42 protein-coding genes and 1 pseudogene are annotated in these 47,169 nt (G+C 45.5%); 36 read left to right on the forward strand and 7 right to left on the reverse strand.

What is annotated here, in order from left to right:
• Positions 1-712: 712 nt before the first annotated feature.
• On the forward strand, positions 713-1,921 hold the full coding sequence (locus VN447_RS21555; protein WP_325528216.1) for an MFS transporter: 1,209 nt from the start codon (positions 713-715) through the stop codon (positions 1,919-1,921).
• A 74-nt stretch (positions 1,922-1,995) separates the two neighbouring features.
• On the opposite strand, the gene VN447_RS21560 is transcribed toward VN447_RS21555, so the two are convergent.
• Entirely contained in the window at positions 1,996-2,823 is an 828-nt protein-coding gene (locus VN447_RS21560) for a radical SAM protein (protein WP_325528218.1), read from the reverse strand.
• 225 nt (positions 2,824-3,048) lie between these two features.
• Between VN447_RS21560 and VN447_RS21565 the strand changes: the two genes are divergently transcribed.
• Positions 3,049-3,960 carry a Na/Pi symporter gene (locus tag VN447_RS21565; RefSeq protein ID WP_325528219.1) on the forward strand — a complete coding sequence of 304 codons (912 nt, stop codon included), beginning with the start codon at positions 3,049-3,051 and terminating at the stop codon, positions 3,958-3,960.
• Between the two features lie 172 nt (positions 3,961-4,132).
• Here the strand turns inward: VN447_RS21565 and VN447_RS21570 are convergent, their stop codons facing one another.
• Both VN447_RS21570 and VN447_RS21575 read right to left on the reverse strand, forming a co-directional pair.
• A complete protein-coding gene (locus VN447_RS21570) occupies positions 4,133-5,629 on the reverse strand; it encodes an Nramp family divalent metal transporter (RefSeq protein ID WP_325528221.1) in 1,497 nt (498 codons plus the stop codon).
• 37 nt (positions 5,630-5,666) lie between these two features.
• On the reverse strand, positions 5,667-6,143 hold the full coding sequence (locus tag VN447_RS21575) for a hypothetical protein (RefSeq protein WP_325528223.1): 477 nt from the start codon (positions 6,141-6,143) through the stop codon (positions 5,667-5,669).
• A 481-nt stretch (positions 6,144-6,624) separates the two neighbouring features.
• On the opposite strand from VN447_RS21575, the gene VN447_RS21580 reads away from it, so the two are divergent.
• From VN447_RS21580 to VN447_RS21720, 29 genes and pseudogenes are all read left to right on the forward strand, one after another.
• Positions 6,625-8,028, forward strand: a complete 1,404-nt coding sequence (locus VN447_RS21580; protein WP_325528225.1) for an FAD-binding oxidoreductase — start codon at positions 6,625-6,627, stop codon at positions 8,026-8,028.
• Between the two features lie 74 nt (positions 8,029-8,102).
• Complete coding sequence (locus tag VN447_RS21585) at positions 8,103-8,993, forward strand: NAD(P)-dependent oxidoreductase (protein ID WP_325528227.1); 891 nt, start codon at positions 8,103-8,105, stop codon at positions 8,991-8,993.
• 179 nt (positions 8,994-9,172) lie between these two features.
• Positions 9,173-9,961 carry an HpcH/HpaI aldolase family protein gene (locus VN447_RS21590; protein WP_325528229.1) on the forward strand — a complete coding sequence of 263 codons (789 nt, stop codon included), beginning with the start codon at positions 9,173-9,175 and terminating at the stop codon, positions 9,959-9,961.
• A gap of 426 nt (positions 9,962-10,387) precedes the next feature.
• A pseudogene (gene ilvD, locus VN447_RS21595) lies at positions 10,388-11,976 on the forward strand (dihydroxy-acid dehydratase).
• A gap of 219 nt (positions 11,977-12,195) precedes the next feature.
• Positions 12,196-12,987, forward strand: a complete 792-nt coding sequence (locus VN447_RS21600) for an IclR family transcriptional regulator (RefSeq protein WP_325528299.1) — start codon at positions 12,196-12,198, stop codon at positions 12,985-12,987.
• Positions 12,988-13,156: 169 nt separating this feature from the next.
• Entirely contained in the window at positions 13,157-13,555 is a 399-nt protein-coding gene (locus tag VN447_RS21605) for a 4Fe-4S dicluster domain-containing protein (RefSeq protein WP_325528231.1), read from the forward strand.
• Between the two features lie 2 nt (positions 13,556-13,557).
• On the forward strand, positions 13,558-15,378 hold the full coding sequence (locus VN447_RS21610; protein WP_325528233.1) for an aldehyde ferredoxin oxidoreductase family protein: 1,821 nt from the start codon (positions 13,558-13,560) through the stop codon (positions 15,376-15,378).
• On the forward strand, positions 15,375-15,644 hold the full coding sequence (locus VN447_RS21615; protein ID WP_325528235.1) for a MoaD/ThiS family protein: 270 nt from the start codon (positions 15,375-15,377) through the stop codon (positions 15,642-15,644). Before VN447_RS21610 ends, VN447_RS21615 begins: the two co-directional genes overlap by 4 nt.
• Before the next feature lie 24 nt (positions 15,645-15,668).
• Positions 15,669-16,598, forward strand: coding sequence for a dihydrodipicolinate synthase family protein (locus VN447_RS21620; protein ID WP_325528237.1), 930 nt, complete (start codon positions 15,669-15,671; stop codon positions 16,596-16,598).
• Between the two features lie 327 nt (positions 16,599-16,925).
• The gene (locus VN447_RS21625) at positions 16,926-18,272 is read left to right on the forward strand and encodes an MFS transporter (protein WP_325528239.1); all 1,347 of its coding nucleotides are present in this window, start codon (positions 16,926-16,928) and stop codon (positions 18,270-18,272) included.
• A 182-nt stretch (positions 18,273-18,454) separates the two neighbouring features.
• Complete coding sequence (locus VN447_RS21630; RefSeq protein ID WP_325528241.1) at positions 18,455-20,341, forward strand: sigma 54-interacting transcriptional regulator; 1,887 nt, start codon at positions 18,455-18,457, stop codon at positions 20,339-20,341.
• A gap of 217 nt (positions 20,342-20,558) precedes the next feature.
• Entirely contained in the window at positions 20,559-20,849 is a 291-nt protein-coding gene (locus VN447_RS21635) for a UxaA family hydrolase (protein ID WP_325528243.1), read from the forward strand.
• Between the two features lie 71 nt (positions 20,850-20,920).
• Entirely contained in the window at positions 20,921-22,084 is a 1,164-nt protein-coding gene (locus VN447_RS21640; RefSeq protein WP_325528245.1) for a UxaA family hydrolase, read from the forward strand.
• A 230-nt stretch (positions 22,085-22,314) separates the two neighbouring features.
• On the forward strand, positions 22,315-23,085 hold the full coding sequence (locus tag VN447_RS21645) for an IclR family transcriptional regulator (protein WP_325528247.1): 771 nt from the start codon (positions 22,315-22,317) through the stop codon (positions 23,083-23,085).
• A gap of 576 nt (positions 23,086-23,661) precedes the next feature.
• Positions 23,662-24,423: an HpcH/HpaI aldolase family protein gene (locus tag VN447_RS21650; RefSeq protein ID WP_325528249.1), complete on the forward strand. Its 762-nt coding sequence runs from the start codon at positions 23,662-23,664 to the stop codon at positions 24,421-24,423.
• Positions 24,424-24,504: 81 nt separating this feature from the next.
• Positions 24,505-26,223: a dihydroxy-acid dehydratase gene (gene ilvD / locus VN447_RS21655; protein WP_325528251.1), complete on the forward strand. Its 1,719-nt coding sequence runs from the start codon at positions 24,505-24,507 to the stop codon at positions 26,221-26,223.
• 99 nt (positions 26,224-26,322) lie between these two features.
• On the forward strand, positions 26,323-28,143 hold the full coding sequence (locus VN447_RS21660) for a thiamine pyrophosphate-dependent enzyme (protein WP_325528253.1): 1,821 nt from the start codon (positions 26,323-26,325) through the stop codon (positions 28,141-28,143).
• Complete coding sequence (locus VN447_RS21665; RefSeq protein WP_325528255.1) at positions 28,140-28,730, forward strand: indolepyruvate oxidoreductase subunit beta; 591 nt, start codon at positions 28,140-28,142, stop codon at positions 28,728-28,730. Before VN447_RS21660 ends, VN447_RS21665 begins: the two co-directional genes overlap by 4 nt.
• Positions 28,731-28,780: 50 nt before the next feature.
• Complete coding sequence (locus tag VN447_RS21670) at positions 28,781-29,920, forward strand: acyl-CoA dehydrogenase (RefSeq protein WP_325528257.1); 1,140 nt, start codon at positions 28,781-28,783, stop codon at positions 29,918-29,920.
• A gap of 40 nt (positions 29,921-29,960) precedes the next feature.
• Entirely contained in the window at positions 29,961-30,746 is a 786-nt protein-coding gene (locus VN447_RS21675) for an electron transfer flavoprotein subunit beta/FixA family protein (RefSeq protein WP_325528259.1), read from the forward strand.
• A 14-nt stretch (positions 30,747-30,760) separates the two neighbouring features.
• The gene (locus tag VN447_RS21680) at positions 30,761-31,957 is read left to right on the forward strand and encodes an electron transfer flavoprotein subunit alpha (RefSeq protein ID WP_325528261.1); all 1,197 of its coding nucleotides are present in this window, start codon (positions 30,761-30,763) and stop codon (positions 31,955-31,957) included.
• Between the two features lie 6 nt (positions 31,958-31,963).
• Positions 31,964-32,386 (forward strand): MaoC family dehydratase, encoded by a 423-nt coding sequence (locus VN447_RS21685; RefSeq protein ID WP_414714936.1) that lies wholly within the window; start codon positions 31,964-31,966, stop codon positions 32,384-32,386.
• 190 nt (positions 32,387-32,576) lie between these two features.
• The gene (locus VN447_RS21690; protein WP_325528265.1) at positions 32,577-34,031 is read left to right on the forward strand and encodes a 4-hydroxyphenylacetate 3-hydroxylase family protein; all 1,455 of its coding nucleotides are present in this window, start codon (positions 32,577-32,579) and stop codon (positions 34,029-34,031) included.
• On the forward strand, positions 34,024-34,317 hold the full coding sequence (locus tag VN447_RS21695; protein WP_325528267.1) for a NifU family protein: 294 nt from the start codon (positions 34,024-34,026) through the stop codon (positions 34,315-34,317). Before VN447_RS21690 ends, VN447_RS21695 begins: the two co-directional genes overlap by 8 nt.
• Positions 34,318-34,343: 26 nt before the next feature.
• Positions 34,344-35,525 (forward strand): acetyl-CoA C-acetyltransferase, encoded by a 1,182-nt coding sequence (locus VN447_RS21700; RefSeq protein ID WP_325528269.1) that lies wholly within the window; start codon positions 34,344-34,346, stop codon positions 35,523-35,525.
• A 38-nt stretch (positions 35,526-35,563) separates the two neighbouring features.
• Complete coding sequence (locus VN447_RS21705; RefSeq protein WP_325528271.1) at positions 35,564-36,424, forward strand: 3-hydroxybutyryl-CoA dehydrogenase; 861 nt, start codon at positions 35,564-35,566, stop codon at positions 36,422-36,424.
• Between the two features lie 27 nt (positions 36,425-36,451).
• Positions 36,452-37,237, forward strand: a complete 786-nt coding sequence (locus VN447_RS21710; RefSeq protein WP_325528301.1) for an enoyl-CoA hydratase-related protein — start codon at positions 36,452-36,454, stop codon at positions 37,235-37,237.
• Positions 37,234-37,581: a hypothetical protein gene (locus tag VN447_RS21715; RefSeq protein ID WP_325528273.1), complete on the forward strand. Its 348-nt coding sequence runs from the start codon at positions 37,234-37,236 to the stop codon at positions 37,579-37,581. The genes VN447_RS21710 and VN447_RS21715 overlap by 4 nt, the downstream gene beginning before the upstream one ends.
• Before the next feature lie 386 nt (positions 37,582-37,967).
• The gene (locus VN447_RS21720; RefSeq protein ID WP_325528275.1) at positions 37,968-38,570 is read left to right on the forward strand and encodes an ECF transporter S component; all 603 of its coding nucleotides are present in this window, start codon (positions 37,968-37,970) and stop codon (positions 38,568-38,570) included.
• Positions 38,571-38,694: 124 nt separating this feature from the next.
• Here the strand turns inward: VN447_RS21720 and VN447_RS21725 are convergent, their stop codons facing one another.
• Complete coding sequence (locus tag VN447_RS21725) at positions 38,695-39,132, reverse strand: hypothetical protein (protein WP_325528278.1); 438 nt, start codon at positions 39,130-39,132, stop codon at positions 38,695-38,697.
• Positions 39,133-39,287: 155 nt separating this feature from the next.
• Here VN447_RS21725 and VN447_RS21730 point away from each other — a divergent pair, with 155 nt between their 5' ends.
• The 3 genes from VN447_RS21730 (at position 39,288) to VN447_RS21740 (ending at position 42,501) form a co-directional block, all read left to right on the forward strand.
• The gene (locus VN447_RS21730) at positions 39,288-40,682 is read left to right on the forward strand and encodes an FMN-binding glutamate synthase family protein (RefSeq protein WP_325528281.1); all 1,395 of its coding nucleotides are present in this window, start codon (positions 39,288-39,290) and stop codon (positions 40,680-40,682) included.
• Positions 40,683-40,921: 239 nt separating this feature from the next.
• On the forward strand, positions 40,922-41,974 hold the full coding sequence (locus tag VN447_RS21735; protein WP_325528284.1) for a type III polyketide synthase: 1,053 nt from the start codon (positions 40,922-40,924) through the stop codon (positions 41,972-41,974).
• Positions 41,968-42,501, forward strand: a complete 534-nt coding sequence (locus VN447_RS21740) for an isoprenylcysteine carboxyl methyltransferase family protein (protein ID WP_325528286.1) — start codon at positions 41,968-41,970, stop codon at positions 42,499-42,501. The genes VN447_RS21735 and VN447_RS21740 overlap by 7 nt, the downstream gene beginning before the upstream one ends.
• Before the next feature lie 77 nt (positions 42,502-42,578).
• Here VN447_RS21740 and VN447_RS21745 read toward each other — a convergent pair whose 3' ends face one another.
• Positions 42,579-43,808, reverse strand: a complete 1,230-nt coding sequence (locus VN447_RS21745; RefSeq protein ID WP_325528288.1) for an EAL domain-containing protein — start codon at positions 43,806-43,808, stop codon at positions 42,579-42,581.
• Positions 43,809-43,971: 163 nt separating this feature from the next.
• On the reverse strand, positions 43,972-45,186 hold the full coding sequence (locus VN447_RS21750; protein ID WP_325528290.1) for a diguanylate cyclase domain-containing protein: 1,215 nt from the start codon (positions 45,184-45,186) through the stop codon (positions 43,972-43,974).
• Positions 45,187-45,412: 226 nt separating this feature from the next.
• Here VN447_RS21750 and VN447_RS21755 point away from each other — a divergent pair, with 226 nt between their 5' ends.
• Positions 45,413-45,913, forward strand: coding sequence for a GNAT family N-acetyltransferase (locus VN447_RS21755; RefSeq protein ID WP_325528293.1), 501 nt, complete (start codon positions 45,413-45,415; stop codon positions 45,911-45,913).
• 67 nt (positions 45,914-45,980) lie between these two features.
• Entirely contained in the window at positions 45,981-46,325 is a 345-nt protein-coding gene (locus VN447_RS21760; RefSeq protein ID WP_325528295.1) for a hypothetical protein, read from the forward strand.
• A 13-nt stretch (positions 46,326-46,338) separates the two neighbouring features.
• On the opposite strand, the gene VN447_RS21765 is transcribed toward VN447_RS21760, so the two are convergent.
• A complete protein-coding gene (locus VN447_RS21765; protein ID WP_325528297.1) occupies positions 46,339-46,908 on the reverse strand; it encodes a xanthine phosphoribosyltransferase in 570 nt (189 codons plus the stop codon).
• Between the last annotated feature and the right edge of the window lie 261 nt (positions 46,909-47,169).

A 47,169-nucleotide genomic window follows, 5' to 3' on the forward strand; every position in this document is an offset into this window, starting at 1 on the left:
ATAGATTGTTGTTGTTGAATCATTTGACTCACCTGCTCCCTTTAATACCTTTATTATACAGGAAAAAAGGTACAGCCTCCTCAGTTTTCTTGAGGGTCTATACCTTTTTAAGTATTAAAGGGACTTTTTCAGTGGCCTCCATTTTGTAGGGCTGTTTTTAGCGATTTATAGCTTTATTCGGAATCAATACAAGTTGGCGGTCTTATTCACGCCCCTGTGGGGTATGGCCTGGCTCTTGCTATCCTGAGCATAAGCCGCCTTGAGGAGTAGCCTGCGAAATGGTGAATGCAGAGTTAGCAACAGTAGGATAGCAGACTTGCAGAAATACCATGGTCGTAATATAACCAGGAACGCGAAAGATAAGTTATTCCTTGGAATCTGTAATAGGTTCTTACTACAGGTTGCAGCCAAAATGAAGGCTTTAATAATGACTCGGAGCATTGCATCAACCCCTTACTTCTGTTGGAAGCTCTGAGAAACTATTAGTAGATATTCGTTACTTTTTAGCTGATTTCCTGTTACTATGGTCATGGTAGGTTTTGGTTAATCAGGACATTCTTCCTTTTTGGTTGGTCGACAGCACTGTTGAGCCGGTGCTATTGGATGTGGTAGAATACGTATGAGGCAAAGTCTGGTATTATTAGTCAATCGCAAAACGTGAGATCTGCCTTGGTGAGTGGCGGTTGATAATCGATTTTGAGGAGTCTTTACATTGAATTGGCGCAGGAATCTTTGGACGTTAGCCTTTGCAGTAATGCTGTCAGGCTCGAGTTATACAATGGTTATACCATTTTTACCCCTGTATCTTCTTGATATCGGGGTAAGTCCGGAAAGTGTAAATATGTGGTCAGGTCTTATATTCTCAGTGACTTTTTTTGTTGCTGCCGTAATGGCTCCTTACTGGGGACGCTGCGCCGACAAAAGTGGCAGGCGGCGGATGATCATGCGGGCAGGATTTAGCCTGTCGGTTGTGTATCTCTTGGGGGCATTTGTCAGGAACCCGGTAGATCTGCTTGTTGTCAGGATACTTCAGGGTGTTGCCAATGGTTTTGTTCCGGCTTCAATGGCGATTGTGGCTGCATCAACACCGGAGGATAAAATGGGCTTCAGCTTAGGGATCATGCAAACCACCTTACTGATTGGCGGGATTTTAGGACCCGTATTAGGCGGGACTCTGTCCCATTTGTTTGGGATGCGTTTATCATTTGTGATTGCATCCATTATTATTTTTCTTGGTACGTTAATGGTAGGGTACTTGGTAACTGAGCCCGAAAGCTGCCAATCGCAATCAGAAGGCAGCATGCTGGACGATCTGAGGGTGGCTTTTAGTAATCGCAAGTTAGTAGCCATTCTGCTGTTACTCTTTTCAGTTCAGGCGGTGAGTATGATTTTGCAGCCCCTTATTACCCTGTACGTTGTACAATTACAAGGGCATACAGATGGGGTTGTTTTAACTGCAGGCCTTGTGTATAGTCTGGCAGGGGTGGCCGGTGCATTCTCTGCTCCGTTATGGGGGCGCATGGGCCAGCGAGCCGGTTTCTTAAAAGTACTGATGATTGCTTTTTTCGGCGCCGGTATCTTTAACCTTGGGCAATTTTTTGCAGACAATATTTACCAATTCAGCTTGTTACAATTTCTATATGGTTTATTTATCGTTGGTGTGTACCCTGCTATCAATACCATCGCAGTATCATGCAGTGATGCAAACTCACAAGGTCGAATCTTTGGTCTTACGACAACTGCAAACCAACTGGGAAGTATGGTAGGGCCTCTGATTGGCGGGGTAATTAGTTCCTGGATCGGGATCAAACCGGTATTTTTTTTTACTGGGGGAGTACTCCTGGCGTTAGGCGGAACGGTTTTATTAGCGGGCTTGGTTATGGCTGTAGCCCGTCATAAAGAGCAGCATTCTCAATGTTAAGGACATAAATGAAGCACTTGCAAAAAGCAAGTGCTTCATTTATGCCCAGAGACTGTTCTTTTGAGATGTGCTGGCTAAATACCACTGCCATCAAAAACAGGCACATAATCGGCTGACGCCGTTTTTCCCTTTTGAATAAAACAGTTTTCAATCCCCAGAGAGAGGGCATAGTCGATTAGCTTATTGTATTCCCAGGTGGTAAGGCGGCGATTGATCTCAGGATGGTTTGAGGCATGATAGAGCGGTGTATACTGGTTCATAAGGCTGATAAAGATGGTATTGCCAAAAGTCTGCCAAAGCCAGCTGAGAACATTGCGGCTGTCTGCCATTAACCCCGGCACGGCAAGGTGACGAACAATTACCCCTTTTTGCATGATTCCGGCAGCATCAAACACCGGTGGCCCGGCCAGGTCAACCATTTTAGTTATGGCCTGGCTGGCATAGGCAAAATAATCAGGGGCAGCTGAATAACGCACAGCATAGGTGTTATCGTAATACTTAAGATCAGGCAGGAAAATATCGACATGCTGCTTTAACGCGGTAATGGTTTCGATTGTTTCATACGCATTGGAGTTGTAGACAACAGGCAGTGAAAGACCGTTTTGTCTGGCGAGCGTAAGGGCTTTAATAATCTGGGGAACATAATGGGTAGGGGTAACAAGGTCGATATTGTGAGCGCCGCGGGCTTGTTGTTCCAGGAAGATTGCGGCCGCTGGTAACTTGTTGGCAGCAGCCTTCTTGACTGATTGTATGATTTTGGCAAAAAACGCAGCGTAGATTACAGTGTGAAAAGAATATTGTCCCGGCGCCTTTACTGGCGGAAAGGCAAGGCTCTTCCCAGTGATGCAGTGAGGCAAGTGCGGCAGAAGGCAAGAGACCTGCCTGACAAAAGCCTTTTTCACCGGAGAGTCGGTTAACCCGGCAGGCACGCGGGCAAAGAGTGCAGGATTTTAGCATCATGGATAAGCTCCTTAACTACTCGTAAAGTGTAAAGCAACAATCAATATCTTTTACAATATTATACATGGCTGTTGTAGTTTTCACTAGACCTCACTACTTGCCAAACATATGCCAACACCCTCTCACATATGGTAGTAACAAGGAAATATGTACCGGAGGGTATGACTATGTTAAATATCATTCTAGGACTAAGCATGCTGTTGGGCGGTATTTTTCTCATGCGCTATGGTCTGAAAAAAGCGTTATGGCATCGCTTACGTGGTGTGCTGGAGAAGCTGACCAAGACGCCCGGGAGAGGTCTGGTACTGGGGACAATCACTGCTGCTTTATTTCAAAGCAGTACAACTGTATGCCTCATTACAATTGGCCTGGTGAGCGCTGACTACATGTCTTTTCATCAAGCGCTGGGCATAATCCTGGGAGCCAATATTGGAACATGCTCCACAGTTCAGTTGGTAAGCTTATCGATCCCTGTAGACTATATACTCCCTTTGCTTTTACTCTCACTACTGCTGAGTATCTCAGGAAAACAGCGTTACGCCGGGCTGGCTCTTTCCGGCTTGCTCAGTATGTTTGCCGGGTTAGATTTGCTGGTAGCGGGTATTTCAAGTCTATCACAGTTGAGTGAGATGGCCGAGTATCTGGTTATGGCTAATTTCCAGCCGCTTTACGGCATTTGGGGCGGTGTCCTGGCAACATTGATGTTTCAATCCAGCAGCGCCGCTACAGTGCTCTTAATGCTGCTTGCTGATATGGGGCTTGTTGATATCAACACAGCCGCATATGTAATCTATGGCAACAACATCGGCTCATGCGTATCATCGGTTGTTTTTAGCGCGGCGGCACCTCTTGCCGCGAGGCGGGTTGCCATGTCCCATATTTTGTTGAATGTATTGGGTGTTATTATTTTTTTCCCTATGACGCCTTGGCTTATTGCGGCTGCCGGGTTTTTTACGGATAATTTCAGTGGCCAGGTAGCTGCGATTCATACCCTGTTTAACATTCTCTCCTCAATCATGGTATTACCGCTATTTAATCAGTTTGCCAATTTGATTTGCCTGCTCGTAGCAAAAAAGTGATAAGTGAAGCTATCGAATTTGTGCAAAACGTGAAACCTTATGAAATTACGTATATTCATAAAGAATGGGCTATTAGCATGCAGCCAATAGCCCATTCTTTTATTGATAATAACAAACAAACACCTAAGGAAATTGCCAAGGGGATTCGTTAGTATAGTCCGATTACGCGAATTTAGATCAGTTTAAATTGGTCCATGACGGAGAAGATAGCCATCGCGATCAGGAAAACGCCTGATAATGCTACACAGCCTACCACCCATGGCGCCATCCGGTATTCAGGCGGCAACACCTTCCGCTCGGCATAAATCTGAGCTAAGCACCACAGACCGCAAGATAATGCTCCGCCAAGGATTGAGCCAATCATTACGATTGTTACAACGTTGAAACCGGCCCAATTATACGCCAAGCCGCCGACGCACATGTACGCCCATACATATTTGGCAATGCCTGTCTTGCCTTTTTCACGTACCCATTTTGAAGCTGTTTTAAAAGATTCGTAACAAGTTGAAGGATACAGTTCGAAGATACTGGAAAGAACTCCCCATAAAGCGCACCATACTGCCAGCCAGTACAGGTACACCAATCCAGGGTGAATAACTGTCAGGAAGGCGCTTTGATACTCGAGCAATTTCATCCCTGAAGGTACCAGCTGTTGGGCATGAAGTACTGCTGCCCCGAGGGCGGTAAACACCACTGTAATGAGTAGCAGTGTGCCGAAACTGACAATAGTATCGATTTGTGCAGCTTTAAGCCAAGTATTAGCTTTGGCAAGTTCTTCCTTGCTAGTCGGTAGGGCGAATTGACCCTCGGTAATCCGTAGTTTTTCTTCAATCTCTTTTTGATTAGGTAGGCCCATTGCGCCCCAACCCTTATTCCGGTAGAGGCCCACATAACCGATATAATCATATGTACCGCCGCCGATAGCACCTACATAGGCGACCATTTCCATGCCGATACTTCGGCTGGCAACTGCCGGATATTTTGCAGCTACCCATGGCTCGTACGTTGGCATACTGGGAATAAGGCCGAGCAGAAGCTGACCCCAATCAGGATTAACAGCAAAGAGCGCAATGAAAGAGGTTAGTACTTTTGTTATAACAATATAGGTCTGGGTTGTTTCGACATGCTGATAAGTGCCGGAGGCAACCACAAGTAGTGTTCCAACAATATAAATTGTTGCCCATAAAGGTAGCGATAGCGAGCCACCGGTAAGGTACATTGTCATATTAGCCAGCAAGTTGGCTACGCCGCCGACCCATGAAGGCATGCTAAGTACTGCCAAGACACCAAGTAATATGGGAAACCAGTTCTTCGGACCAGGGAAAATTTGTCCCCAGCGAGTTACCGGATGTTCACCTGTTAACACAATATAACGGGTGCCGGTATAACTCATAAAACCTTTGGACAGCGCGCCTAAAAGCAGGCACCAAAGAATACCGTAGCCAAAAATTGCGGCGCCACGGGGCGCAAAGAACACTTCGCCGGAGCCCACGGTTGCTGAGGCAAGAATAACACCAGGACCTAAAAAACTGAGAAGGCCTTTCCAGCCTGATAATAGATTCCGGTCCGGATCGGGATAGCTAAACAGAGCTTCTTTGGGTTTTTCAGCCGGGATCGAAGTTCCGGGAGTTACGGGATTTCGATTTACTACAATTTCTGTGTCAGCCATGTTCACACCTCCAAATTTTCTAAGTGGCATCCAGGAGCTAATACTTCAGCTGCTTTCCCTCCCTTCTCATTGCTGGTGATGTCTCTATCAAATGTACCGCTTGACGGCATCTGAAGAGAGCATATGTGGAGTAGCAGGCGAGTCCTAAAGTGATCATTACAACCATACTTGGGGCGTAGATTAATAGGCCAACCGAAAGGACCCAACCAAATACTGCTATCCATTGCCAATTTTTTAGTAAGCGCTTATAGTATTGAAGCATTTTAGCAAGTTCTGTTTGAGCAGCATCTGGATTCAAAACTGGCCGTGAAGCGACCGTTGCATCTACTCTGTCTGCAGTATTTTTCTTGCATAATTTTTTTACGTAATATGCACCAAGTAGAAAAAACAAGGGGGCAAAAACTACATTATCTTTAAGAATTGCTAGTACGGTTAGCACAGTAAATCCGGCTATTGCGATACCTCGTGCTAAAATTTGACCGCGGGGCTGGTTTTTAATGTTTTGAAAAATCATTTCCTGATACTCCTTTCAAAAAAAAATTTGACTGGAATTTCTGAAAAAAGAAGGGCACGTGTACTTATTTTTAATTCACATATGAGAAATGAGTTCATAAATAAAGACAAAATTCACAGAACTGAGCAAAGAAGATAGAGAAAACAAAAAAAAGGAATTCATAAATATGAACATTGTTCAAAAACAAGAACGTTTAAATACCCCTTTCTTTAGGGGTACTCGAGAATGTTATTTTTTTCCATAAAGAACTTATCCAACATCTCTATTCAACGTAATTTGTTAAAATCCTCCAGATTAAATTAGATTTTTTAAAATATTATAAAAATAGTGAAATGTATTTTGGGTTTTAACGATCTAAATCAGGTAGAAGGAATTTTAGAATGCATAGCAAAGTATATAAATATTGCAGGTAGGTATTTGTTCCATAAAATGAACTTAGTTCATAAATTAGAACAAGCCAAATCTTTCTATGGAGGTACATATGAGAAATTACAACCAGGTTACCAATGAAACAGTAGCGGCTTTGAAAGCTATTGTTGGGGTGAAAAATGTCATTACAGACCCTGACAAACTTGTAGCTTATAGTCAAGATGAGGTGACTGACAGCCGTTATCAGCATGAACCGGAGGTCGTTGTTTTTCCAGAATCGGTATCGCAGATCGCTGAAATTATGAAGTTAGCCAACCGGGAATTAATTCCGGTTACGCCACGCGGGGCTGGCACAGGGTTGGCTGCTGGGGCTGCGCCGATGTATGGCGGGATTGTACTTTGCCTTGAAAAGATGAATAAAATTATAGAGGTTAATGCTGACCATATGTACATGGTAGTCGAACCTGGCGTAAAGACAGAGGATGTGCAAAAAGCAGCCAGTGAAGTTGGTTTACTATATGCGGGCGATCCTTCCAGCGGCGACAACTGCTTCATTGGCGGAAATATCGCGACCAACGCCGGCGGTAACAAAGCAGTTAAGTACGGAACAACACGTCATCAGGTATATTCTATTGAAATTGTGACACCCACTGGCGAGATTACTGAACTGGGTGGCTTGTTAAATAAGAGTACCTCAGGCTATTGCCTGGAGCAGCTATTAATCGGATCGGAAGGAACTCTGGGAATTATCACTAAAGCAACTTTGAAATTAATCCCATTGCCGCAGTATAAAATGGACTTACTCGCCGTATTCCCAGATGCGGAGACAGCCATTGACATTGTATATAAACTTATGAAAGACGGAATTGATCCTACATCACTTGAGTATATGGATAACGGTGCTGTAAATGTATGTGCCAGATATTTAAAAGAAAGTTTGCCTTATCAGGCAGAAGGCAACTATCTCATTATTACCATTGAATGCAATACTGAGGACGAAATCGATGAAAAAGCAGTCCGAATTGATGAAATCTGTAATGCTAATGGTGCGATTGCTACGCTTGTTCCTGATTCAAAGAAAATTTGGGCAGCCCGGAAAGCCTTTGGTGATGCCAACAGGGAAGAAAGTTTTATTCACAGTCCGGAAGACATGGTTGTTCCAGTTAAGCACTTGCCATATGCTATGAAAGAGTTTACCAAAATTTGTGAAAAACATTCGGCCCTTGGCCGTACGGTCAGCCATGCCGGGGACGGCAATGTGCACTTAACGATTCTCCAAGGCAGTATTCCAGCAGAAGAATGGCCGAGGAAAATTGATGAAATACTGCATGAATTGCTTGAGTTTACCTATAGTATCGGCGGGCGGATGTCTGGAGAACATGGTATTGGCTCCAAGCGGAAGAAGTGGATGCACAAGTTTACTGATCCAGTGCAGCTTAAGATTATGCAGTCAATCAAAAAAGCCATGGACCCTAATCTGATCCTGAATCCGGGCACTATCTTTGAGGCTGAGTAGTCAACGACATACTGGGCGGTGAAATTAGGTTATCTGAACTGGCGATTAAGATGAATTAATATGAGGTGAAAAATATGAAAAAAATTGGTGTCGTCGGACTAGGTATTATGGGAGAGCCCATGGCGGAGCACCTATTAAATGCCGGAAATGAAGTATTTGTCTACAACCGGACAGCCTGCAAGGCTGAGCACCTGGCAATGAAGGGCGCCGTTGTGTGCAGCACTCCTGCTGAGGTAGCACAGCACTGTGATGCCATAGTGGTTATGGTTAAAGCAGATGCTGAAGTTGAAGCTATGATTCTGGGCGCTAACGGGATACTAGAAGGAGCTCAGGCCGGTCTTATTATTTTAAATAGCAGTACCATTCTGCCCCAGACAAGTAAACGCGTGGCCCAGTTGGCCGCTGAAAAGGGCATTATTGTGCTGGATTGCCCGGTAACCGGCAGTGGTATCCAGGCCAGAGAAGCAAAATTGACCTTTATGGTTGGCGGTAATAGGGAAGCGTTTGAGCAATGCTTACCGCTATTTAACGTGATGGGTAAGCAGGCCGTGTATATGGGTGAAAGTGGGACAGGCTCTTATATGAAACTAGCCAATAATTCCTTAATGGCAATTAATCTATTATCGTTGGTAGAATCCCTCACAATGGCGTACAAAAGCGGGGTAGACCCGGAAATGTTCTTGGAGGTTGTAAATGGTGGCGGTGCCCGTAGCGCTGTGGCGGAGTCCAGAATCCCTAAAATAATCAAACGGGATTTTGTTCCTGCATTTTCAACCTCTATGCTATATAAAGACTTAGGCTTAATTTATGAGTTGGCCAGAGAACTCCAAGTTCCGACACCTGTGTTGGCTTCAGTTAGGGAAATGATCCATACTGCTGTTGTTAAGGGCTATGGAGATGAGGATGTTTGCAGTGTCATCAAATGCTATGAAGAATTGGCCGGAGTGGAAATAAAGAAATTGTAACTGGTTAAAAGGCCCGGCATTTTTTTTGAGACGTAGAGGATTTTGGCCGAACAACGTACAAGTACTATTAATCCGAGACTAAGCTGTTCCAATACTTCCATTTAATATCTGTGACCTTTAGGGTATAAGTAGGAAGTTAGAGCGGCTAAGTCCAACTGTAGCAAGCAAAGGAGGTAAGTATGAGCATTTATTCGCTTATGCCTTATAAAAATAAGGTCAAGGATAAGCTGGAGTCTGGTCAGGCCGTTAATGGAGTTTTTTACTGTAACGGAGGGCCGGCCTATGTCGAAATGCTAGGCTATTCGGGTCTTGATTTTGTTATCATTGATACTGAACATAGTTCTCACAATTTAGAGACTGTGGAAAATCTGATACGAGCCTCGGAAGTAAGCGGCATGGTACCAATTGTAAGGGTGCAAGAAAACTCCGAAGCTCTTATTAAGAAGGCCTTGGACATGGGCGCAGGGGGAATCATCGTTCCGCAGGTAAATACTGCAGCAGAGGCTAGGATGGCAGTACAAGCTGCCAAATTTGGCCCGCAAGGTGAACGTGGAGTAGCAGGGATAACTAGGGGGGCACGCTACGGATATGTTCCGTTAACTGATTTTGTTACTTACTCAAACAAGAACAGTCTAGTTTTTACTCAGGTAGAACACATTTCTGCAGTTCAAAACCTGGATGAAATTCTCAACGTTGACGGTCTTGATGGTATATTAATCGGGCCAACTGACTTATCGCAGTCTATGGGAATAACTGGTCATTTTGAAAATCCTGAATACTGTAGGACCGTTATCGATATTATTGAGCGCGGGGTAAAGGCCAAAAAGCGGGTAGGTATCTTCTGTCTGAATGCTGATCAAGCTCGGCAGTACCGGAATTTGGGTGCACAATTGCTGGCGGTATGTTCCGATAGTATGCTTTTTGTTTCTGCAGTTCGCAAATTGGCCGATGAGTTGGGCAAAAGCTAATTAAAAGTAGCCGTTATATGAGCAAGCTTGTAGACTTTGTCTACAAGCTTTTTAATTACTCCGGCCATATAAGCTTTTGAAACAGGTTGGCGCTTGATTAATAAGGCAAACTCAGTAGTCGTTTGATTACTATTGTCTGAATCTTTAAATTGGCAGTATATTATTTAATATCTGAAAATATTAAATATTGTATTGACTACTAACAAAAAAGATGGTAAGTTTTAATTAGGTTGATCACATATGCAAACTAAATTCACATATGTGAATTTAAGACAAAGCACTTCATCCCGACACCGGTATTGGCCTCGGTAGAAATAAAAAATTAAATAGATTTTATGAATGGAGATGGAGAAGTTGACATGGCGTAGTAAAGAATTTCTTGGTGATCCGTACAAAGGAGCTTTGGCCAGAGGGCTTTACCGGTCTATGGGTTATACTGATGATGACTTTGGTAAGCCGTTTATTGCTATCGTTAACACCTGGAATGACATTTGTCCTGGACATTATACCTTGCGAAATATCGCTGCTGCAGTCAGAGAAGGAATCAGGACGGCTGGCGGAACTGCGGTGGAATTTGGCACAATCGCCCCCTGCGACGGAATTGCCCAGTCACATACTGGAATGCACATATTCTGCCCAGCCGCGACGTTATAGCCAATAGCATAGAGTTGATGATCCAGGCACATATGCTTGACGGAATAGTTCTGCTGGGTTCCTGTGACAAGGTAGTTCCCGGCCTGCTGATGGCAGCCGCGCGAATCAATTTGCCTGCAATTTTAGTCAATAGTGGCCCAATGTATCCGGGAACTCACAAAGGTGTGCACATAGATGTCAATGCAACCCAAATACACCTTGGTAAATTTAAAAGTGGCGAAATCTCGGAAGAAGAATTTCGTCAGGTTGAGCGTTCTGCTTGTCCAACTCCTGGTTCTTGCACCATGATCGGTACTGCGAATACTATGTCGTGTCTGGCCGAGGCAATGGGGATGTCGTTAACCGGGTGTGGGACTATCCCGGCGGTTGATGCTGCTCGGATCAATATCGCCAAGGAGTCGGGGCGACGAATAGTGGAATTGGTCATGGAAAACGTCAAAGCGCGTGATATTATTACCCGGGATTCACTGTTAAATGCCGTCAGAGTAGGAATGGCTATTGGTGGTTCTACTAATCTGATTATGCACATTCTTGCTATTGCTCATGAAGCTGAGGCTCAGTTTAGTATTGATGATTATGAAGAACTCAGCGATTCTACACCCTATTTGGCTTCAATCATGTCAGCAAGTGAATATGATATGGTTGATTTTCACAACGCTGGCGGCGTGCCGGCTGTGATGAAACAATTACGTCAACTGCTTTGTAAGGGAGCGCTTACTGTAACTGGTAAAACGATTGACGAAAATGTGGCTGACTGTTTCATTAAAAACCAGGAAGTCATTCGTTCCATCGACCGTCCCTTTTTGCCTAACGGAGGAATTGCTATCTTAAAGGGTAACCTGGCCGCAGAATCTGCTGTGTGTAAACCGGCGGCCATGAAGGCCGATCGCCTTTGTCTGTCAGGTCCGGCCAAGGTTTTTGATAGTGAGGAAGACCTTGTTGCAGCTATTTATGCTAATGGTATTAAATCAAATGATATTATTGTGGTACGCTACGAGGGGCCTAAAGGTGGACCCGGTATGCGGGAGATGTATACTCCGCTTGAGTTGCTCGACGGGTACGGTCTTTCAGAGTCAGTCTTCTTAATCACTGACGGACGTTTCTCAGGTTCTAACCGTGGCGGATTTGTTGGTCATGTTTCTCCGGAAGCAGTCGAGGGTGGTGTGATTGCTGTTGTTCAAAACGGAGATTCTATCACTGTCGATATACCAAATCGTAAGATTACACTAGATATTTCAGATACAGAAATTCAAAAACGATTGGGTGAATGGAAAAAACCGGAGCCCAAGATTAAACACGGCTATCTGGCCACCTATGCCCGGATCGTCAAGTCTGCTCATTACGGGGCAATTATTGAATAGTCTCCATTTTAACAAATCTCGGAAGTAAGCGGCATGGTGCCGATTGTAATGGCAGTTTAGCTAGGATGTCAAAACCATGAAATTGACAGTATATTGCTTAGTATCTGAAAATATTAAATATTGTATTGACTACTAGCAAAAAAGATGGTAAGTTTTAGATAGAATGATCACATATATAAACTAATTTCACATATATGAATTTTAGTTGGAGGGCTTCCTATTTTAAAAGTAAATAAATCAGCGTCTAGGACTGTTGATATACTAAATTTGCTTGCTAAAAGCACAAAGCCATTGACTCAAATAGAGATTAGTGAGGCCTTGGCTCTGCCGAAAAGTAGTACCTATGAGCTAATTTACACTTTGCTGAAAAAAGGGGTTCTAGAGTTTGACAATGAAGATTTGAAGACCTTTAAGCTAAGTCTTAAGGTCTTTGAAATAGGAATGACCATTCTGGAAAAGACTGATTTTTATGGGATATCCCGGCCATTTCTTGAAGATTTGAGTGCAAAAACCGGCGAGACCGTCTTTCTGGCAATAGAAAATAATGGAATGATAGTATATGTGGATAGAGAAGAAAAAAATAGCTCCATAACTACGGTTCCCGGAGCAGGAACAAGAAGGCCTATGTACAGTACTGGCTTAGGTAAAGCCTTGTTGGCTACATATTCGGACCAACGCGTAAAAGAGATTTGGGAAATGACCGGCAAAACGACCAAGTACACTAAGAACACAATTTGCAATTACAACGATTTAATTAAAGATCTCAGGCAGACTCGTGAACGGGGCTATGCTATTGATAATCGTGAGATGGAAGACGAAATCTTTTGTGTTGCTGCCCCGATTTATGGACGCGCAGAAAAAGCAGTTGGCGTCTTGAGCGTAGCATCTATTTATCTAAAAATGGACGTCAAAAGGGTAGAACTGTTCGGTAAGATGACAATGGAGACTGCATTGGCCATATCCAAGAGAATTGGTTTTCGAAAAGATAGTATATACTTTGGTACTCAATGAGTCCTTTCTTTTTGTTCTGAACAATGAACAGTATTCATATATGTGAAACGATAAATAGGGACGCTGTAAAAGGAAAGAGAGTGTGGTAATAGTACCGTTTGACTAGCATCAAGTGAGTTTAGGCTGATGTTGCATATCACTCAAGTATTTTTTAAGAGGTGTTTTTAACGTGAGCAGAATAATTGTTCGCAATGATAGTTGCACTGGGTGCCGGAGCTGTCAAGTAATCTGTTCCATGCACCACCAAAGGAATATAGCACCTAGCGCTGCGCGAATCCGAATTAAAAGCAAATACCCTTGGATAGACCAACCCGTCGTTTGCCAACAGTGTAAAGCACCAAAATGCAAAGAAGCCTGTGCGGTAGAAGCCATCACAGCCGCTGGGGCAGTTCCGGTTGTAGATCAGGCGAAATGTACCGGCTGTTGGGAATGTGTAAAGGCCTGCCCATTTGGTGCCATTTGGGAAGATGTTAAAGCAGGGATACCGCTAGTCTGTGATACTTGCTCAGGAGAGTATCAGTGTGTGAAATGGTGTCAGCCCAAAGCCCTGACGTTGGGAGGAGATTGATTATGTTTGGCGGATATACTGGAAAGTTGCTGCGTGTTGACCTAACGCAAAAAACGCATACTGTTGAGACTATCCCTGAGGAATTAATTAAGAAGTATATAGGCGGCAAAGGGATTTCGGCCCGTCTTCTATATGACGAACTGCCGGCTGCGTGCGATCCGCTTGGTTCTGATAACTTGTTAGTCTTTGCCAACGGGCCGCTGACTGGAACACTGGCTCCTGCTTCATCGCGTGTTACAGTGAGTACTAAGAGCCCTCTTACCGGCGGTTGGCTTGATAGTAATTGCGGTGGATTCTGGGGGCCTGAGTTGAAATACGCAGGCTATGACGTACTCATGATCAAGGGGCGTGCAGCTGAGCCTTGTGTTTTAGTCATTGAGGACTCGAGTATCAAGTTTGATTCTGCATCAGAATTCCAGGGGTTTGATTGTGCCTGTACTGAAGAAGCGCTCAAAGAAAAATATGGTATAGATTACCGAATTGCGTGTATCGGCCCCGCCGGGGAGAAGAATTCACCCTTAGCCGCAATTATCGCTGAAGGCAGAGCCTTCGGCAGAGGTGGGCCGGGGGCCGTTATGGGAAGTAAAAATCTCAAGGCTATCGCTGTCCGGGGACATGGCAGTATTGCTATTGCCCAGTATGAACCTTTCTTGAGTGCAAATAAAGAGGCATTGAACGAAATAAGTATCAATCCTGATACTGGTGGCTCCCGCCCTAAGTACGGGACAAACAGTATTTTAAGTGCTATGGACATGCTGGGAATTCACCCGGTGAAGAATTTCCAGGGGGTGCCGTGGGACGGTGCGCCCCAGTTAAACGAAGATGTATTAGCCGACGAATATTATAACAAACACAAGGCTTGTTTTGCCTGCCCTATTCGTTGCAGTAAAGTATCGAGAGTGGATGCCGGAAAATATCGGGGGAGTGTTGTCGAAGGGCCTGAGTACGAAAATGCCTGGGGATTTGGTGCCCAGTGCGGTAACCCCGACCCTGGTGCGGTCATTGAGGCCGAACGGCTTTGTGATTTATACGGGCTAGATTCAGTATCCACAGGAAATGCCGTTGGTTTTGCCATGGAATGTTATGAACGCGGCCTCATTACAGAGCAACAAGTAGGATTCGCTTTAAAGTTTGGCGATGACGAGGCCATGATCAAGCTGATTCACTTGATGGGAAAAGGCGAAGGGTTTGGGAAGGTAATCGGCCAGGGGGTAAAGAGAGCCGCAGAGATCATCGGCGGCAATTCAGCCGATTTTGCAATGCATGTTAAGGGGATGGAGTTGCCTGCTTATGACCCCCGCGCTGTATTTGGTATGGGCTTAGCTTACGCTACGAGCGATCGGGGCGGCTGTCATCTGCGGGCTTGGCCGGTAGGTGCGGAAGTCTTGCAGACCAAGGGAAGATTAGACCCATTTAGTACCGAGTATAAAGCCGATCTTGTTAAAAGCCAGCAAGAGTGGTTTGCAATTATTGATTCGATCGGTATGTGCCTGTTTGCCACATTCGCATTAACGCCCAGGCAGGTCACCGCTCTCCTGAACACACTGACAGGCATACAACAATTTGAAAGTGCCGATTACTTGGTAACAGCGGGCGAACGAATTTACAATCTGACACGCTTATTTAATATTCGTGAAGGATTCGGCAAAAAAGACGATACATTACCCAGTCGGCTGCTAAACGAGCCGATGCCAAGCGGACCAGCTAAAGGAAACACCGTTGATCTTGAACCGATGTTAAAGGAATATTACTATATTCGGGGCTGGGATGAGGAAGGTATACCTAAAGAAGAAACCTTGGCTTCTTTAGGTCTAAAAAAATGAATGGAAAGGTTTCAGTACAGCTGCAATTTCTTGGTTCTTTTCGGGATCTGGCTGGCAAAAAGCATGACATTGTAGAAGTTGACGCTGACGTCACCAAAGCACTTTTAGAAATAGAGCAAATGCTTGGTTTTCATTGTAGTAACAGAATATCAGAGACTGAAGGTATCTTTATTAATGGCCGGCACGTTTGTTTTTTTATTGAACAAAATAAACCCCTGAAAGATGGGGATACCATAACATTTTTGCATCTTGTCGGTGGAGGTTAATTCGTAGATTGGGGGGCTTATATAATGTTTAAACCTGCTGGTGTTTATTCAGCAATGTTGACACCTTTTAAAGCGGATGGAAATATTAACGAAGACGTGCTGCGGCGTATGGTTGATTTCATGATCGCCAAGGGGCTGCATGGCCTGTTTCCAGTCAGCTCAGTAGGTGAGTTTGCTCATATATCGTTAGAACAGTGTTTTCAATGTATGGAGATAGTAGTCGATCAGGCAAAAGGCAGAGTGGCTATCACTCCTGGCGTTAGTTCGACTTGTGCTGAAAACTCTATAAAGTTAGCCCAAAAGGCAGAAAAATTGGGTTGTCAAGGTGTGGTAATCTGCCCGCCGTATTATTACCCGATCAGCCAAGAGAACATGGAGAGACATTTCGAGTTAGTGGCTGATTCGATTAATATCCCGGTTATCTTGTACAATATACCGCTGTTTGCTACCCCCATCTCCAATGATGTGGTTAAACGACTGAGTCGCCGGGACAATATTGTAGGTATGAAAGACTCAAGCGGAAGCATGGTCGAACTCATGCACTATATGGATAAAGTACGGCTGACAGGGTCTGATATGAACTTTTTAGTTGGCCGCGAGGAGATATTAGCTCCTGCTCTCACAGTTGGTGCAAGTGGCTGTATGACCGCCTCTTCGGGGATTATCCCGGAGATTATGGTGGGGATTTGGGATGCTTATCATGCTGGAGATTATGCTAAGGCCAATCGCATCCAAATTGCTATGCTGCCTTTTATCCGGGCTATGTTTGCTGCACCATTTCCGATCGGCTTTAAGGCAGCTCTTGAAATGCGCGGCTTCGACATGGGCCCGCATAAACAGCCATTGTCTGCTGCTGAAGAGTTCAACTTAAGTGGGGTCAAAGCCAGGATAAAAAATATACTGCAAGGTTTACTGGAGTTTATTCAAAAGGAAGGGTTGGATAAAGAGAAGTAATAAAATCGCAGAAAGGAGGGGCGTTCAGGCAAAATATATAAAGCAAAATGAATACCAAAAGCAAACTGATCCCGGGCTAACAATACCGGCGAAAGCAAGCCTAGAGCTAAACGTAGAAGTTGGGACCGGGAGTCCACCCGCTGAGTTTGATGCACTTTTCACGCTACGGTTTCGTCATAGAGCATTACGGCATGTACATTATCTCCGCAATGCTCCATGGCCGCTAATCTCCGAATATTCCATCTATCATAGCCGGCAGCGGGCCAATGAGGACCTGGAAAATTCAAGAATACTAACATTTTGTTAGTCAAGGAGGGTATTATCAATATGCAATCTTTAATGAATAGGCAACAACTGGCCGATCTTGCAATGGATAAAGCTCAAAAAAAACTGGTACCTTTTATTTTGCTGATGTACGTACTAGCATTTCTGGATCGGGCCAATATAGGTTTTGCCAAACAAGCGTTTCAGCTTGACACTGGTATAAGTGATGCGGCCTTTGCCTTTGGTGCTGGCATATTTTTCTTAGGATACGCTGTTTTTGAGGTACCAAGCAACATCATCATGCACCATGTTGGCGCACGGATGTGGTTGGCTCGTATTATGATTACCTGGGGTCTGGTGGCTGCTGGTTTTGCCTGGGTATCAACGGAAACGTCGTTCCTGGCTCTTCGCGTTTTGCTGGGCATCTGCGAGGCCGGCTTTTTCCCGGGTATTATCTACTATTTAACTTTCTGGTTTACCTCAAGCCGTCGTAGCTCTGTTATGGGCCTGTTTTATTTTGGTGCTCCTCTGTCCTTTATTTTTGGCTCTCCGCTTTCCGGGCTACTTATGGACATGGATGGTGTGCTTGGCGTTCATGGCTGGCAATGGATGTTCGCAGTGGAAGGTCTGTTGGCTACAGTAGTGGGAATATGGGCCTTATCGTACCTTGTCGATAGACCTAAAGATGCTCAATTCATACCGAATGAAGAAAAGCAAGCTCTTATTGCCGAATTGGAAGAGGAAAATGCTAATAAACCGCAGGGACATGTTAGTCCGCTGAAGGTTCTCGGCAATCCCAAGGTTTTGTTTTTGTGTGCTACCTACTTCATGATTCAAATCAGCGTGTACGGTGTCACGTTCTACCTGCCCACGCAGGTGGCTGCAATGATGGGGAAAAAAGTTGGGTTTGCAGTCGGTGTAGTGAGTGCTATTCCCTGGGTCTGTGCATTAATTGCCAACGCTACCATTCCACGGTATTCTGACCGGTCAGGAAAACGGGGCATTCTTGCTGCCGCACTCATGTGTTTCGCCGGGCTGGGAGTTATTGCTTCGGCAACAGGTTCACCGGTGATTGGGGTTGCGGCGTTGAGTCTGGCAACCGCCGGATACTTTTCCTGTCAGCCTGTTTTCTGGACTATGCCTACCCGATTTCTGAGCGGTGTAGCAGCTGCCAGTGCAATTGCCTTAATTAACTCTGTCGGTAACCTGGGGGGATTTATTGCTCCCAACTTACGTGTTTGGGCTGAAAAAGCCTTCAATAATCCTTCTGCTGGACTGTATGCACTTGGTTCGGCGGCCTTCATCGGAGCTGTGCTCTTCCTGCTCTCCATTCCTCTTGGCATTGGTAATAATACACCGGTATTAGAATCGAAAGACGCTCCTGGAAAAGGAACGCAGCATACAGTATAGGCATTAACTTCTCGCCAATGTCTTATACCCAACTTTTATCCGGGGGTGTTCATTATATGAACACCCCCGGATAGAGTTTTACTTGCTTAATGGATAATTGTTTTTTTGAGTAAATTTGCGGTATTATGTAATAGATAGAATATTACAATCGCCTGTGCACTGAACGGGAAAGAGGTCGACCTGTGAAGATAACAATCATTGCTCCGCTTGAAAGCATTGTTAATACTGCGTATGAAGTGTTAAGAAGTGAAAAATTTAATTGGCAAGGGGAAGTTGAAGTAGTATCAGGGGACTTAGAGTCTGGATTGGAACAGGCTTATCTTGCAGTTAAAGGTGGCACAGATGTCATTATCAGCCGCGGGGGAACTGCAACCTTGATTTCACACCACATTCCTATTCCTGTAGTCGAAATCCAGGTTACCGCTTTTGATATTCTCCAGTCGCTACAATGTATTAATAAGGTTCATGGTACTGTAGGGGTTGTATTCACCAGACGGTTTTTATTTGAGTGTGAAAAACTCGGGAAACTGATCGGCGTTCCTATCCGTGAGTATTTTATAGAAAACGAGACTATGCAGCAAGATATTATTTGTGAAGCTATTAATGACGGTATTGAAACATTTTTAGGAGATGGGTACTCAGTCAACTTACTATTGCAGCAAGGTTTGCGGGCATATCCTATTGAATCCAGCACCGATGCTGTGGCTAAAGCCATTAACGAAGCGGTTAGTCTTGCCAGAGTTCGCCGCAAAGAACAGGAAAAGGCAGAGCTTTTTCGTACGATTATTGATCTTTCCGCAGAGGGAATTGTCGCTATTGACAGTATGGGGTATGTAACCACATTCAATCCAGTATCCGAGCAAATTTTTCAGGTTCCAAGCGCCAATGCAGTAGGCCGGTACATTGGCGAGCTTGTTCCGGATGACAAGTTAAGGGCGTGCCTAACTGGTGAAACTTGTGATAACGAAGATGTCAAGTTTATTGGCGACCGGGTGTATGCGGTCAAGCGCATTCCCATCAAGGTGAATGACGAGGTCGTGGGAGCCATAGCTAATCTTCAGGACGTTACACAGTTGCAGCGATTTGAGCAAGTTGTGCGACAAAAGCTTAATAAGAAAGGTCTTGTGGCAAAATTTCATCTCGAGCAAGTGGTTGGCTCTTCCCAAGCCTTCAGGGCCGTGAAGGATCGTGTCCGTCAATATGCCGGCACTGACACAACGGTGTTAATTACCGGCGAATCAGGGACCGGTAAGGAGCGAATGGCGCAAAGTATTCACAATTTAAGCAGTCGGAAAAATGGTCCCTTTGTTGCTGTCAATTGTGCTGCTTTACCGGAAACACTGTTGGAGAGTGAACTGTTTGGTTATGAGGATGGTGCATTTACCGGTGCGAAAAAGGGCGGCAAAGCAGGGCTGTTTGAACTTGCTCATGGCGGCACAATTTTTTTAGATGAAATTGGTGAAATTCCGTTGCCGTTACAAGCCAGATTGCTACGGGTTTTGCAGGAGAAAGAAGCCATGCGGTTGGGCGGAGACAAAGTGATTCCTGTGGATGTACGTATATTGGCTGCTACGAATCAAGAGTTAATGAAGCTGGTAGAAAAAAGAGAGTTTCGTGCTGATTTATATTATCGTTTAGATGTTCTCCGGCTGCATATTCCGCCGTTACGAGACCGGCCGGAAGATATACCAGAGCTAGTACAGCATTTTTTGAAAAAATATTCGGGCAAGATCGTTGGCGTCACAGATGAGGGTATACAGTTGCTGCAAAGATATCCATGGCGTGGTAATATAAGGGAATTAGAAAATGTTATAGAACGTTTGGCTTTATTGGTCAGGGGGCAAAGAATCGAGGCAAAGGATGTCAGCCAGGAACTTTGTGATTGCGGGTTTTTGTCAAACATCGAGCTGCCTAAAACAAAAGACAGTCTCGATTTATGTGAGAAACAAAAAATTGAGCAAATACTGCTGGAAGAGAAATATAATTATACTCAGGCTGCAAAACGGTTAGGGGTTAGCCGTACTACCCTCTGGCGGAAACTGAAGGAGTGGGAGCGGTCCCATTCATAGACTATCATATTAACAAACTGTTCAGGGCGCATTGTTGCAAAATGTAACAATGCGCTCTTTGCTTTTGTGATTTTGAATGGCACTTATACGTATAAGTGCCAGCCAAATTGGATTTCTTTAGGTGATCTGGCACGATTACCTTGTTTATTTAATTTGGCACGATAATTGCAAATATTTTATAGCAAATCTGCTACATCACATCAGGAGGAGAAAGAAGATGAGTAAGCCTCAAGCAATCGTAATGAAGCCGAGCGACAATGTGGCAACAGCAACACAAGAAATTATTGCAGGCACAAACGTTATGGTAAATATTGATGGGTCCGTTGTTGGTATTCACGTTACAGAGCCAATTCCTTTTGGTCATAAGTTCGCGATCAGAAATATTTCCGCAGGTGAAAAGATTATAAAATACGGTGAAGTCATCGGGGAGGCCACCATGAACATCGATCCCGGACAGCATACCCATGTCCACAATTTTGGTGGATGCCGCGGCCGTGGGGATTTATAAGCAGAGAGTCAGGTGTTTAGTTAGTGAGGAACATTCTATAACTATAATTACAACAGGAGTGGAGTGAAAATATGGAATTTATGGGATATCGCCGCCCGGACGGGTCGGTTGGGATTCGCAATCATGTGTTAGTTATACCTACTGTAGTTTGTGCAAACCAGGTAGCCAGGGGTATTTCCCATACAGTTAAGGGGAGCGTATGGGTTGAACATCAGCATGGCTGCTCTCAACTTGCACCAGATGCAGCCCAGACCGCCCGGGTATTTATCGGACATGGAACTAACCCCAACGTATTTGGTGTGGTAGTAGTTGGATTGGGCTGTGAAGTTGTACGGGCTCAAGATGTAGCGGCAGAGATTAAAAAGCAATGTCCTCATAAGCCTGTCCATTGCGTCATTATTCAGGACGCTGGTGGATCGTATAAAGCAATTTCTGAAGGTGCTATTGAAGCACATAAAATGGTTGAACAAGCATCAATGCTTGTTCGTGAACCGATTGATGTAGCTGAATTGATTTTAGGAACAGAATGCGGGGGGTCTGACGCCTGTTCCGGGCTCTCAGCTAATCCGGCATTAGGTGCAGCGAGTGATCTGCTGATTGATGCCGGAGGCACTTCCATTTTATCTGAAACACCGGAGCTTATTGGGGCTGAACACATCATTGCAGGCAGAGCCATTAATGAAGACGTTGCTAACCGCTGTTACGCAACCATTAAGGCATTTGAAGATTCCGCCAACGCCATCGGGGTTGATATGCGTGGTGGTAATCCTACACCAGGAAATATCGAGGGTGGCTTATCATCCATAGAAGAAAAATCTCTGGGTTGTGTTTACAAGGGTGGAACCAGGCCCCTTGTGGATGTTATCGGTTATGCCGAGAAGATTTCCAAAAAGGGACTCGTTTATATGGATACGCCTGGCAATGATATCGAACAACTAACAGGGATGGCTGCAGGTGGGTGTCATATATGCGTCTTTACTACAGGACGGGGAACGCCTACCGGTTCGGCGATTGTTCCAACGATAAAAGTCGCGTCAAACACCGCTATGTATAACAAAATGAAAGATAATATCGATATTAACGCAGGAACAGTTGTTGATGGCGAGGAAACGATCCAACAGGTTGGACAACGCATTTTAGAAGAAATGGTTCGCGTGGCTTCCGGAAAAATGACTAAGTCTGAAATTCTTGGGCATAATGACTTTGGCATTCAGCGTATAGGTCCTACCCTATAAGTATATTAGCTGCCGACTTGGAAATCGTATCGATTCGGAATGGATCGGTACGATTTTTTTTCTTTGCTATTTAGTTTTCGTGCATTCCATTTCTTTTCATTACTCATCTTAGCGGAAAATTAGTAGTAAAGAAATGGAGTTTACGCTAAAGACTGACAGGAAAAAGCAAATTACTGTAGAATCACACATTGTTAAACACATCAACGCAATAACTATTTGACGGAGGATTTATGAGTAATAGTAAACCGGCAATCGTAAAATCGGCATCACGGGCTCTGGATATTATCGAGTTTGTGGTGAAATGCCCTAAGCCACCCACCTTCACTGCCATCTTAGAGCATATGGATATACCCAAAAGCTCACTTTCTTATCTCCTGCAAGATTTACAAAACCGGGACTATCTGCAGATTGATACCGAAACGAGGGTATATTATCCGGGGCTAAAGCTAATTCAAGTCAGTGCGGCATGTATGAATAATACCAATATTTCCCGAGAAATTTGGCAAGGCACTAAGAATTTGAGTGATGCATTGGGAGAAACTGCCCATGCAGCTATCCTTGAAGGACGGCATGCGGTTTATATTGCTAAGTGTCAGGGCACCAAAGATCTTAGCGCTGTAACAAACATAGGGTTCAGAATTCCGGCGCATACGACCGGGGTAGGGAAGGTACTGCTGTCTTCATTGAGTGAAGAAGAGTTGGCATCGCGTTTCAACAATGTTGAACTGGAACGATATACAGAAAAGACGATAGTATCTTACCCGGAATTATTGGTGGAGCTCAAGAAAATCGCGAAACAAGAGTACGCTATAGACGACCAGGAGATCATTCCGGGAGGGGTCTGCGTGGCTGCCCCAATATATGACAAAGCTCACAAAATGATTGCCGCTATCAGCGTTACAGTGCCGGTAATACGGCTTACCGACGATTTCTTGCAAGAGGTAGTTAAAAAAGTCCGGGCCGCAGGAGCCAATGTATCAATGCGTCTGGGAAGAACGTAAAAGAAACAAAATATTTTCAAAATAGTTAATATCTTAGCAGGAGAATGGACTAAAAGGTAGTATATAACTAATATGTAATGATTTTCTTAGTTCTGTATTGTGAACTCAGTTCTTAATTAAGAACTGAGTTGCGGAGCAGAGAGGTACTTTTGCTATTAAGGCAAAGCTATTCAAACGGTGCTGCAGTTTATCTTTCAAATAGTCGCAGCCTGATGAGAGGTGTAGCGTTCTAACAGTAAACATTTCAATTTCATGTTCTTTATATTGAACTTGGTTCTTAAACATGAACATCAATTGTGTTATGGCCTTATTGCGGTGATGACAAGGTCGCCCAAAATGCATAGGAGGTTGTTGGCTTTAAATCCGAAAGAGGAGGGCACAGCCAAAAAACATCCATCAAGTAGATGACAAGCGAATCCCAATAAGAAAAAGGGAGGTGCTTCAAAATAGGTGTTATTTAAGTAGCCAACCTACAGATATGCAATTCAGTGCTGAAGGTACTGATGGGTAGATTAAGGTCTATTTCCGTGTTAATTGGTTGAGTAGATAAATGCGAAGCAGATTGGAGTGTATAGTATGGCGCTTTTAAAAGACAGACTCAAAAACGGTGAACAAGTTTTCGGTCCATTCGTAAACCTTTGCCATCCGGCGGTCTTGGAAATAGCGGGTTTAGCAGGATTTGATTTTGCGATCATTGACACAGAACATGGGGAGCTGTCCTCTGATCGGGCTGTTGACATGGTGCGTGCCGCAAAACTCTCCGGGGTTAGTCCGGTAGTCAGAGTCTATGGCAACCAGCCGGAACTTATTGCTAAGGCTTTAGATATTGGTGCAGAGGGAGTGCAAGTTCCTCAGATCGGTAGCAAAGCAGAAGCATTGGCGGCCGTTAAGGCGGCTAAGTTTTCACCCGAAGGGGCACGGGGTTGCAACCGGTATGTAAGAGCGGCAGGTTACTCGGCGTTAGACAAGTTTGCTTATTTTGGCAATGCCAATAAGGAAACTGCCGTAATTCTGCAGGTTGAGGGCAAGGAAGGTATTGAACACTTACCTGAGATTCTTACTGTAGAGGGAATTGATGTGCTGTTTATCGGCCCATATGACCTTTCTGCATCTTTAGGTATACCCGGGCAAGTTGACCATCCGGCTCTTATCGAGGAAATGAAGAAGAATATGGAATTAGCAAGTAAAGCTGGCATCGCAATCGGATTTTTTGTTGATGATGTGGAAAGTGCGGTCAAGTGGAAAAAGTGGGGTATTCAATACATATCCTTCGCCGCTGATGTGGGTCTTTTGTATCAGGCCTTTAGCCAAACCGTAAAAACATTTAAAGAAGGTTAGAGCACTGATTTCCACAACACATTCAAATTAGTTAGACTATGCCAACGCCTTAGGATTCGCTGGCATATAGGGGGGAAAATCATGGAACAAAAATGTCAAGGTGCAAGAAATCTCTGGGCCCAGGTAGACGCTCTGCGTATGGGAATGAATTGGTCTGAAGCCGATATTGAAAAACCTCATATCTTGGTTGATGACGTACTTGGGGAAAGCCATCCAGGTAGTTTTCATCTCGATGTGCTGAGTGACGAAGCTTCTATCGGCATTTATGAGAACGGCGGCAAACCGGCCAAACACCATGTAACCGACATTTGTGATGGCTGGGGGCAAGGGCATGACGGTATGAATTATATATTGGCTTCACGGGAAGCCATTGCTGACATGGTGGAAATTCACGCCTCAGTAATTCCCTGGGATGGGATGATCCTAATCTCCAGCTGTGACAAGGCCGTGCCGGCTCATCTGATTGCCACAGCACGCATGGACATACCGACAATCCATATTCCCGGTGGTTCAATGCGTATCGGCCCGGGAATCTCAACATCCGGCTTAGCAGGTCCGATATCGGCTAAATCGAAAAAGGGCCAGGTTACTAAGGCTGAGATGCGTAACTACAAACTTACCGGCTGTCCGTCCTGCGGCGCCTGTCAATTCATGGGGACAGCAAGTACTATGCAGTGTATGGCCGAAGCTTTAGGTGTAGCTCTTCCAGGCAGCGCTTTGATGCCCGCTACTTTTAGTGAAATTCGCCGTAACGCCCGGTTAGCCGGCAGACAAATCCTGCGCCTGGCTGAACAAGGCATTACAGCGTCCAAAATCCTTACTAAAGACGCTTTCGAAAACGCCATAAAGGTACACGCTGCAATCGGTGGAAGTACCAATGCTTTACTCCATTTACCGGCAGTCGCGCATGAACTGGGGATCACAATTGATCCGGAGATGTTTGACAAGTATAGCCGTGAGATTCCCTATCTGGCCAATGTACAGCCAAGCGGCAAATATGTAACTGAATTATTCTGGTTTGCCGGCGGCATTCCCATGGTGCAGTGGTACATTAAAGACCATCTAAACTTAGATGTGATGACAGTAACAGGCAAAACGTTAGGAGAAAATCTTGAACAACTTCAGGAGGAAGGTTTCTTCGACCGCTGCCATGACCACTTAACAACCTACAACATTCCGGCTGATGAAATTATTCGACCTGTGGAAAAGGCAAAGCAATACGGTTCGATTGCAATCCTCAAAGGCAATATTGCACCAGATGGATCTGTTATTAAATACTCGGCCGTCATCCCGTCCATGCACCAGCATGTGGGTCCGGCAGCCGTATTTAACAGCGAGGAAGATGCCCAAAACGCCATTATTACAGGGAAGATTAAGCCCGGTAATATTGTGTTTATTCGTTACGAAGGACCCAAAGGCTCCGGCATGCCGGAGATGTTCATGACCACAGATGCCATTGTATTTGATGAAACCCTAAATGGAACAGTTGCCCTGGTAACTGACGGCCGTTTTTCGGGAGCAAGCAGGGGACCTTGTGTCGGTCACGTTTCCCCGGAAGCTGTCGAGGGGGGACCGATTGCTTTAGTGGAAAATAATGACCTCATCGAAATCGATATACCTGGCCGTAAGTTAAATATTGTTGGTGTGGCTGGCGAACAGAAAACGCCTGATGAAATCACTAAAATTCTAGCTGAAAGAAAAGAGAAATGGCAGCTTCCTGAACGTAAGCCAAGGAAAGGTATACTGAAAAAATATACCGAAAATGCGGTGTCGGCTATGGCCGGTGCATATATGAAGTAATTAGTAGTCTGCCTGGCAATTGTGACGCAGTTGACGGAGAAAGACGAAATTAATTAATAGCTCAAAAAAACTTTTTTAAAAGGATTGGGAGGCAGAAAGATGCAACAACAGTTTATGCTGGGCAACGAGGCCATCGCCCGGGGCGCAGTGGAGTCCGGAGTCAAGGTGGTAGCAGGGTATCCCGGTACTCCGGCTACAGAGATTGTCGATCATTGTGCAAGCTTCACAGGAGTATACGCCGAGTGGTCTACCAATGAAAAACATGCATTTGAAGTGGCGGCGGCTGGTTCACTTACTAACCAACGCAGCTTGGCTGTTATGAAACATAATGGTACTAATGCTGCTGCAGATTTTTTGATGCATATCAATTTTACCGGGATCAAGGCGGGTATGGTGCTTATTTCAGCTGACGATCCTGGCGGACTTTCTTCTCAGTGTGAAGAAGATACCAGGGTACTCATTCATACCTACGCCCATTTGCCGGTATTTGACCCCTCCAGTGTTCAGGAAGCCTACGAAATGACCAAAGTAGCGTATGAACTTTCAGAGAAAACTGAGCTATTATTCGCACTAAGGCCGGTTATGCGTATTAATCATGCCGGTAGTATGGTTACATATGATGATGAGGCTAAACCCGAGGTAAGAAAGGCGGACTTTGTTGTTGACCGTAGCCGTTATGTTATGTCGGCCGTAGTGGAAAAAGAATTGGGCGGCGAACTTCGCCCGAAAATGCGGCATCGCTGGTTGAACAACAAACAGACCGAGCTTAAGGCGATTATGGAAGAATCAGCCTTTAACTGGGTAGAAGCTGGTGAAGGTGAAGTCGGCTTTATCGGCTGTGGTATCGGCTATGCTTTTCTGAAAGAAGCTGAGCAGATACTTGGCAAGAAGTTGCCGGTTCTAAAGCTTTCTACTTTACCACTGCCTGAGAAAAAAGTGCTTGATTTTGTTAAAGGTTTAAAGAAAGTAGTTGTTTTTGAAGAAGTTGAGCCGGTTGTTGAGACCTTGATTAAAGAGCTGTGCTTTGAAAATAACGTAACTTTAGAGATTCTTGGCAGAGATACCTATCTTCCTAAAGAGGGAGAACTATCTGCCGGTCTGATTGTTACTGCAATTACCAGTGCGCTGGAAGGTAAGCCTTATCCTACGGTAGAACAGGCAACATATATTCCCGCCCGTACCAGAACTCAATGTACTGGTTGCAGCCATCGCGGCCTATTGATTGCGCTTAAAGAAGTTGTCAAGAAAAACGGCGGCGTTGTCACCGGCGATATAGGCTGCCACGATGCCGGAACGTTCGAACCGATGAAGCTGCAGGCGACCATCTACTGTATGGGTTCCTCCATTCCTATGGCTTATGGCATTAAAGCTGCTGGCTTTGATAAACCGACCTACGCGCTGATTGGCGACTCCACGTTCTACCATAATGGATTGACCGGACTGGCCAGTGCTATCTTCAATAATGCAAATGTAACAGTAATTATTGGCTATAATTCCACAACAGCCATGACCGGGTTCCAACCACATCCTGGAAGTTCCAATAATCTGACACAAGATGGCCTGCAACCTATGGATCCTGGGGTAGTGGCCGCTGCAATGGGTGCTAAAGTGTTCCGGTGTAATCCCTATAACGTGGAAGAAACAATCAACGTCATCACCGAGGCTACCGCTCACGCAGGCGTAAAAGTAGTAATAGCTGAAGCGTTATGTTATCTGAAATTTGGCCGGGAAGGCAAAATTTCCTACACACCTCGTACCATAACTGTCGATGAAGAGGTATGTAATGGTTGCAGTATCTGCGTCCGCACCTTCGGTTGCCCGGCAATAACTATTGTTGACAAAAAAGCGTCTATCGACACCAGCAGCTGCAATGGTTGCGCGGTTTGTGTATCTGTATGCAAAAGGGGGGCACTCAAGTGAAATTTGATCTAGTCATTGCCGGTGTTGGCGGCCAAGGAAATATTTTAGCCTCACAGGCTATAGCCAAATGCGCCATGGATGCCGGTTACAATGTTGTAAATACCGAAACAAAAGGCGCCGCCCAACGTGGTGGATCGGTACTCTCTCATGTACGTATCGCTGATGGTGAAATTTTTTCGCCGCTTGTACCTCAGGGCCAGGCCGACATTCTGCTCGGTTTTGAACCGCTTGAGGCGCTACGGTATATCAACATGCTGAATAAGCACGGTAAATACATTATCAACACAGCTCCTGTACCTACTATATTGGCCAATCTCAAGGTTGACGAGTACCCATCCCAGGAACAAATGCTTACTGCCATCCAGGAAAAAGGCTTGAGCGGGTACTTCCTGAATGCTACACAGTCTGCAAAAGATTTGGGAAATGTGTTGCTGACTAATGTCATTATGCTGGGCGCATTCACCTCGATCAGTGACATTTTGTCTGCAGATGCTGTCCTCAATAAGCTGCTGAGCATGGTAAACGAGAAATTCCATGAAGCCGATGTTCAGGCTTTTCAAACTGGTCGTAATCTAATTAAGGCCTAGTAGACTATTATCCTAACGTTAAAGTGATAGAGCTGGGAGGAGTTATAGATATGCAGTTCGAGTTTAACGAAGAACAGAAAATGATGCAAAAAATGGTGCGTGAGTTTGCCGAGAAGGAAGTTGCTCCCGGGGCCGCGGAAAGAGACGAAAAGGAAGAGTTTTCCCGGGAACTATATGATGCAATGGGGGACATGGGGTTGACCGGTATTTGTTTTCCTGAGCAGTATGGCGGCGCTGACGGAGATTACCTTACTTATATCATGGCAGTGGAAGAATTGTCCCGTGCCGACGACAGTGTTGGGGTAACGCTGGCAACCTCCGTTTCTTTGTGCCAGTGGCCTATCTTGGCATATGGTACAGAAGAACAGAAACAAAAGTACCTGGTGCCGCTGGTTGAGGGACAAAAACTGGGCGCTTTCGGCTTAACCGAACCGAATGCCGGGACAGATGCTGCGTCCCAACAAACTGTTGCCGTAGATAACGGCGATCATTATCTGCTGAACGGCAGCAAGATTTTCATAACAAACGGCGGTGAGGCCGAAACCTATGTTGTTTTTGCCATGACCGATAAGTCTAAAGGGGTAAAGGGTATAACTGCCTTTATTCTGGAAAAAGGTATGCCAGGCTTTACTTTTGGTAAAAAAGAGCACAAATTGGGTATTCGTGGTTCGATAACCATGGAGCTCATCTTCCAGGATGTGAAGGTTCCCAAAGAAAACCGTCTGGGTAAAGAGGGCGAAGGCTTTAAAATTGCAATGACTACTCTTGACGGCGGCCGGATTGGTATTGCGGCGCAGGCGCTGGGTATCGCTCAAGCGGCACTTGATCATTCTGTAAAGTATTCTAAAGAACGTATCCAGTTTGGCAAGCCTATTGGCAGTAATCAAGCCATTGCCTTCATGCTGGCCGATATGGCTACTAAAATTGACGCCGCCCGTTTTCTCGTCTATCGCGCGGCCTATCTTAAGGACCAGGGGCAGCCGTTCGCTAAAGAGGCAGCTATGGCGAAAATGTACGCATCAGACATTGCGATGGCTGTTACTATCGACGCCGTGCAAATCTTCGGCGGCTATGGCTATTCCCGGGAATACCCTGTGGAGCGTCTCATGCGTAATGCCAAGATTACTCAGATTTATGAAGGAACCAATCAGGTGCAGCGCATAGTTATTTCGAGTGCTCTCCTGAGGTAAGTGATATCGAGCCCCACATCTAATTCCAGGAGGATAAGAAATGGAAATAGTTGTCTGTGTCAAGCAGGTGCCTGATACAACTGAAGTTAAGATTGATCCCCAGACGAACACACTTATCCGGCAAGGCGTTCCCAGTATTGTCAACCCATTTGACAAAAATGCGGTAGAGGCTGCTTTGCAACTCAAAGAGAAGCATGGTGGACGGATAACTGTGATTAGCATGGGGCCGCCCCAGGCAAGTGATGCCTTAAAAGAGTGTCTGGCGATGGGCGCAGATGAGGCTGTACTTATCAGTGACCGTGCTTTTGGCGGCGCGGATACTCTCGCGACCAGCTATACACTGGCTGCGGCTATCCGTAAATTAGGGCAGGTAGATTTAATCATTTGCGGCAAACAGGCTATTGACGGTGATACTGCCCAGGTTGGACCTGAAATTGCAGAACATCTAAACTTACCACAAGTTACTTATGTAGCTAAGATAGCGGTAGAGGGAGACAAAGCCAGGGTAGAGCGTGAGCACGAGGAAGGTTATGAGGTTATAGAGGCGCAATTGCCCCTCGTGGCTACTGTAGTAAAATCCATCAATGAGCCGCGTTTTCCTACTGTAAAAGGCACTATGAAGGCTAACCGTAAGCAGATACCGGTTTGGACGGTCAATGATTTGTCTGTTGAACCGGAGAAACTTGGCCTTAAGGGTTCTCCGACCCAAGTCCGACGTATCTTTACCCCCAAGCAGCGCACCCAAGGTGAAATTATTCAGAAGGATACTGCCAGGGAAGCAGTTGCTACGCTTATCGAAAAACTAACCGACGCTAAGATCGTCTGACAGGGGGGAAACGTATGGCAGTAAATGTAACCATTGAATGTATGGGCTGTGGCGCGTGTGTCGCCACTTGCCCGTTCGGCGCAATCGTAATGGAGAATGATAAAGCGCTTATTACTGAAGCTTGCACCGCTTGTGGCGCCTGTATAGATTCATGTCCGGCCGGAGCGATCATCCGCGACGATGCGGGCGAGTCCAAGGCAGTTGTCGATACTGCTTCCTACAAAGGCGTCTGGGTATACATGGAGGTTTATAATGGCCAACTGCGCGGCGTAGGGCATGAGCTGCTTGGCGAAGGAAGAAAACTGGCTGATGCTATGGGCCAGGAGTTGGCGGCCGTTCTAATCGGAGACGGTGTTGCAACTTTGGCACAAGAAGCGTTCGCCAGCGGAGCGGAAAATGTTTATCTGGTAGAAGGGCCAGAGTATAAGCATTATAGTACAGATGCTTATACGATTGCCGTTGCTGATCTGATTAACCAGTATAAACCGGCGGTCATTCTGATTGGAGCCACTAATGACGGCCGCGATCTCGGAGCAAGGGTTGCGTGCCGAATTGGTACAGGGCTGACAGCCGATTGCACTAGTCTTGGAATTGATGAACAGACCGGTCTTGTTGCCTGGACACGTCCGGCATTTGGCGGTAACATCATGGCGACTATTCTTTGTCCTGAGCACCGTCCCCAAATGGGTACTGTTCGTCCCAAGGTGTTTAAACGTCCGGAACAGGATTTTAGCCGCACTGGACAGGTGATTCGTGTACAGAGCAAGGTTAAAGAGAACGATATCCGAACTAAGTTTATTGAACTCATCAATGTATGTACTGCAGCCTGCAACCTGGAAGAAGCAGATATCATTGTTTCCGGCGGCAGGGGCATGTGCAAGCCTGAAAACTTTGCGCTTATTGAAGAGTTGGCTAACGTTCTCGGCGGGGCTGTAGGTGCATCACGCGCTGCCGTTGATGCTGGCTGGAAGCCAGCCATCCATCAGGTAGGGCAGACAGGCAAAACAGTCGGACCCAAAATTTATATCGCTTGTGGTATTTCCGGAGCTATTCAACATTTGGCAGGGATGTCTTCTTCTGACATAATTATTGCTATCAATAAAGACCCGGACGCGCCAATTTTCAAGGCCGCAGACTTCGGAATTGTCGGTGATGCCCTGGAAGTGTTGCCGGTATTAACTGAAGAACTCAGGAAAATTAAAAATCAATAGAGGTGTATACCAGTGGTACAAGATATTAAGTTTGCTGACCTCAAGATTGGCGATAAAGCCAGCATGTCTAAAACGGTTACCGAGTATGATGTGTATACCTTTGCCGGTGTGACCGGAGATTTTAATCCTGTCCACGTTGATGCCGAGTTTGCTAAAAACACCATGTTTAAGGAAAGAATTGCCCATGGCATGTTATCAGCAGGGTTTATCTCGGCGGTAATTGGCACGTCATTGCCTGGCGCCAACTCTATCTATATGGGTCAGGAACTTTCGTTCAAAGCGCCAGTTAAAATTGGTGATACTGTGACCGCCACTGTCGAGGTCATTGAGAAAATCGAGGCTAAACACCGTGTCATTTTGCGGACCACAGTAACTAACCAAGACGGAGTAGTCGTTGTCGATGGCAAGGCTACTATGCTGAAAAAATAGAGCAGGCAGGCATTGGATGCATTAAAGAGTCGCTAATGCTGGATATATAGACTGCGAAATATTCGATGTTCGTTGTTGTACTAAGCAATTTATGGCCCTTATTTCAAGTTAAATAAGGGCCCTTTTCAATAAAAAAGCCGTGTGTCACAATGTATTGTATAAATATTAATGAAAATGGGAGGGTACATTTATGCCTTTAATGACTCCTGAACAATATGAGGAAAGCCTGCGTCAGCTAAATTTTAAGGTTTATTTACAGGGAGAACTGGTAACAAATCCGGTGGATCATGCAATTATCCGTCCTTCGATGAATTCTGTAAAAATGACCTATGCTTTGGCAATTGATCCGCAATACGAAGAGCTCACGACAGCTACGTCGCATATTACCGGGAAAAAAGTCAGCCGGTTTACACACTTGCATCAAAGCACCGACGACTTAGTTAAAAAAGTTAAAATGCAGCGCCTGCTTGGTCAGAAGACGGCCGCCTGTTTCCAACGCTGTGTAGGCATGGATGCTATGAACGCCGTTGACAGCGTTACTTTCGAAATGGATCAGAAGTTAGCAACAAAGTACCACGAGCGGTTTATCAACTTTCTAACCCGCGTTCAGGAAGAAGACTGGACTGTGGACGGCGCTATGACTGATCCCAAGGGTGATCGTAGTCTGTCCCCCAGCAAGCAAGCCGATCCCGATCTTTTTGTACATGTCGTGGAAAGACGTGCTGACGGTATTGTCGTTAGCGGGGCTAAAGCTCACCAGACCGGTGCCCTTAATTCTCACTGGATTTTAGTAATGCCTACTATATCAATGAGTAAAGAAGATGCTGATTATGCGGTATCCTTCGTAACGCCTGCAGATGCTGACGGGATATTCTATATTTATGGACGTCAATCCTGCGACACCCGAAAACTGGAAGGCGGCAGTATTGATGTCGGCAACAGTCAGTTTGGTGGACACGAAGTGCTGATGGTGTTTGATAATGTCTTTATTCCCTGGGAAAACGTGTTCATGTGCGGTGAATATGAATTTAGCGGCGCGTTGGTAGAACGGTTTGCGGGGTACCACCGTCAAAGTTATGGTGGTTGTAAAGTCGGAGTGGGTGACGTGTTAATCGGCGCCGTTGCTTTAGCAACAGAATACAGTGGCGCAAACAAAGCATCCCATGTTAAGGATAAACTTATTGAAATGATTCATTTGAACGAGACGCTGTACTGCTGCGGCATTGCGTGCTCGGCAGAGGGTTACCGGACAGCTTCCGGCACCTATTTAATTGACTTGTTGTTAGCTAATGTCTGTAAACAGAATGTGACCCGTTTTCCCTATGAGATTGCCCGACTGGCAGAAGATCTTGCCGGTGGCTTAATGGTAACGATGCCTTCAGAAAAAGACCTGCGTCATCCGGAAATAGGCAAGGTCGTGGAAAAGTATCTCCGTGGGGTTGCCTCTGTGCCAACCGAGCATCGTATGCGCGTATTGCGGTTGATTGAGAATATCACACTTGGCACTGCGGCGGTAGGGTATCGGACTGAATCCATGCATGGCGCCGGTTCGCCGCAAGCTCAGCGTATTGTAATTTCCCGCCAGGGAAACCTTGAGCAAAAGAAAGAACTGGCAAAAGCGATTGCCGGTATAAAAAATGACTGATGTAATCTATAACAAAATTAAAGAAGTTTTGATCTCGAAGGTACGCCCTGTACTGAATGAGCATCAAGGCGATATTGAGCTGCTTGAAGTGACGCAAGATGGCTTTGTTAAAGTTCGGCTGATGGGGGCGTGCAGTACGTGTCCGGGGGCTCAGCAGACTTTAGCTGAGGTTGTTGAAACCGCTATCAGGGAAGTTTATCCGGAGATCAAGGGTCTGGTTCCCGTATACGAGGCTAGTGAAGAACTCATCAATTTAGCGTTAAAGCTGATACGTAAAGAAAAATAGTAACAATCGAGTAAAGAGGTGTTGTTATGCAGGAAGTTGTAATTGCCAGCGCAGTCCGAACAGCAATCGGGAGCTTCAACGGTTCCTTGTCTGCTCTATCAGCCGCTGAATTGGGGAGCATTGTCATCAAAGCTGCTATGGAACGGGCTGGGATAACCGGAGAAGCCGTTGACGAAGTGATTATGGGTAACGTATTGCAGGCAGGATTAGGCCAGAATCCTGCCCGGCAGGCGGCAGTCAAGGCTGGAATTCCTGTGCAAGTACCGTCATATACGATTAACAAGGTTTGCGGCTCAGGCTTAAAGGCAGTTAACCTTGCCGCTCAGGCAATCATGCTCGGTGATGCCGATCTTCAGGTGGTTGGTGGCACCGAGAGTATGAGCAATGCCCCGTATCTTTTGGAGAGTAAGGCGCGCTGGGGATATAGAATGGGCAACGCTAAGCTCGTTGATGTGATGATCACTGATGGCCTTTGGTGCGCGTTTAATGATTACCACATGGGGATTACCGCAGAAAATGTGGCAGCCAAGTATGGTATAACCCGCGAAGCACAGGACCAACTGGCATTTGAATCCCAGGAGAAAGCGGCCAAAGCAATTGCTGCCGGCGCCTTTAAAGAAGAAATAGTCCCTGTCACCATCAAGGGAAAAAAGGGTGATGTGGTGTTCGAAACCGACGAGTATCCCAAACAGGGAGCTACTCTGGAGGCGCTGAGTTGTCTAAAAACCGCTTTTCAAAAGGACGGAACAGTCACAGCCGGCAATGCCTCTGGTATTAATGACGGGGCGGCGGCATTAGTAGTAATGTCCGGCGAAAAAGCAAAAGAGTTGGGTATCAAACCATTGGCTAGAATTATTGGGTATGGGGCAGGTGGGGTAGATCCATCGGTTATGGGTATTGGGCCTGTTCCGGCAGTTCGCCAGGCGCTAAGCAGAGCTGGCTTGTCGATCACCGATATTGATTTGTTTGAGGCCAATGAGGCGTTTGCCGCTCAGTTTTTGGCCGTCGGCAGAGAATTAGGGCTTCCCCATGATAAGGTAAATGTCAACGGGGGGGCCATTGCGCTTGGTCATCCGATCGGAGCCAGCGGTGCTCGAATCCTGGTAACGCTGCTGCATGCTATGAAACAGCAAAACGCCAGACGTGGCTTGGCAACCCTATGCATCGGGGGCGGCCAAGGTATTGCGACAATTATCGAACAACTGTAGCGGAATCATGCAAAATACCTACTGGGGAGGCTTGGCAAGTGGAATTTAGGAGTGTTTTAGTTATCGGTGCAGGCCAGATGGGCGCAGGTATAGCTCAGGTTATGGCGCAAAATGGCCTGGAAGTTAATATCCGGGATATTAAGGAAGAATATGTGCAAAAAGGAATTACCGGAATTGAAAAGAACTTAAATAAGAGTGTCGATAAAGGGAAAGTGACACTAGAAGAAAAGAATGCAATTATGAGCAGGATCCATGGATTTGTCGAGCTTGATGCTGATAGCTGCAAAGTCGACCTGGTGGTGGAAGCTGCTGTAGAAAACCTGGACATAAAGAAGGAAATCTTTAAAAGCCTGGATAAGCTCTGTCCAGAGCACACCATCTTTGCCAGCAACACCTCATCATTACCGATTACGGCTTTGGCTGCATTGACAAGCAGGCCTGAACAATTTATTGGTATGCATTTTTTTAATCCGGCGCCGGTGATGAAGCTGATCGAAATTATTAACGGGTTGGCGACCAGTAAAGAGACTTTTGGTGCTATTTACGCACTGGCTGAAAAACTGGGAAAAACACCTGTTAAGGTTGCAGATTTCCCCGGGTTTGTCGGCAATCGTATTATGATGCTGATGATTAATGAAGCTGTGTGCACTCTCATGGAGGGAGTAGCCAGCGCCGAAGACATTGATAATGTAGCCAAGCTTGGTTTTAATCACCCCCTGGGACCGCTGGCTCTCTCAGACCTGGTCGGTAATGACACTGTTCTTGCTATTATGGAAGTGCTTTATGAAGGGTATCGCGACCCTAAGTACCGCCCTTGCCCGTTGCTAAGAAAAATGGTTCATGCCGGATATCTTGGCCGTAAGACTGGTCGGGGATTTTATGACTATTCCAAACAGTAACTAAGTGGCACTGGAGGAATTCTGATGATAACTGAATATACCAACCTGATTTATGAAGCGACAAATGGTATTGGGATTATAACCATCAACCGTCCGAAAGCACTTAATGCCCTCAATCTGGCTACGCTGACAGAACTGAATCATTTAGTTGATCATATTGCTAACGATAACTCCATTCGTGTTGTTATTGTTACAGGCAGCGGAGAAAAAGCATTTGTTGCCGGGGCAGATATTACCGAGATGCAGAATTTGTCTGCCATCGAGGGGCGGGCATTTGGTACATTCGGACAAGCGGTATTCAATAAACTTGAGAACCTGCCGCAGCCAGTAATTGCCGCCATAAACGGTTTTGCCCTGGGTGGCGGCTGTGAGTTGACGCTGGCATGTGATATTCGAATCGCCGCAGACAATGCGAAGTTTGGCCAGCCCGAAGTATCGTTAGGGATTCCGGCCGGCTTTGGCGGGACACAGCGTCTGCCACGTTTGGTGGGAAAAGGGCAGGCTCAAGAGCTATTATTGACTGGAGATATTATTGATGCGGCAGAGGCTTACCGTATCGGTTTAGTAAACAAAGTTGTACCCCCCGGGGAGCTTCTGCCTGCTGCGCGGGCTATGGCTGAAAAAATTCTGGGGCGTGCACAGGTTGCAGTAACATTGTCTAAAGCAGCGGTAAACAGAGGTCTTGATGCACCGCTAGGTGTAGGGTTGGCGTATGAAGCCGAGGTATTTGGATTATGCTTTGCTACGGCTGACCAAAAAGAAGGGATGAAGGCCTTTAGCGAAAAGCGTAAAGCGAATTTTTCAGGTAAATGAAACAGAGGTTAGATGATCAAGCGCAGTCTCGCGACAAAAAGCGGATAAGTATACGATTTTGTGGCGGCTGTAACCCGCAGATTGACCGGGGAGTTATTGCCGGGCAGCTTCGGGCATCGCTTACCGGGCGTGGATATGAGGTTGTCTTCAATCAGTATGATGCTGATGTGATTATATATTTAAGTGGCTGCACGGCAGATTGCGCAAATCGCTATAGTCAGGACATTGGCAATACCCCTTGCATAATAATAAACGGCAATAATGTCAATTCAACAGTTGTAAAGGACTGTGAATTAGCAGCTTATGCTGCGGACAAGGTTTTAAATTATTTATCCGATGACTAACCCGCTCTAAGACTCCCATCTTCTACAAGTGGGAGTTAAGAGCGGCTAAGTCCCTGGATAAGGGCGACTAACCTTCAGATGGGGTTAAAACCCCACCTGAAGCTAAGTCTACTTTATAACATCAATAAATCTAACCTTTGAACCCCCGGGCAATTTTTGAGCGGGGGTTCAAAGGTCATAATTTTTACTAGCAGAGCTAATTTTTGGAGCAAAAAAAATAAATTAACCTATACAAATTTTATTTCAAATGTGGTAATATGTAGGCGGAGCACGACTAAGCCCAACAAGATAGCTGGTATTCAATGGAAACCAGACTGATGGGTATCGTTAGCTCTGAATAAAAATCGACTTATATCCTAAGGGAATAAGAACGGAGGTAATGAGAAATGGGAATGGGAAAAACAGAAGCGTTACGTACCACAAGTAGATTTGGTGTACGGCAGATTGCCATCATTGGAATGTTATCAGCTATATCAATTATTTTAGGTCTTTCCGGGTACGGATTTATTCCGCTGCCTACGGCTAAGGCGACAATTATGCAGATTCCTGTTATTATTGGTGCTATTTTGGAAGGGCCAGCTGTTGGCGCAATGATTGGCTTACTCTTCGGGTTGTTCAGCATTGTGCAAAGCCTAACTGCACCTAACATTCTTTCTTTTGCCTTCATCAACCCATTGGTTTCAGTGCTGCCCCGGGTACTTATCGGTATTACGGCCTATTATGCATATAAATGGACTTGGGCTAAGCATGAAGGAGTGCGGATTGGTGTAGGAGCTGTGGTTGGTTCGCTTACTAATACGTTTGGCGTGCTGACTATGATTTACGTTTTATATGCTGCTCAGTTTGCCGAAGTGCGGGGCATTGATTTAGCGGCAACTGCTAAGGTGATTTACGGTATAGCCTTAGTCAACGGGGTTCCGGAGGCAATCATTGCCACAGCCATAAGTGTGCCAATTGTGACGGCCATTAAGAAACGGTATAAGAATTGATACACTGTTGTTGCAAGAATATATAGTGAGATGATAAGCGCCCAATAACCTGTTATTTTGCAGGTTATTGGGCGCTTTTTTTGATTGGCTGCCTTGCTGATCTTTTTTAAGGTATTTCACCAGATTACTGTACTGTTACCCACAGGTCGGTCGCTCTGTCGGTTTCGCTGGTGTTGGGGATAACCTGGAGCTTGCCTTTACCTGGTTTTTTCGCCACAAAGACGACTTGACCAGTACCGGTGTCGCCCTCCTGCTGCATTATATCACCCAAAAAGTATTCTCCGCCTGATGTAAAGCGAGTATTTTTTGTGAGGCCGGCGGCTGGTACAAGGATGAGTTTTTGCCCTACGGTTAGCACGATATTATTAGCTGAGAGTTGTACCGGACCGGTATCGCCATAATTATATGTGACTCTGTATTCTTGAGTATCTGTCGTTTGTTTAGGTGGCGTAGTACCCTGGGGATCAACAGGAGTCATGTTAGTACATCCACTGAAAAGTAAGCTTACTAACAGCAACAATAGAGCAGCGTGTATAATTTTGGTGCGAAAGATAGTTTTCATCACAACCTCCTAGTCGTATTGTTATTATTATTATGAGGAATTTGCCGTTATTTATCCGAAATTAAAGTACTGCTAATCATCATTTTTAATGAGTTTTTTTACAAGTATAGCTACAAATTGGGCAGACTATTAGTCATAATACGGAGGTGGTAGCTATGTTATTAAGCTGGATGATGATGAAGATGATGGACCCCATGGCTGATGAGGCTATGGCTAAAATGCTTACCGAAGACTATCCCGATAACCCGTTTTTGATGGTGACAGTAGCCGAAAAACTGTCGCCACGCGCAATTATGGAGGCGGCCATGCGGGCCGAACTGGGCAAAGAATTGACCCGGCCATTAGGCAGTCCGGTTGTGTTGTCGCCCTGGGATAAAATACTGCTTAACCCCAGGCAGCTATTTCAATTGCCTTACCCGGACTATACGCAGATTGATACCAAAACAGTGATTGGCCCTACTGCCAAACGGCCCTTACAGTTAGATATCCCCATCATGATTACCGGCATGTCTTATGGCGGCTCTTTGAGTCTTCTCATGAAAATGGCCGTTGCCAAAGGCGCGGCGATGGCAGGAACCTCAACCAATACCGGTGAGTCGGCTGTTACTAATGAAGAACGCGACTCCGCCAAATATCTGATAGGTCAGTATCACCGGGGCGGGCAGTTGAGCGGCCCGGAACAGCTTAGCCGGCTGGATGCGATTGAGATTCAATTAGGGCAAGGGGCTTGGGGCGGGGCTGTCGATGAGCCGATGCCTGCTGATAAAATCGGACGGCACTTAAGAAAAGCCTGGCATTTGCAGGAAGGGCAGGGTAACACGGTCTACGCCCGGATGCCTGGCAAACAAACCCCTCAAGACTATATAAATATGGTTAACTCGATGAAAGAGCAGTATGATGTGCCAATAGGAGTAAAAATAGCCGGCACTGATTACATTGAATATGAGCTTGCGGTTATTGCTCAAACACAGGCCGATTATATTGTCGTTGATGGATCGGAAGGCGGCACGGCATCGTCAAACCCGACGCTGCAAGACAATGTAGGACTACCCACTTTCCATACACTTGTGAGGACCGTAGATTGGCTGGAGGACAATCAGCTGCGCGACCGCTTTAGCGTTATTGCCACAGGCGGCCTGACAACCCCGGGACATTTCCTGAAAGCCCTGGCGCTAGGGGCTGACGCCGTATACATCGGCACCATTGCCCTGATGGCGGCGATGCAGAGCCAGGTGGCCAAAACGCTGCCCCAGGCGCCGCCATCCCAGCTGGCGTTGTATACCGGAAAAATGACAGATAAACTTGATGTTAACAAGGCGGCAAAGCATCTGGCTAATTTTTTAACTTCCTGCACTGTCGAAATGCAGCTCGCCGCTCAGGCTGTCGGCAAGCAGGCGTTAAGAGATCTGGAGCGCAGCGACCTGGTGACAGTGGAAAGAGACATGGCCGAGTTTGCCGGCATCCGTTACGCCGGCAGTCACAGGCAGTATCAGGGGGCTGGGGCTATGCAGGAGCAGCACTATCAGCCGCAGGACCTGCCGTTGCACTAACCGTTGTGCGTGCCAGTTCGTCCGATGACTAACCCGCTCTAAGACTCCCAACTTCTACAAGTGGGAGTTAAGAGCGGCTAAGTCCCTGGATAAGGGCGACTAACCTTCAGATGGGGTTAAAACCCCACCTGAAGCTAAGTCTACTTTATAAGTTGTTAATGAAGATTTTTTCCTGACAGGCATTTTTTACCTTCGCCGCAATAGCTTTATAGTAGTTGCTTTAAAGTTAGGCAGGAGGGATGCATGTGGGAATTCCGCAAGTCATATCAGTGGGGACAGCAGTGCCGTCTTATTGCCTGCGTCAAGAGGATATAAAAGGTTTTGTTGCATCACTGTTTCGCGACAATCTCCATAATCTTGAGCGGCTGTTACCCGTGTTTGAGAATAGTTTAATCAAAGCCAGACATCTGTCCCAACCGCTTGAATGGTATGCCAAGCCGCATACCTTTGCTGAAGCAAATAGAATATACGAACAGGTTGCTTTTGAACTTGCGGAGCAGGCATCAACCCAGGCCATTGAGCGGTCCGGAATCGGGCTGGCTGATATCGGTATGATTATTTTTGTTTCATCAACCGGAATCGCGACGCCGACCCTGGATGCCAGGCTTATTCAGACACTAGGTTTGCCGCCTGACACCGCCCGTCTGCCGGTATGGGGGCTGGGCTGTGCCGGTGGAGTGACCGGAATTGCCAGGGCGGCTCAATTTAGCTATTCGCTTCAAGGGAAGGCTGTTTTGCTGGTCGCAGTTGAATTATGCAGCTTAACCTTCCAACGCGGCGACTATTCGAAAGCCAATCTTGTGGGTACGAGTCTTTTTGCCGATGGGGCTGCAGCTGCTGTCATTGCACCCGGTGGCTACGGGCCGGCTATCATTGACAGCTATAGCACCTTATTTCCTGATACTGAAGACATTATGGGCTGGGATATTGTAGAAGGAGGACTGCAAGTGAGGTTTTCACGGGATATACCCAGTATTATTCGAAGGTATTTACCAGAACTAACCGGGTGCTTGTGCAACCGACATGATGTTCAGCTTGATGCCATTGAGCATTATGTTGTACACCCCGGTGGTGCAAAAGTTCTCGGCGCATATGCTGAAAGCCTCAATTTACCTCAAGATAAGTTGAATGATGCCTATGCTGTGCTGGCGAGGTATGGCAATATGTCGAGCGTATCGGTGTTATTTGTTCTGGAACGGTTTATGGCAACCGTTAAGCCCTCTGACCGTTACGGGCTGATGTTGGCCTTAGGGCCGGGCTTCAGCGCCGAACAGGTGCTGTTGAGATGGTAGAGTGGCCAATTACCGTTATGGCTGTGGTTATTGTTGGTCAGCGGCTTGTCGAACTGCTGCTGGCTCAAAGTAATCGCCGCTGGGCGTTGGCCCGTGGTGCACAGGAATATGGAGCAAGACATTACTGGCTATTTTTTATCCTCCACGCTGGCTGGCTAGCCGGTTGGATTACCGAAGGCCGGGCGGCAGGTGCTATATCTGCCGTCTGGCCAGTTTGGTTAGGTCTGTTTATTTGTGCGCAATTACTTAGGTACTGGTGCATTATCAGTCTGGGGCGCTGTTGGAATACCCGGATTTTGGTTATTCCCGGACAGCAGTATGTCCAGCGAGGGCCTTACCGTTTGATCAGGCATCCTAACTATTTAGCAGTAGCCACAGAACTGGTGGCGGTGCCGTTACTCTTCGGTGCCGTAAAAACGGCGGCTATTGCTACAGTATGCAATGCTGCCCTGCTTCTCTTTATTCGCATTCCTGAAGAAGAAAGAGCCTTGGAACGATTATGCGGTCTGGAGGTGGACAGGCACTAAGGAATTTTGGGACAGGCTCCGGTTACGAAAAACCCCCGCTAGCCCTGCAATCGCAGTAAGCTAGCGGGGGTTAATCATTATGGGCTGAAATCGGCACAGAGGATATACTGATTCTTTGTGCTGTCCCGGAAAGCAATAGAATAGGTAATGCAAGGCTTACCGTTGGCCAACGACATATATGGTTCAGTCATATATGTCTCCAGACCAGCCTGAACAAACAGGCAATAGTCTTTTAGGGATTGATCTGTTCCACTTCTATCGGCTTGAAAGATACCGGCGGTTTGTCCGTTGGCCGAACCAGGCACCCCAATACTGTCGGTAATTTGAGTCCCGGCTATGTTCAGTACATATAAGTATTGAATAAGCGGCGTGTTGAGCACTACTTGCTGCAGCGTACTTTCGAATTGGTCGGGGGTCGTTTTACTCAATTGCGTCAGCACATCAAGCAACAGCGTATGATAATCATTTTTCTTGCAGTAGTCATTGGTGATTTTCCTGAGTTTAGAATGTCTGAAACTGGCTGACACGTGATTCAGCTTTTTGTTGAAACATAGGGGGCATACCACCTCTAGTGGCTGCGGCTTGGAGAAATAATATCCCTGCAGCAAGTCTGCTCCGAATTCTAAGCTGGCTAATGCCTCGGCTTCTGTCTCGACCCCCTCGGCGATAACCAGCGAGCCAGTTTTTTTTGCCATATAGACGAGAGCTTTAAATAATTCTTGCTTATAATAGTCTGTATCTAATTCGCTGATCAACCAGCGGTCAATTTTAATGATATCAGGTCGTACATGAAAAATACGGTCTAAGTTAGAATGTCCGTTTCCTAGATCATCCAGTGCAATCAGGAACCCCAATTCCTTGTGTTTACCAACAAAGCTTTTTAACGCTCCGATATCACAAACCTTGGACTCGATAATTTCAATAACCACTGAGGCGGGATTGTACCCGAACCGTTGGACGCAGCTAATCAGGTTACCTGATCCTACTACTCCCTTATCAATGATGGCGGTATCGAAATTGATAAATAGGAGCGTGCGTTCATTAAGTGTTGAGAGCGGCTTATAGTTTTCTAACGCTTTCTCCCGGCAGATTCTATCTAATTCTACCAACTTATTAGTCGCTTCGGCTACAGAAAATAAGGTGTGTGGGGCGATGAGCTCCTGAGTACACGGATGTATGCCGCGGGAGAGGGCTTCGTATCCTATGATTGCATGCTGCTTGACTGAAACAATTGGTTGAAACCACGTAGCAATAGATTTATTTTTCAGTATTTTATCTAGATCTATTTGGCCTGCTGCGCTACTCACAAGTATCATCCTTTCTAACAGGATAACAAAAAGCTCCTAGCACAATGTTGTGCTAGGAGGTCATCGTTGAACCTTCTATTACGTGATGTCAGTATACGTTTCTGTTAGCTGCTTTGTCAAGGACTTATGCAAAAGCCGGGGTTAAATGGGGCCTACTCTCACTTTATTCCATGCTGCCGTCGTAAATCACATAGGCATTCTTCTTAGATTTGGCCTGGTACATAGCCATATCAGCCTTTTTTAGTAACTCGGTTGCGTTAGTACCTTGCTGCGGGTAGAAAGCCACTCCGATACTGGCGGTGGGATGGAGTGTTATCGCCTGTACTTCGACCGGCACAAAAACCACTTCAAAGAGCTTATCCAGGACAGGAATAATCTCTTTATCTGTAATGTTTCTAAAGAACAGAGCAAATTCATCCCCGCCAAAACGTGCGCCAAAAGCAATCTCATGATCTAACAGTGATTTGATACGGGTCCCGATAACGGCAAGAAGTTCGTCGCCTACATCATGCCCGTAGCGATCATTCACTTGTTTAAACTCATCAATATCAAAGAAAACGACTGAACCAGTGTTGTTGTTTAACCAGGCAGCGCTTAGTTCTTTTGCCAAAGCTGACTGAAAAGCATATCTGTTGGCTAACCCTGTAAGATTATCCTCGTAAGCCAATTGTCTGATCCTAAGGTTTTTTTCTGCTAATAATGCATTTTTTTCAGCGAGTTCAAGGACTTGTTTGCGTAGTTGTTTTTCTGTCAAGATAATTTTCCGGAACGTAATACATCCCACAAAAAGGAAAATTGTGATTGCAATAAAGGAAAACATGAACACGTTTTGTTTTGAGCTCTGGGCGATTGCTGCCACATTAACCGTTTTTTGCGAAACATCGTTCTGATGGTAATCAACAATCGTTTTCATGCTGTCATTTACGCGTTCGAGATAAATCAGGCTTGTACTCAAAGCGTCCTGGGCAGTGACCGGGTCATTGTTCTTGTCAGCCTCGAGCGTTTTTAAAACCAACTGTTTATAATCACCCCAGTTTTTTTGCACATAACTATATAAAACCATCTCGTCCGAATCTCTATTAAAGGCGAGTAACTGTTCAGTTTCAATCTCTCTGATTTGATCTAGTAATTGTTTGGTAAAATGCAGCTTTTTCTCTTGGGAATCGGCTAGCATAAACTTCCATAGCAGCAAAGGAACTTTATTTATTTTAGTTTGGATTTCAACAACTTTGCGGGATTGCTTTATATGGTGGTTCTGTACTATTTCAATATTGCTCTCAACTTTTGATAACTCAGCCGTAAAAAAGCGTTGAGAATAAAGAATGATACTAATTACGCTGCAGAATAGTATTAGAAGTATAATTTTGCTGGATTTCAAGAAAGATAACCTCCTTGTACGGCTTTCGGATTAAGCCCTTTTCGTTATAACTTAACAATATCCCTGCCAACAAAACACGGAGTTAGATATAATGTCGATATTTGATCATAGTAAAATAAAGGAAAAGTAATTTGTCATAACGAATCAGAGCCATAATTCTCTTTAAAGGGGAGATTATGGCTCTGATTCGTTATGAAGCTTCTAGGGATGGGGAGGTTTAACATTAATGTTCAATGTTGAATTAGTCGACTTAACAGAAGATCGGTTTGAAGAAGCACTGAACGTGTTTAGCATAGGCGGTTGGGAAGAAGCGAGTTTGCTATATGTAAAAGCCGAAATGAAGGCATTCCTAAACGGCGATATTGATGGCTATATTCGGGCGAGATTTATTGTTGCAATCGTTAATGGCGAGGTGATCGGGGTAGCCGCGTGGGCTCCGTCAATGTGCGGTTTTGCGGTGTATGAATTGTCCTGGGCCACTGTAGTACCCAAATGGCGGCACCTTGGTATTAATGCGCTGATGCTACAGGAACGTATACGCAAAATAAGAAGACATCACGATACAGGAAAGTTTAATGTAATTGTTTGTACATGGGATAATCCTATGTACACCCGCGCCGGTTTTGCACCAATGCAGACTCCGGACAGAAATGCTGAAGATCGTAAAGATAAATGCTTGCTGCTGGCTCAATTCGAACCTGCTATTGTAGGGGAATATTACGATTGAATTAAGTAAAAAGCAGGTGTAAAATTAATATACATATCGGGCTAAAGCATCTGAGGGAGTTGATATCTTGAAAATTTACAATTTGGGCATCTTAATTGAACCCAAAGCAGCCTGCATTGAGGCCGATATAATCAATGAAATATTTCAGCAAATTGAAAAGGACGGGCAGGAATTAATTATCTGCCAGGTTAGCACAACTGTGCCGCACCAGGTGATTACCCAAGCCAACATGTCGCTTTTTCCGGCCTGTTTGACCACAGGAACACAAAGAATGGCTTTTGAGTTATCCCTGCCGACCAAGAAGGATTTGGGAAGACGTTGGTTTCTCAAACGTTTAGAAGGGGAAAATAAGAGTAGCTACCTACTGATAGCTACTACTGATGTATCGGTTATTCATGTTGAGGTGATCTGAGAATTAGTAATGCTTACAAGAAGTTGACTTGTCCATTGGAAAACGATTTTATCCGGGCGAGCGACTCAACCCGGTAACCCGCCTCAGTTAACTTCTGCGCACCAGGCTGGAAAGACTTCTCAATCACAATACCTATACCAACGACTTTGGCATTGGCCTGCTCAACTATGTTCGCTAAGCCGGCCGCTGCTTCGCCGTTGGCTAAAAAGTCATCAATAATGAGCACGCTGTCGTCTTTTTGCAAAAACTGTCTGGATACAATGATATTGTTGCTTTCGCCCTTAGTATAGGAATAAACTTTAGCAGTGTACACATCATCACTTGCTACCTTTGGCTTTCTCTTCCGGGCGAAAACGACCGGTACATGAAGAATCAGTCCGGTCATAACCGAAACGGCGATGCCTGAGGATTCAATTGTTAATATTTTCGTAATGCGTTCGCCTTTAAAACGGTTAACAAATTCCTCTCCAATTTTCATCATAAGCTCAGGATCAATCTGTTGGTTTAAAAAAGAGTCGACTTTTAGCAAAGAATTATTCAAAATCAGACCGTCAGTCTGAATTCTTTGTTTTAATAAATCCATGATAGCCTCCTGTGTTATTTGGGCATGGCCAGAAAATGTAAAGAAAACACGGCTTGCGCCGAGCCTTAGCGAAAGCGGAAGCCGATGTTGCCCTTATCCAGGCGGAAAGTTATACTTTCAAACAGGGAGTCTGCTTAAAAAATGAATAAAAATGAGCTATTTTCGTTCATATGGCAGAGAAAATCGGCATAAAGTCTTTGTTTCAAACAAATGGTGGCATATTGCTCGTCCCAAAACCTACATTGTAGCTCTTAACGGTTC

Source organism: Sporomusa sp. (assembly GCF_035561155.1).
GTDB lineage: Bacteria > Bacillota > Negativicutes > Sporomusales > Sporomusaceae > Sporomusa.

Excerpts from the sequence above, each read along its gene's own strand:
- VN447_RS21635 (WP_325528243.1), top strand. The coding sequence starts at position 20,559 with ATGAGTAAGCCTCAAGCAATCGTAATGAAGCCGAGCGACAATGTGGCA.
- VN447_RS21765 (WP_325528297.1), bottom strand. The coding sequence starts at position 46,908 with ATGGATTTATTAAAACAAAGAATTCAGACTGACGGTCTGATTTTGAAT.
- VN447_RS21695 (WP_325528267.1), top strand. The coding sequence starts at position 34,024 with ATGACTGATGTAATCTATAACAAAATTAAAGAAGTTTTGATCTCGAAG.
- VN447_RS21575 (WP_325528223.1), bottom strand. The coding sequence starts at position 6,143 with ATGATTTTTCAAAACATTAAAAACCAGCCCCGCGGTCAAATTTTAGCA.
- VN447_RS21735 (WP_325528284.1), top strand. The coding sequence starts at position 40,922 with ATGCATGTGGGAATTCCGCAAGTCATATCAGTGGGGACAGCAGTGCCG.
- VN447_RS21660 (WP_325528253.1), top strand. The coding sequence starts at position 26,323 with ATGCAACAACAGTTTATGCTGGGCAACGAGGCCATCGCCCGGGGCGCA.
- VN447_RS21675 (WP_325528259.1), top strand. The coding sequence starts at position 29,961 with ATGGAAATAGTTGTCTGTGTCAAGCAGGTGCCTGATACAACTGAAGTT.
- VN447_RS21620 (WP_325528237.1), top strand. The coding sequence starts at position 15,669 with ATGTTTAAACCTGCTGGTGTTTATTCAGCAATGTTGACACCTTTTAAA.
- VN447_RS21740 (WP_325528286.1), top strand. The coding sequence starts at position 41,968 with ATGGTAGAGTGGCCAATTACCGTTATGGCTGTGGTTATTGTTGGTCAG.
- VN447_RS21700 (WP_325528269.1), top strand. The coding sequence starts at position 34,344 with ATGCAGGAAGTTGTAATTGCCAGCGCAGTCCGAACAGCAATCGGGAGC.
- VN447_RS21690 (WP_325528265.1), top strand. The coding sequence starts at position 32,577 with ATGCCTTTAATGACTCCTGAACAATATGAGGAAAGCCTGCGTCAGCTA.
- VN447_RS21640 (WP_325528245.1), top strand. The coding sequence starts at position 20,921 with ATGGAATTTATGGGATATCGCCGCCCGGACGGGTCGGTTGGGATTCGC.
- VN447_RS21625 (WP_325528239.1), top strand. The coding sequence starts at position 16,926 with ATGCAATCTTTAATGAATAGGCAACAACTGGCCGATCTTGCAATGGAT.
- VN447_RS21715 (WP_325528273.1), top strand. The coding sequence starts at position 37,234 with ATGAAACAGAGGTTAGATGATCAAGCGCAGTCTCGCGACAAAAAGCGG.
- VN447_RS21725 (WP_325528278.1), bottom strand. The coding sequence starts at position 39,132 with ATGAAAACTATCTTTCGCACCAAAATTATACACGCTGCTCTATTGTTG.
- VN447_RS21670 (WP_325528257.1), top strand. The coding sequence starts at position 28,781 with ATGCAGTTCGAGTTTAACGAAGAACAGAAAATGATGCAAAAAATGGTG.
- VN447_RS21610 (WP_325528233.1), top strand. The coding sequence starts at position 13,558 with ATGTTTGGCGGATATACTGGAAAGTTGCTGCGTGTTGACCTAACGCAA.
- VN447_RS21650 (WP_325528249.1), top strand. The coding sequence starts at position 23,662 with ATGGCGCTTTTAAAAGACAGACTCAAAAACGGTGAACAAGTTTTCGGT.
- VN447_RS21680 (WP_325528261.1), top strand. The coding sequence starts at position 30,761 with ATGGCAGTAAATGTAACCATTGAATGTATGGGCTGTGGCGCGTGTGTC.
- VN447_RS21645 (WP_325528247.1), top strand. The coding sequence starts at position 22,315 with ATGAGTAATAGTAAACCGGCAATCGTAAAATCGGCATCACGGGCTCTG.
- ilvD (WP_325528251.1), top strand. The coding sequence starts at position 24,505 with ATGGAACAAAAATGTCAAGGTGCAAGAAATCTCTGGGCCCAGGTAGAC.
- VN447_RS21570 (WP_325528221.1), bottom strand. The coding sequence starts at position 5,629 with ATGGCTGACACAGAAATTGTAGTAAATCGAAATCCCGTAACTCCCGGA.
- VN447_RS21615 (WP_325528235.1), top strand. The coding sequence starts at position 15,375 with ATGAATGGAAAGGTTTCAGTACAGCTGCAATTTCTTGGTTCTTTTCGG.
- VN447_RS21590 (WP_325528229.1), top strand. The coding sequence starts at position 9,173 with ATGAGCATTTATTCGCTTATGCCTTATAAAAATAAGGTCAAGGATAAG.
- VN447_RS21565 (WP_325528219.1), top strand. The coding sequence starts at position 3,049 with ATGTTAAATATCATTCTAGGACTAAGCATGCTGTTGGGCGGTATTTTT.
- VN447_RS21755 (WP_325528293.1), top strand. The coding sequence starts at position 45,413 with ATGTTCAATGTTGAATTAGTCGACTTAACAGAAGATCGGTTTGAAGAA.
- VN447_RS21580 (WP_325528225.1), top strand. The coding sequence starts at position 6,625 with ATGAGAAATTACAACCAGGTTACCAATGAAACAGTAGCGGCTTTGAAA.
- VN447_RS21720 (WP_325528275.1), top strand. The coding sequence starts at position 37,968 with ATGGGAATGGGAAAAACAGAAGCGTTACGTACCACAAGTAGATTTGGT.
- VN447_RS21585 (WP_325528227.1), top strand. The coding sequence starts at position 8,103 with ATGAAAAAAATTGGTGTCGTCGGACTAGGTATTATGGGAGAGCCCATG.
- VN447_RS21730 (WP_325528281.1), top strand. The coding sequence starts at position 39,288 with ATGTTATTAAGCTGGATGATGATGAAGATGATGGACCCCATGGCTGAT.